General features: G+C 52.6%; 58 protein-coding genes, 1 riboswitch and 1 other annotated feature (1 of these 60 running past the window's edge). Of the genes, 39 read left to right on the top strand and 19 right to left on the bottom strand.

Features of this window, described 5'->3' with window-relative positions; genetic code table 11:
* The 9 genes from thiE to EV294_RS22520 all read left to right on the top strand — a co-directional run.
* On the top strand, positions 1-492 hold the 3' portion of the coding sequence (thiE, locus tag EV294_RS22560; RefSeq protein WP_132310914.1) for a thiamine phosphate synthase. It extends 153 nt beyond the left edge of the window; the window shows 492 of its 645 coding nt (coding positions 154-645); its start codon lies off the left edge, out of view; the stop codon is at positions 490-492.
* Positions 476-673 (top strand): sulfur carrier protein ThiS, encoded by a 198-nt coding sequence (thiS, locus tag EV294_RS22555; protein ID WP_132310913.1) that lies wholly within the window; start codon positions 476-478, stop codon positions 671-673. The genes thiE and thiS overlap by 17 nt, the downstream gene beginning before the upstream one ends.
* A gap of 7 nt (positions 674-680) precedes the next feature.
* Positions 681-1,460, top strand: a complete 780-nt coding sequence (locus tag EV294_RS22550; RefSeq protein ID WP_132310912.1) for a thiazole synthase — start codon at positions 681-683, stop codon at positions 1,458-1,460.
* Between the two features lie 34 nt (positions 1,461-1,494).
* Entirely contained in the window at positions 1,495-2,601 is a 1,107-nt protein-coding gene (gene thiO / locus EV294_RS22545; protein WP_132310910.1) for a glycine oxidase ThiO, read from the top strand.
* Positions 2,602-2,624: 23 nt separating this feature from the next.
* A complete protein-coding gene (gene thiD / locus EV294_RS22540; RefSeq protein ID WP_132310908.1) occupies positions 2,625-3,452 on the top strand; it encodes a bifunctional hydroxymethylpyrimidine kinase/phosphomethylpyrimidine kinase in 828 nt (275 codons plus the stop codon).
* A 42-nt stretch (positions 3,453-3,494) separates the two neighbouring features.
* Complete coding sequence (locus tag EV294_RS22535) at positions 3,495-3,869, top strand: hypothetical protein (RefSeq protein ID WP_132310907.1); 375 nt, start codon at positions 3,495-3,497, stop codon at positions 3,867-3,869.
* A 93-nt stretch (positions 3,870-3,962) separates the two neighbouring features.
* Positions 3,963-4,101, top strand: a riboswitch (cyclic di-AMP (ydaO/yuaA leader).
* Between the two features lie 181 nt (positions 4,102-4,282).
* The gene (locus EV294_RS22530; protein WP_132310905.1) at positions 4,283-5,293 is read left to right on the top strand and encodes a KamA family radical SAM protein; all 1,011 of its coding nucleotides are present in this window, start codon (positions 4,283-4,285) and stop codon (positions 5,291-5,293) included.
* Positions 5,294-5,360: 67 nt separating this feature from the next.
* Positions 5,361-6,467, top strand: coding sequence for an alpha/beta hydrolase (locus tag EV294_RS22525; RefSeq protein WP_165930777.1), 1,107 nt, complete (start codon positions 5,361-5,363; stop codon positions 6,465-6,467).
* Between the two features lie 300 nt (positions 6,468-6,767).
* Positions 6,768-7,277 (top strand): C40 family peptidase, encoded by a 510-nt coding sequence (locus EV294_RS22520; RefSeq protein ID WP_132310902.1) that lies wholly within the window; start codon positions 6,768-6,770, stop codon positions 7,275-7,277.
* A 141-nt stretch (positions 7,278-7,418) separates the two neighbouring features.
* Here the strand turns inward: EV294_RS22520 and EV294_RS22515 are convergent, their stop codons facing one another.
* Together EV294_RS22515 and EV294_RS22510 are read right to left on the bottom strand one after the other, a co-directional pair.
* Positions 7,419-8,486 carry a CapA family protein gene (locus tag EV294_RS22515; protein WP_132310901.1) on the bottom strand — a complete coding sequence of 356 codons (1,068 nt, stop codon included), beginning with the start codon at positions 8,484-8,486 and terminating at the stop codon, positions 7,419-7,421.
* A gap of 13 nt (positions 8,487-8,499) precedes the next feature.
* Entirely contained in the window at positions 8,500-9,546 is a 1,047-nt protein-coding gene (locus EV294_RS22510) for a YheC/YheD family endospore coat-associated protein (RefSeq protein ID WP_132310899.1), read from the bottom strand.
* A 218-nt stretch (positions 9,547-9,764) separates the two neighbouring features.
* Between EV294_RS22510 and EV294_RS22505 the strand changes: the two genes are divergently transcribed.
* From EV294_RS22505 to EV294_RS22495, 3 genes are all read left to right on the top strand, one after another.
* The gene (locus EV294_RS22505) at positions 9,765-10,514 is read left to right on the top strand and encodes a YheC/YheD family protein (protein WP_132310898.1); all 750 of its coding nucleotides are present in this window, start codon (positions 9,765-9,767) and stop codon (positions 10,512-10,514) included.
* A gap of 364 nt (positions 10,515-10,878) precedes the next feature.
* Positions 10,879-11,409, top strand: a complete 531-nt coding sequence (locus tag EV294_RS22500) for an endonuclease domain-containing protein (protein ID WP_243711759.1) — start codon at positions 10,879-10,881, stop codon at positions 11,407-11,409.
* A gap of 203 nt (positions 11,410-11,612) precedes the next feature.
* A complete protein-coding gene (locus tag EV294_RS22495; protein ID WP_207918180.1) occupies positions 11,613-12,434 on the top strand; it encodes a squalene/phytoene synthase family protein in 822 nt (273 codons plus the stop codon).
* Positions 12,435-12,593: 159 nt separating this feature from the next.
* Here the strand turns inward: EV294_RS22495 and EV294_RS22490 are convergent, their stop codons facing one another.
* Positions 12,594-13,307, bottom strand: coding sequence for an SDR family oxidoreductase (locus tag EV294_RS22490; protein WP_132310897.1), 714 nt, complete (start codon positions 13,305-13,307; stop codon positions 12,594-12,596).
* Between the two features lie 152 nt (positions 13,308-13,459).
* On the bottom strand, positions 13,460-13,801 hold the full coding sequence (locus EV294_RS22485; protein ID WP_207918178.1) for a winged helix-turn-helix transcriptional regulator: 342 nt from the start codon (positions 13,799-13,801) through the stop codon (positions 13,460-13,462).
* Positions 13,802-14,002: 201 nt separating this feature from the next.
* Here EV294_RS22485 and EV294_RS22480 point away from each other — a divergent pair, with 201 nt between their 5' ends.
* The 5 genes from EV294_RS22480 (at position 14,003) to EV294_RS22460 (ending at position 16,992) form a co-directional block, all read left to right on the top strand.
* The gene (locus EV294_RS22480) at positions 14,003-14,470 is read left to right on the top strand and encodes a heme-degrading domain-containing protein (RefSeq protein WP_132310894.1); all 468 of its coding nucleotides are present in this window, start codon (positions 14,003-14,005) and stop codon (positions 14,468-14,470) included.
* A gap of 94 nt (positions 14,471-14,564) precedes the next feature.
* Complete coding sequence (locus EV294_RS22475) at positions 14,565-15,266, top strand: HAD family hydrolase (RefSeq protein ID WP_132310892.1); 702 nt, start codon at positions 14,565-14,567, stop codon at positions 15,264-15,266.
* 20 nt (positions 15,267-15,286) lie between these two features.
* On the top strand, positions 15,287-15,757 hold the full coding sequence (locus EV294_RS22470; protein WP_132310890.1) for an MEKHLA domain-containing protein: 471 nt from the start codon (positions 15,287-15,289) through the stop codon (positions 15,755-15,757).
* A gap of 282 nt (positions 15,758-16,039) precedes the next feature.
* A complete protein-coding gene (locus tag EV294_RS22465; RefSeq protein WP_132310888.1) occupies positions 16,040-16,276 on the top strand; it encodes a hypothetical protein in 237 nt (78 codons plus the stop codon).
* Between the two features lie 107 nt (positions 16,277-16,383).
* Positions 16,384-16,992 carry a polysaccharide deacetylase family protein gene (locus EV294_RS22460; RefSeq protein ID WP_132310886.1) on the top strand — a complete coding sequence of 203 codons (609 nt, stop codon included), beginning with the start codon at positions 16,384-16,386 and terminating at the stop codon, positions 16,990-16,992.
* Between the two features lie 218 nt (positions 16,993-17,210).
* On the opposite strand, the gene EV294_RS22455 is transcribed toward EV294_RS22460, so the two are convergent.
* Positions 17,211-17,849 (bottom strand): M15 family metallopeptidase, encoded by a 639-nt coding sequence (locus EV294_RS22455; protein ID WP_132310884.1) that lies wholly within the window; start codon positions 17,847-17,849, stop codon positions 17,211-17,213.
* A 740-nt stretch (positions 17,850-18,589) separates the two neighbouring features.
* Between EV294_RS22455 and EV294_RS22445 the strand changes: the two genes are divergently transcribed.
* The 13 genes from EV294_RS22445 to thrC all read left to right on the top strand — a co-directional run bounded on the left by EV294_RS22445 (position 18,590) and on the right by thrC (position 33,519).
* A complete protein-coding gene (locus EV294_RS22445) occupies positions 18,590-20,206 on the top strand; it encodes an S-layer homology domain-containing protein (RefSeq protein WP_243711753.1) in 1,617 nt (538 codons plus the stop codon).
* 554 nt (positions 20,207-20,760) lie between these two features.
* Complete coding sequence (locus EV294_RS22435; protein ID WP_132310882.1) at positions 20,761-22,224, top strand: aminotransferase-like domain-containing protein; 1,464 nt, start codon at positions 20,761-20,763, stop codon at positions 22,222-22,224.
* Positions 22,225-22,335: 111 nt separating this feature from the next.
* Positions 22,336-23,244, top strand: a complete 909-nt coding sequence (locus tag EV294_RS22430) for a D-alanine--D-alanine ligase (protein ID WP_132310967.1) — start codon at positions 22,336-22,338, stop codon at positions 23,242-23,244.
* 22 nt (positions 23,245-23,266) lie between these two features.
* Positions 23,267-24,436 carry an aminotransferase class I/II-fold pyridoxal phosphate-dependent enzyme gene (locus EV294_RS22425; protein ID WP_132310880.1) on the top strand — a complete coding sequence of 390 codons (1,170 nt, stop codon included), beginning with the start codon at positions 23,267-23,269 and terminating at the stop codon, positions 24,434-24,436.
* 787 nt (positions 24,437-25,223) lie between these two features.
* On the top strand, positions 25,224-26,114 hold the full coding sequence (locus tag EV294_RS22420; protein WP_132310878.1) for a DUF72 domain-containing protein: 891 nt from the start codon (positions 25,224-25,226) through the stop codon (positions 26,112-26,114).
* A 41-nt stretch (positions 26,115-26,155) separates the two neighbouring features.
* Positions 26,156-26,785: a DUF2306 domain-containing protein gene (locus tag EV294_RS22415; RefSeq protein ID WP_132310876.1), complete on the top strand. Its 630-nt coding sequence runs from the start codon at positions 26,156-26,158 to the stop codon at positions 26,783-26,785.
* 89 nt (positions 26,786-26,874) lie between these two features.
* A complete protein-coding gene (locus tag EV294_RS22410) occupies positions 26,875-27,417 on the top strand; it encodes an RNA polymerase sigma factor (RefSeq protein WP_132310874.1) in 543 nt (180 codons plus the stop codon).
* On the top strand, positions 27,410-28,504 hold the full coding sequence (locus EV294_RS22405; RefSeq protein WP_132310872.1) for a hypothetical protein: 1,095 nt from the start codon (positions 27,410-27,412) through the stop codon (positions 28,502-28,504). The genes EV294_RS22410 and EV294_RS22405 overlap by 8 nt, the downstream gene beginning before the upstream one ends.
* Before the next feature lie 24 nt (positions 28,505-28,528).
* Complete coding sequence (locus EV294_RS22400) at positions 28,529-29,611, top strand: PQQ-dependent sugar dehydrogenase (protein WP_132310870.1); 1,083 nt, start codon at positions 28,529-28,531, stop codon at positions 29,609-29,611.
* Positions 29,612-29,719: 108 nt separating this feature from the next.
* Positions 29,720-30,154, top strand: coding sequence for an SRPBCC family protein (locus EV294_RS22395; protein WP_132310868.1), 435 nt, complete (start codon positions 29,720-29,722; stop codon positions 30,152-30,154).
* Positions 30,138-30,530 carry an ArsR/SmtB family transcription factor gene (locus EV294_RS22390; protein WP_132310866.1) on the top strand — a complete coding sequence of 131 codons (393 nt, stop codon included), beginning with the start codon at positions 30,138-30,140 and terminating at the stop codon, positions 30,528-30,530. Before EV294_RS22395 ends, EV294_RS22390 begins: the two co-directional genes overlap by 17 nt.
* Positions 30,531-30,954: 424 nt before the next feature.
* Positions 30,955-32,007 (top strand): undecaprenyldiphospho-muramoylpentapeptide beta-N-acetylglucosaminyltransferase, encoded by a 1,053-nt coding sequence (locus EV294_RS22385; protein WP_132310965.1) that lies wholly within the window; start codon positions 30,955-30,957, stop codon positions 32,005-32,007.
* 111 nt (positions 32,008-32,118) lie between these two features.
* Positions 32,119-33,519 carry a threonine synthase gene (gene thrC, locus EV294_RS22380; RefSeq protein ID WP_132310864.1) on the top strand — a complete coding sequence of 467 codons (1,401 nt, stop codon included), beginning with the start codon at positions 32,119-32,121 and terminating at the stop codon, positions 33,517-33,519.
* Between the two features lie 128 nt (positions 33,520-33,647).
* Here thrC and EV294_RS22375 read toward each other — a convergent pair whose 3' ends face one another.
* Positions 33,648-34,157 carry a methylated-DNA--[protein]-cysteine S-methyltransferase gene (locus EV294_RS22375; protein ID WP_132310862.1) on the bottom strand — a complete coding sequence of 170 codons (510 nt, stop codon included), beginning with the start codon at positions 34,155-34,157 and terminating at the stop codon, positions 33,648-33,650.
* A complete protein-coding gene (locus EV294_RS22370) occupies positions 34,154-34,723 on the bottom strand; it encodes a bifunctional transcriptional activator/DNA repair enzyme AdaA (protein ID WP_132310860.1) in 570 nt (189 codons plus the stop codon). The genes EV294_RS22375 and EV294_RS22370 overlap by 4 nt, the downstream gene beginning before the upstream one ends.
* A 156-nt stretch (positions 34,724-34,879) precedes the next feature.
* Between EV294_RS22370 and EV294_RS22365 the strand changes: the two genes are divergently transcribed.
* Complete coding sequence (locus EV294_RS22365) at positions 34,880-35,788, top strand: DNA-3-methyladenine glycosylase family protein (protein WP_243711752.1); 909 nt, start codon at positions 34,880-34,882, stop codon at positions 35,786-35,788.
* Between the two features lie 18 nt (positions 35,789-35,806).
* On the top strand, positions 35,807-36,553 hold the full coding sequence (locus EV294_RS22360; RefSeq protein WP_132310856.1) for an SDR family NAD(P)-dependent oxidoreductase: 747 nt from the start codon (positions 35,807-35,809) through the stop codon (positions 36,551-36,553).
* Positions 36,554-36,637: 84 nt separating this feature from the next.
* Here EV294_RS22360 and EV294_RS22355 read toward each other — a convergent pair whose 3' ends face one another.
* A complete protein-coding gene (locus tag EV294_RS22355) occupies positions 36,638-37,645 on the bottom strand; it encodes an LLM class flavin-dependent oxidoreductase (RefSeq protein WP_132310854.1) in 1,008 nt (335 codons plus the stop codon).
* 183 nt (positions 37,646-37,828) lie between these two features.
* Here EV294_RS22355 and EV294_RS22350 point away from each other — a divergent pair, with 183 nt between their 5' ends.
* On the top strand, positions 37,829-38,107 hold the full coding sequence (locus tag EV294_RS22350) for a hypothetical protein (protein WP_041613660.1): 279 nt from the start codon (positions 37,829-37,831) through the stop codon (positions 38,105-38,107).
* A gap of 101 nt (positions 38,108-38,208) precedes the next feature.
* Here the strand turns inward: EV294_RS22350 and EV294_RS22345 are convergent, their stop codons facing one another.
* The 4 genes from EV294_RS22345 to EV294_RS22330 form a co-directional block, all read right to left on the bottom strand.
* Positions 38,209-39,681: a hypothetical protein gene (locus EV294_RS22345; RefSeq protein WP_132310852.1), complete on the bottom strand. Its 1,473-nt coding sequence runs from the start codon at positions 39,679-39,681 to the stop codon at positions 38,209-38,211.
* Between the two features lie 155 nt (positions 39,682-39,836).
* The gene (gene argS / locus EV294_RS22340; RefSeq protein ID WP_132310850.1) at positions 39,837-41,531 is read right to left on the bottom strand and encodes an arginine--tRNA ligase; all 1,695 of its coding nucleotides are present in this window, start codon (positions 41,529-41,531) and stop codon (positions 39,837-39,839) included.
* A gap of 54 nt (positions 41,532-41,585) precedes the next feature.
* Positions 41,586-41,832: a binding site (T-box leader), on the bottom strand.
* 39 nt (positions 41,833-41,871) lie between these two features.
* On the bottom strand, positions 41,872-42,195 hold the full coding sequence (locus EV294_RS22335; protein ID WP_132310848.1) for a thioredoxin family protein: 324 nt from the start codon (positions 42,193-42,195) through the stop codon (positions 41,872-41,874).
* Between the two features lie 51 nt (positions 42,196-42,246).
* The gene (locus tag EV294_RS22330) at positions 42,247-43,200 is read right to left on the bottom strand and encodes an L-lactate dehydrogenase (protein WP_132310846.1); all 954 of its coding nucleotides are present in this window, start codon (positions 43,198-43,200) and stop codon (positions 42,247-42,249) included.
* Positions 43,201-43,756: 556 nt separating this feature from the next.
* On the opposite strand from EV294_RS22330, the gene EV294_RS22325 reads away from it, so the two are divergent.
* The 3 genes from EV294_RS22325 to EV294_RS22315 all read left to right on the top strand — a co-directional run bounded on the left by EV294_RS22325 (position 43,757) and on the right by EV294_RS22315 (position 47,492).
* Positions 43,757-44,710 carry an ABC transporter permease gene (locus EV294_RS22325; RefSeq protein ID WP_132310844.1) on the top strand — a complete coding sequence of 318 codons (954 nt, stop codon included), beginning with the start codon at positions 43,757-43,759 and terminating at the stop codon, positions 44,708-44,710.
* Between the two features lie 101 nt (positions 44,711-44,811).
* Positions 44,812-45,726 (top strand): carbohydrate ABC transporter permease, encoded by a 915-nt coding sequence (locus tag EV294_RS22320; RefSeq protein WP_132310842.1) that lies wholly within the window; start codon positions 44,812-44,814, stop codon positions 45,724-45,726.
* A 65-nt stretch (positions 45,727-45,791) separates the two neighbouring features.
* Positions 45,792-47,492, top strand: coding sequence for an extracellular solute-binding protein (locus EV294_RS22315; protein ID WP_132310840.1), 1,701 nt, complete (start codon positions 45,792-45,794; stop codon positions 47,490-47,492).
* 88 nt (positions 47,493-47,580) lie between these two features.
* Here the strand turns inward: EV294_RS22315 and EV294_RS22310 are convergent, their stop codons facing one another.
* From EV294_RS22310 to EV294_RS22295, 4 genes are all read right to left on the bottom strand, one after another.
* Positions 47,581-48,318 carry a DUF4247 domain-containing protein gene (locus tag EV294_RS22310; RefSeq protein WP_132310838.1) on the bottom strand — a complete coding sequence of 246 codons (738 nt, stop codon included), beginning with the start codon at positions 48,316-48,318 and terminating at the stop codon, positions 47,581-47,583.
* Between the two features lie 36 nt (positions 48,319-48,354).
* A complete protein-coding gene (locus tag EV294_RS22305) occupies positions 48,355-48,861 on the bottom strand; it encodes a DUF4178 domain-containing protein (RefSeq protein ID WP_132310836.1) in 507 nt (168 codons plus the stop codon).
* Between the two features lie 30 nt (positions 48,862-48,891).
* Positions 48,892-49,293, bottom strand: a complete 402-nt coding sequence (locus EV294_RS22300; protein ID WP_132310834.1) for a DUF350 domain-containing protein — start codon at positions 49,291-49,293, stop codon at positions 48,892-48,894.
* A gap of 115 nt (positions 49,294-49,408) precedes the next feature.
* A complete protein-coding gene (locus tag EV294_RS22295) occupies positions 49,409-50,083 on the bottom strand; it encodes a PspA/IM30 family protein (protein WP_132310832.1) in 675 nt (224 codons plus the stop codon).
* A 191-nt stretch (positions 50,084-50,274) separates the two neighbouring features.
* Here EV294_RS22295 and EV294_RS22290 point away from each other — a divergent pair, with 191 nt between their 5' ends.
* The gene (locus EV294_RS22290) at positions 50,275-50,781 is read left to right on the top strand and encodes a DinB family protein (protein WP_132310830.1); all 507 of its coding nucleotides are present in this window, start codon (positions 50,275-50,277) and stop codon (positions 50,779-50,781) included.
* Positions 50,782-50,942: 161 nt separating this feature from the next.
* Positions 50,943-52,367: a glycan biosynthesis hexose transferase WsfD gene (gene wsfD / locus EV294_RS22285; protein ID WP_132310828.1), complete on the top strand. Its 1,425-nt coding sequence runs from the start codon at positions 50,943-50,945 to the stop codon at positions 52,365-52,367.
* 38 nt (positions 52,368-52,405) lie between these two features.
* On the opposite strand, the gene EV294_RS30410 is transcribed toward wsfD, so the two are convergent.
* From EV294_RS30410 to EV294_RS22275, 3 genes are all read right to left on the bottom strand, one after another.
* Positions 52,406-52,582 (bottom strand): hypothetical protein, encoded by a 177-nt coding sequence (locus EV294_RS30410; protein WP_165930766.1) that lies wholly within the window; start codon positions 52,580-52,582, stop codon positions 52,406-52,408.
* Between the two features lie 44 nt (positions 52,583-52,626).
* Positions 52,627-52,806: a hypothetical protein gene (locus EV294_RS22280; RefSeq protein ID WP_132310826.1), complete on the bottom strand. Its 180-nt coding sequence runs from the start codon at positions 52,804-52,806 to the stop codon at positions 52,627-52,629.
* 494 nt (positions 52,807-53,300) lie between these two features.
* On the bottom strand, positions 53,301-54,533 hold the full coding sequence (locus EV294_RS22275; protein ID WP_132310824.1) for an aminopeptidase: 1,233 nt from the start codon (positions 54,531-54,533) through the stop codon (positions 53,301-53,303).
* A gap of 180 nt (positions 54,534-54,713) precedes the next feature.
* Here EV294_RS22275 and EV294_RS22270 point away from each other — a divergent pair, with 180 nt between their 5' ends.
* Complete coding sequence (locus tag EV294_RS22270) at positions 54,714-55,823, top strand: M24 family metallopeptidase (RefSeq protein WP_132310822.1); 1,110 nt, start codon at positions 54,714-54,716, stop codon at positions 55,821-55,823.
* Positions 55,824-56,284: the final 461 nt, after the last annotated feature.

The raw sequence follows: 56,284 nt of genomic DNA, 5'->3' as shown, positions 1-56,284 counted from the left end.
AAAGCGCTGCGGGAGCTGACGCGGAAATACGGCGTGACCTTTATCGTCAACGACTATATCGATATCGCGCTGGAAGTAGACGCCGACGGCGTTCATCTGGGGCAAAACGACGTCTCGCTCACGAAGGCTAGAGAGCGTGTCGGAGACAAAATCATTGGCATATCCACGCATGCGATTGAGGAAGCGCTGCTTGCCGAAGCGCAAGGCGCCGACTATATCGGCGTTGGCCCGGTTTTCCCGACAAAGACAAAGGTAGACGTCGTTGATCCGGTAACGGTGGCATACGTTCGACAGGTAGCGGAGCAGGTCCTCATTCCTTTTGTCGCGATTGGCGGGATTAAGCTGAGCAATGTGGATGAAGTGCTTGCGGCGGGAGCAACAAGAATTTGCGCGGTAAGCGAGATTGTCGGAAGCTCCGATGTCGCTGGTACCTGCCAAGCCTTCCTCCGCAAGCTGGAAGGAGCGGGAGAGTCGCATGCTGCTGATCGTTAATGGCGAGACCAAAGAGCTGGAAGCCCGCACGATCGAGGATGTCATTGTCCTTTTTGGACTGAAAGAGCGTCCGGTCGTCGTGGAAGCGGATGGCGAGATTATTGCCAAGGAACAGTGGCCGGATACGGAAGTAAGGCCGCGGATGAAGATAGAGCTGGTTCATTTTGTCGGGGGAGGCTGAGCGTAGGATGAAAAAGGATGTATGGCATATCGGGGGACATGAGCTCACCTCGCGGTTTTTTATCGGGACGGGATTATTCCCGAGCCCTTATGTGCAGAAGGAAGCAATCCGGGAATCCGGGGCGGAGGTGCTGACCTTTGCCATTCGCCGGATTAACCTCGCTTCAACCGAGGATGATTCGATTCTGCAGCATGTGGAGGGAGAAGGCTTCCGCTTCCTGCCGAATACGTCCGGCGCTAGCACGGCCGAGGAGGCGGTCCGCATTGCGCGGCTGGCACGGGCTTCGGGGCTCAGCGATTGGATCAAGGTAGAGATCAGCGCCAATGAGCGCACGCTGCTGCCCGATCCGCTGGAGACGCTGAAGGCAACGGAAATTCTCGTCAAGGAAGGCTTTACGGTTCTTCCTTACACCTCGGATGATCCGATCCTGTGCAAAAGGCTGGAGGAAGCGGGAGCGGCTGCCGTTATGCCGGGAGCGGCGCCTATCGGCACAGGGCTTGGCCTATTGAATCCGTATAATATCGGCTTGATCGTGGAGGAAGCGAAGGTGCCGATTATCGTGGACGCGGGCCTGGGCTCAGTCACTGACGTGGCGCAGGCGATGGAGCTTGGCGTATCGGGCGTCTTGATGAATACGCCGGTTGCCAAAGCGAAGGATCCGGTTGGCATGGCCCGGGCAATGAGGCTGGCGATTGAAGCGGGACGTCTGTCGTATTTGTCCGGACGGATCTCGAAGAAGCGTTACGCATCGGCAAGCAGCGGCCACGAGCAGTTTATCGTTAAATAACGGGCCGATAACTTGATAGAAAGCTGGTCTAACCATGGGAGAAACAATTGTGATTATGGGCGGGGGCGTAGTTGGTCTTTCCTGCGCCTTCGAACTGCAGAAGCGCGGACATCAGGCCATCGTTCTGGAGATTGGCCGCTGCGGCGGTCAGGCCTCCGGAGCGGCGGCCGGGATGCTTGCTCCTTACTCCGAAAATGTAGAGGGGCCGGATGATTTCTTCCGCTTGTGCCGGGAAAGTCTGCGTCTGTATCCGTCATGGCGGGATGAAGTCCGCCAGGTGTCCGGGCGGACGTTCGAATATACCGATTCGGGCAGCCTCTATATTGCCTATCACGAGGCGGACCGGCTGGCGCTGGAGGGACGGCGCCTCTGGCAAAGCGAGCATGGATCCGGCGGCGTTGTGCTGGAAGGGGATGAGCTGTTCCGGCAGGAGCCGATGCTGTCCCGCGAGGTGAAGGCCGCGCTGTACACGCCGGAGGAAAGCCATGTCTATGCGCCGGACTACGTGCTGGCGCTGGAGCAGGCATGCCGCCAGACCGGCGTTCCGATCTTCGAGCAGCTTGGCAAAGTAACCGTCGAAGAATGGCGTGATAATCTGGTTATCACAGCGCAGGAGGGCCGGAGCTTTACCGGCGACCGGCTGGTCGTCTGCTCCGGCGCTTGGGCACAGGAGCTGGAGGATGTATTCGATATCCGGATTCCGGTCTATCCGATCCGCGGGCAGATCTGCGCTTACGAAGCGGAAGTAAAGCCGGTGCAGCATATGGTGTTCTGCAATCAGGGTTATCTGGTTGCGAAAGCAAACGGTACGCTTGTATGCGGAGCCTCCGAGGATGTGGCGGGCTTTGATACAACCGTTACGGAGCGGGGAATCGAGCGGCTGCGCAAGTGGAACAAGCAGGCGTTCCCGTTTCTCGCCGAGCGGGAGCCGTTCCATCGCTGGGCGGGGCTCAGGCCTTCCACGCAGGACGGATTCCCGCTGCTTGGTCCGCTGCGGGAATCCGGTGGCCGCGTCATTATGGCCGCGGGTCATTACCGCAACGGCATTCTTCTCAGTCCGGTAACGGCGCAGGTTGTCGCGGATTTTATCGATAACGGCAGCAGGCTGCCGGCGTTTGCGCCGGAACGGTTTTCCTACTAAACGATAAACGGGGTGAAATAGAAATGGCGGAATATAACAATGGCCATGTGGCGAGGGCTTTGACGGTTGCCGGCTCGGACAGCGGCGGCGGAGCAGGCATTCAGGCGGATTTGAAAACGTTCCAGGAGCTGGGCGCCTACGGGATGTCCGCTCTGACGGCGATTACCGCGCAAAATACGCTTGGCGTGCAAGGCGTATTTCCGCTCGCGAAGGAAGCGGTAAAGGCGCAGATTCACTCCGTCGGCAGCGATATCGGCGTTGACGCTTTAAAGACCGGCATGCTGTTTAGTGCCGAGATTATCGAGGAAGTAGCCGGGGCGATTGCTTTCTTTAAATGGACGAAGGTTGTTGTTGATCCGGTTATGATTGCAAAAGGCGGAGCGTCGCTCCTGCAGGTAGAGGCCATCCGGGCTTTAACCCGCAAGCTGCTGCCGCTGACGATGATCGTTACGCCCAATATCCCCGAAGCCGAGCATCTGACCGGAATGGCCATCCGGGGCAAGGCCGACAAGCTGGAGGCAGCGAAAAGGCTGCTGAGCTACGGCGCCCGTTACGTCTTAATCAAAGGCGGGCATGAGTCTGGTGCCGAAGCGGTGGATCTGCTCTTCGACGGCAGCGGCTACAGCGAGCTTTCCGGCAAACGGATCGCTACCGAGCGCACCCATGGTACCGGCTGCACCTATTCGGCTGCGCTCACGGCCGGTCTGGCACAAGGGCTTGATATCGAGGATGCCGTTGGCCAGGCAAAAGCTTATATTCAGGCGGCCATTGAGGACGGCATTAGCATCGGCAGCGGGCATGGCCCAACGAATCATTGGGCATACCGCAAAAGAGGATTAGTAGCCAGATAGTGGACAAGATCCAGTCCTAATTCCGCGCTCCCGATCATACATATGATCAAGAGGAGCGTGAATAAGTTGGAAGATAAGACGGTCAAGCGGTATTATCAGCTCAAGCAGAAGCAGAAGGAAATCGAGCAGGAATTGTCCGAGCTGCGCGGTGAAATTATACAGCATTGCGCCGAGCTAGACCTCTCCGAACTGGAGGTAGGCAGCTACAAGGTGAAGATTGTTTCCCAGGAGCGCAAGGAATTTGATGAGAGCAAGCTGTTTGCTGCTCTTCCCGATCCTGATGTATGGCGGCTGCTCTCGAAGCCCGATACCTCCAAAATCGCCGGTCTCATCAAGCTGAACGTTATTTCGGAAGATACCATCAAGGATACGTTTTCGGTTAAGCACTTATTTCTTCTTCAGGTGGATAAAAAATGAGAAATCCATGATATAACCCCGCCCATTCTTCCTCGAGAATTTGGGCGGGGATTTTTCTTGATTGATTGTTGACAATATTAAGAATTGTGAGATAATTAAAATAAGCTTAGTTCTCGGCGATGCCGAGAAGCGGGGAAACCAATCTTTTGGGGCGAATCAGCCGGATTTCCGGCTGTAGGGAACCATCTATCCCGAGCCCGTCAGCTAACCTCGTCAGCTTGAGATGGGTCTTTTGCGAACGAATTGCAAACGATAGACCCTTAGAAGGGTCTTTTTCTGTTTTTAAGGCCCGAAACGCGCACAGACCATGACCATTCTCTGTGCTGCAGGGGTCTTTTTTTCATTTTTCGTGGAGGTGGGATGGACTTCCCGGCATAGGTGACGCTTTTAAAAACCTTTTGGAGGGATGCGAAATGGTGCAACCAATGGCCGATAACGATAGATCGGCAGGTCTGTCGGAGGCGGAAAGAGAACGTCTTAAGAAGCATTTTCGCGTCAATGATTATTACTTAAACCTGATCGACTGGGATGATCCGAAGGATCCGATCCGCAAGCATCTGATTGCGGCGGCAGGGGAAGCCCCTCATGCGATTCAGGAATACACGTGGGAAGCCGCAGGCTGTAAGCACATTTATCAGTCGATGGTTCTTCTCCCGGTATCCCAGGCAGCGGAAGGAATTGCTTACATCGCCGAACATAATGAAATTCATAAGGTTGTGCTGACGGGAGACAGCTTGATGTTAGGCATTGCCAAGCTGACCAGAATTATCGAGCAGCTGCGGAATATCGAGCATATCGGCACGATTAGGCTGGATTCCAGGATGCCTGTTCATAATCCGATGCGGATTTACGAGGACCGTGAACTGTTAGAGATGTTAAGCCGGTTCTCAAGTCCGGAAAAGCGGATCTATCTGATGACCACGATTAACCATCCGAGAGAAGTAACGGCCGAGGCGAAGAAGGCCTTTAATGCCCTTCACCAGGCGGGCGTTGTCGTTCTAAATCAAACCCCTATTGTCAAGGGCGTTAATAATGACCCTCTTCTGTTAGGCAAGCTGATCGATCAGCTGTCCCAGGCTGGAGTTTCGCCATATTCCTTTATCATTAACCGTCCTAATTCTTCTTATCCCGACTCTAACTTGCCTCTGCAAACGCAGTTCTCTATCGTTCAGCAGGCCAAAGAGCTAACCGCGGAGCTTGGGAAGCGGATCAGGCTTCTGATGGCCCACGATTACGGCAAGGTTGAGCTGCTCGACGTAGAAGGCGGCAAAGCTTACGTGAAATATCATCACTATCAAGAAGAAGGAAAAGGCCGCTTTATTATGCTGGACTGTCCTCCTGAAGCATCGTGGCTGGAGGATTTGACGGAGCATGATGACCATATGGTCTATCTGCCGTCCGGTCAACCCGCCAAGAATAAATAAAGGATGTTCGCAAGCGAAAGAAGAAGTAAGAAGGGATACCATTTCACATCCCGGGAGGCTTCTGTTAATGAGAGTTTACAGTCAGGAAATCGTGGACGCCCTGCAAGCGCAGCAGGAGGAAGTAAACTTAAACGGCACGCAGGTAATCGTGAAGGTTAATCCGGAGGAGACAAGGGCCGGTTATCTCGATCCTTACGAGCTTCGGCTTATGAGGAAATGGGCCGGGCAACAAAAGGCTGCCCCAGCCGCTCCTCCGACCCCGGAGGAGCAGCTTCAGCTCATTCGCGATTCCATGGGATTTCCGAACCGTAATTTGAATACGGTGGAGATTTACACCGGTTATGAACGCGTGAAGCTTGGCGATAACGAAGTTGGCCTATGGCGGTATTATCCGCGCAAATCGATGCGGAAGCCCGATAAGCCTTGCCTTATCTATATACACGGCGGCGGGTGGATTGGCGGCACCGTGTTTGCGGTGGAGAACCCTTGCCGGCTAATCGCCGAGCTGGCGGATGCCGTTGTTTTTAACATCGACTATTCATTGGCTCCGGAGCTTAAATTCCCTAACGGGTTTAACGACTGCTTTAATGCCGTTCAATACATTTACGAGCATGCCGAGGAATACGGCATCGACCGGAACCGGATTGCCGTAGGCGGCGACAGTGCCGGCGGCAACCTGTCGGCTGCCGTAGCAACCAAAGACCGGGATCTGGGTACGCGTATGGTAGCCCAGCAGGTGCTGATTTATCCTTGCGTTACCTTCCTTAACGGGGTGAACGGTTATGAGTGGGAGCTGTCCCAGTTCGAGATGGCGGACGAGCAAAGAACTATGATTGATCCGATGCTGGGGATTGGACGGCCCACCGAAGCCGATCCGGAAGTTAGAAAAGCGTGGGAGCTTTATCTGCCGCGCGAGGAGGACGTACGCAATCCTTATGTCAGTCCGCTTCTGTCTGACAGTAAAGGTCTGCCGCGCACCTTATGCGTCGGAGCGGAATTCGACGGGCTGCGCATTCAGTCCGAAGTTTACAGCAGGCAGCTTGCGGCTGCCGGCGTTCCGGTGAAGACCATCCGTTACAAGGGCAACACGCATGCTTTTATTGACCGTTTGGGCTTTGTGCCGCAGGCGGAGGATTTATGTATCGAAATTGCAAATGCGTTGAAAGCCCTATAATAGAAGAGATAGTTTTTCCAAGCCCGTTCTTCCTTGATGGAAGAACGGGCTTTTTGCGTTAAACTTACATGAAAATATGAAAAATCAGGATTATAGCATACTTGCTAGCACGCAACAAGTAAGAAAATACTCATCAAAGCTCATGCGATTCTCAGAAAGTGGTTAAGACCCATGAAACGCCTAGATTACAGCATTCGTAACGCTTTCATTTACCGCTCGTTGCCAATTTTTGCGGGTGTTCTTAGGGTTCCCAGCCTATTTATAATAGCCTTATCAACAAGTTAGGGAGTGAGTATTTATATGAAATTCATGACTAAAATTGCTATGCTGCTGGTAGCTATCGCCTTGCCGGTAACGGCCCTGTTGCACACAACCGCGGATGCATCCATGTCTGCCGATGCGAAGAGGAATAAGGTTGTTCAAACCGCATTGAACCTGAAAGGCAAAGTGAACTATGTAAGCTGGCAGAACCGTCAAGAGAAAAAAGCCCCTTACGCTACGGACTGCTCCGGATTCACAGCGCTTGTATATAAACTTGCTAATGTAGGCGTTACTCTCGTAAACCGTGACGATGATGATCAAGCTAAAGTGGGAACTAAAGTAGGCTACGGCAACTTCAAAAAAGGAGATCTTCTGTTCTTCTGGAACAGCGGCTCGAAAAACCATAAAGACGTAGGCCATGTCGGCATCTATATCGGCAACGGCAAAATGATTCATAACGCAAGCCCTTCGAAGGACGTTATCGTATCGAACGTTAACGATAGCTATTATAAAGAGCGCTTCATCGTGGGACGTCGCGTGATTAAATAGTTCTTATTATCTCAGTTTTGATGCAAGGAACATTCGAATGACTCCGTTGAGGTTAAAATCAAGATAAAAAGACAATATTTAATTGCTTAAAAGAGCAGGGAAAGGCCGTACGGAGTGATCCGTACGGCCTTTTTGCGTTGGTTAGATGATTTCCGCGTTGACGGAGTCGGGATCCTTTACGATATGCTGTCGGACATGCTGGATCATCTTTTTCATCCGGACGGCTTCGGCGCTGGACGGATCGAGCTTTTTTAAATGGGCGGTAAGAGGGAAGACCTTGAAGGCGCTTCGTCCTCCCGTTTTGCTGATCCGCGTCCAGGTTGGGATAAAGTCGACCTTCTTGATGCGAATGGTGCCGTCATCAAGCTTGCGCACCTGCAGCTGAGTGATAAGTCCGGTTAAGGTATGGTCATTGTAATAGAGGCGGGTCGAAATAATATTGCCGAGGGAATAGATGGCGAATCTGCGGATACTCGACCCGCTTTTGTAGAAGACGGCTGGCTGTATGGTATGCGAATGGGCGCCGAGAATAATGTCGGCTCCATTTTTGAATAATAATTGCACCATATCCTTTTGCTTCTGAACCGGATAATTCGAGTATTCTCTGCCCATATGCAGGCATACGATGGTCAGATCGACGTTTTTGGCCTTAAGCCGCTTCAGGTCGGAAACCATCTTGGCCGGATTGATCAGGTCAACCGCCCATTTATGGTCCGAAGGAACCGGAATTTTATTGGTGGTTTTCGTATAAGCAAGGAAGCCGATCTTGATGCCTTTGACTTCCTTGACGACCAGTTGCTGCGCTTCACTCTGCGTCCGGTAAGTGCCGGTGTGGGCAATCCCTTTGGCATCCAAAATTCTGAGCGTACGCTTCAGACCGTTAATGCCATTGTCCATGCAATGATTATTGGCTGTCGAGACAAAGTCGAAGCCGAGATTTTTCAAGGTATCGGCGAAAGCGTCCGGGCAGTTGAACATCGGCCAGTTCGTACGCGGATGCCGTTTCACGACACTATAAGCGTCCTCGGAGGTTTTACCCGCAAATACGGTTTCCAGGTTGCCGATCGTCAGGTCGGCATTGCGCAGATAAGGGGCGATCGGCTCGAACAGATGGTCGAAGGAATACCCTTTTTCCCCCTTGCAGGAGTTAATGATACGCGTCTTCATCAGGAAATCCCCGACTGCGGCTATCGTTATTTCCGTACTCATGATTCATCTCCGTTTATTTGGTTTTTGGCAGCAGGCTGCGGGCATATTGGAAATGCGTATGCAGGGCCTGCTCCCAGGCTTTGAGTCCATACAGCTGCCGCATAATTTTTTTGCCGGGCTTGATGTTGATCTCAAGCAGCCACAGCTTTCCGTGGACGTCCACCGCCAGGTCGATGCCAAGCTCGCAAAGGCGGGCATGGTAGGAGTTTTCAGTAAACGTCGGAATATATTCCGCGAGTTCGCGGACGGATTTGGTGAGTTCTTCGCCTTTTTCGTCGCCAAATTCTTTCTTCAAATAGGAGCTGGCTTCAAAGGCATGGCCGCCGCTTTTCAGGTTGGACGTAATCCGGCCGCGTTTTGCTTCCCGCACGGCAATTCCCGTCGTCTGCCAGTTCCCTTCGCTTTTCTTCAGCATTAACGCGCGAATATCATAGATGATTCCTTGCTTGTTCCGGATATCGATCCACTGCTGCATGATCTGACGTTCCTTGCTCAAGGACCGTCTAATTAACGAACGGATGCCCGCGGCGCTCATCCTTTGCGTCTGCTCGCCGTTGGTCTGCACTTTGTATTGTCCGTGCTCCAGCGTGACGCGTACGATATCTCTGCCGCCCCAGCCGTTAATCGGCTTGAGCATGACGCTATTATACTTTTTCACAAAGGCCAGAAAGCTGCCGGGGTCCTTCACCGGTTCGGTAGGAAGAAGATACGGCTTCAGCACGGGGGACGTGAGCAGATGCTTCTGGATCCTCATTTTGTTGCCGATGCCGTAGCCGGTAAACGGGAAAGAGGGCGCTTTTTTGACCAGAGTGGCTCTGCTGACTTGCGATCCTTTGTAAAATCCGATATCCATGTTCATCTTGGGAAAAGGCAGGGTCTGCCTGCTCCAGGTTCCGCCTTTATATACGTAGCCTGTTATTCTTCGGGTTGTCAGGTTCACATCTTTAGGGGTGTAAACGAGAATGCCGCTGAACTTCTCGGCGAGGGCGGATTTGGCATGTCTTGCAAAGCTTCCCGCATGGCCGATCCGATGGGTCATGATTCCTAAGATGTCGCTCATCTTTGTTTCTCCTGTCCTATGGCCTTAAGCTGTAGTCGGAACTGTGTAGTATCATATGAAGCATGATATTTGTCCGGCATGGGATAAACGCCCATTCCTCAAGGGGGAGGCGTCCGTTGAAGGTACTTTTTGCGGGTGGAAGGAATAGTATGGAGCAAGCGATTAGCCTCATGCAGAAGGACACGTAACTGCTGTACATCAATGGAGGAGATTCCACCATGAAAGGCTATATGATTAAATATCCGGGGCGAAAATGGTTAAAGCATGTAGCGCTGTCTGGTGAAGAAGAGCTCCGCGATTACTTGCCGGATACGGAGCAATTTACGCCAAAGGGTTTTATCAGCATGATTGACCGTTACCCCGTCCTGTTCGTGAAGCCGGATCTTGGCATGAAGGGACAGGGTGTCATGAAGGTTTATTATAAGGATGGCCGAATCGTCATTCGGACGGAGAACAGCCGCTATTCGTTCCAATCCGCGAAGTTCGCGGCCATCAAGTTGAAGCAGCTGATCGGTACCAAGCGGTATCTGATGCAGCAGGGAATCAATCTGATTCAGCTTAACGGGAACCCCATAGATTTTCGTATCCTTCTGCATTTGCGGCGGGACGAAACCTGGAAGTTTTTCGGCGTTATGGGCAAGATGGCGGCGCCTAACCGGTTCGTGACGAACCATAGCAGCGGGGGAAAAGCGATCCGGCTGCATCAGGCGCTTGGCTTAACGAAGCAGGAATGCGAGACATGGGAAGTGAAGCTTCGGGAGATGGCGTTTAAGGTTGCGTCCGGGATGAAAAAGCATTTTCCGCTTATAACGGAGCTTGGCCTGGACATCGCAATCGATACCGAGCACCGCGTCTGGCTGCTTGAGGCCAATACGAAACCACAGTTCCAGCTGTTCCGCTATCATTCCAATCCTAAGCTGTACGCCCAGATTGCTTCTTCGGTGAAGGCCATTAGAGGAGATGGGTAGGGGCGGGTGGTGAGGGAGCAGTGCGTTTAATAGGAGTAACTATAAACGGCCTTTCTGTCGGTTCCCGTGTTTACGTTGTCTCAGAATTACCCCCTGTTTGTCGCTTGTAAAAATGTTCAATGAGACTATTAAGAATGCAAAATTTGGTATATTAATGGGGTAATAAATAGCGTGTGAAGCACACCGCTCTTTTCCGTTGCTTACGGAAGGGGGCGGTCATTTTATTTTCAAGAGGAGGATTTGTATATTCGAGTTCGAGGCCTATTACAAGGAGTGGCTGGCAGAGCAGTTGAAGGCGGGAAGCAGTGAGAGACAAAGGAAGCTCAAAGAACATGGACACGCGGAGAAGTCATTCTTGGAGCATGTGTGGCTGCCGGCAATCGGAGGGACGGAGTATTTGCATGGCGAGTATGAGGTGAGCGATTTTAAGGACGGAGTTAGATTTCTGGACTTTGCCTACCTTCGTCATCCGCACAAGATAGCCATCGAGATTAACGGTTACGGACCGCATTCCCGGGATATCGATCGCCGGGGCTTTGCTGATCGCTTGCAACGGCAGAATCATTTGGTTCTGGACGGCTGGACCGTGCTTCGTTTCTCGTTTGACGACGTGAAGGAGCGTCCGCGGCAATGCCAGCAGCAGCTGCAGCAGCTGCTAGGGAAGTTATACGGCCAAGGAGCAGACCGGGAGATTACGCTGCATCAAAGGGAGATTATTCGGATTGTATCTTATCAATTAGACCCTGTTTCGCCAGTGGAGGTTAGCAAGGCAATGGGGATTAGCGCGCAGTTTGCGCGGAAGCTGATGCTGGACCTGGTAGATAAGCGGTATTTGATGTCGGTTTCCCAAGGAGAACGCGTTCGTTACTATCGCCTCGGGAAGCGGAAGGCTTGAGCGAGGGTTGTGGCAGGCTTAACGATGTGCGACATCGTTAAGGCTTCCCGTGAAGGGGAATCACCCCTGAAAAGCCTCCGGCAGACCATGCTCAGCCTGTTTTATGCCGCATATCGGTCGAATTGGGTCGAAAATTTTACTTTTGGGGAAATGTTAAAGTATGATGGATACATAAGAAATTTTTCGTGAGATTTTACCGTGGCATGGAGGGAATTCCCATTACGAACATGATGTTGAACGACGCAATGACGATGCTGAAGCTGACAAGCCGGACCTTTTATATTCCCATCAGCAAGCTGATACCGGAGTTAAGAGAAGCCGTGGCGTCCGCCTACCTGTGCATGAGAGCAATTGACGAGGTAGAAGACGATGAGAAGCTGCCTGCTCCGATCAAAAAAGAACTGCTCCTTGGAGCGGCGCAAGCGATGAAATCGCAAAATTTCGAGGAATCGCTAGAGCAAGTGTGGCAGCCTCACATGGATAAGCTCCCGGAAGTTACGGTGCGGATGGCCGAATGGGCGCGGCTTTGCCCGGCCGGCATTGCCCCAACCGTATACAACTACATTGCGATGATGGCTGAACAGATGGCGGATTGGGTGGGACACTCGTGGAATATCCGGACGGAAGAGGATCTGGATAAGTACACCTACAGCGTTGCCGGCATGGTAGGCGAAATGCTCTCCGATATTTGGCGCTGGCATGACGGGACGGAGACCGACCGTGACAAGGCGGTTGCTTTCGGTCGGGGGTTACAAGCGGTTAACATTATGCGCAACCGTGCGGAGGACATGGAGCGCGGCGTAGATTTCTTCCCGGACGGCTGGGATCTGAAGGACATGCTGCGTTACACCCGGCGCAACCTGAAGCTAGCGGATGAGTATCTCGCGGATTTGAAAAAAGGCCCTGCCCGCAGCTTCTGCCAGATTCCGCTGTCGCTTGCCCATGCGACCGTTAACCTGATTGCCGCCGGCGGCAATAAACTGACGCGGGACGCCGTGCTGAAGATCGTCGGCAAGATCATGTAACTCCATACAAAGAAAGTGCCCCACAGCACGATGCTGTGGGGCTAAGTATTTATATTATTAAAAGGGGGGTTGAGTTCTATTATAGGCAATGTTCATTAAAGAAAGATGAACATTACATTTCGAGTATGTTACAAATATTAACCAAACGATTCCAATCGCTTAGGTGAGCCTATGCCCCCCGTCCACATGCTGGACGGTACCGGTAACAAACGAGTTTTGGATCAGATAAAGCACGCATGACGCTACATCTAAAGCGGAACCGATCCGCTTAGCAGGGAGCTTTCCGGCCACCGTACGATACAGCTGATTCCGCGCCTCCTCCGGCATTTTGCTTCGGGATGGGGTATCGATAATGCCGGGAGACACCACGTTAACCCGAAGCGGGGCCAGCTCAAGAGCAAGCGTCTGACCCAGGTTCGAGACGGCTGCGTTAACCGCTCCTAGAGCGGCTGAACCGGCCATCGCTTTATAGGCCGCAACACCCGAAAACAACGTAATGGATCCGTTATCCGCAAGCTTAGGCGCGCCGTATTTGGCCGCATAGTATTGTCCCCAGAATTTATTCTCGAACAGCTCGCGGGAACGGGCCGATTCGGTCTGGAGAAAAGCACCGCCCGAGGTTTCGGCCGCGCTGACGACCAGGTGATCCAGATCTCCCACCCTCTCGAAAAAGAGCTTCACCTGCTCCTCGTCCGTTGTATCCAGCACATAAGCGGATGCGGCGGGACCCAATTCATGAACAGCCGCCTGCAGCTTAGCCTCCGAACGGCTTGCGATAACCACTTCCGCACCCTGCTCGATAGCCTGCCGTGCCGTCTCCAGTCCAATTCCCGAGCTTCCTCCGATAACGGCAATTCTTTGATTTTTCAGCATGCCTGATTCCTCCCAATTTGAACGTATGAGCGATTTGCTCTTGCAATGAGCACAGCATACCGCCAATAATTCCGTTTGGGAAGTAGTGTTATTTTATTCATATAGTTACCGAAAAGTAAGGATTGTGCCGTGTCGAGGATGGCGGGTTTATTTTATTTTTCACCCAAAGCAAGGCCAAACCGTTTCAGCTCGATAAAAATCCCCTCCAGCTGCCTGCCCCTCTCCGTTAAGGTGTATTCCACTCTAGGCGGTACCTCCGGATATACTTTTCGCCCGATAATCCCCTTGGCTTCGAGCTCCTTCAGCCTAAGCGACAGCGTCTTGGGGCTGATGCCGTCCATCCCTTTCAGCAGATCGCTGAAACGAAGCGTCCCCTCGATCAACAGATCGCGGATAATGAGGAAGGTCCATTTGGTTCCTATGACGTCCAGCGCAGCTTCAATCGGACAAGGCTCGCCGGGCGTTCCTTTATTTAATGCAATAGGTTCAATCACGCTGTCTCCATCCTTCCCTTGGCGCACTCCGTCTGTTTGCTCTCATAGTAGCACAATCGATAGCTCCGGGGGAGTAGATGTCCAAGCCGAATCGCGGGATGAGCATGCGAACCTCTTGGAGCCCAGGCATTGCGGTTTCCAAGGGGTTATTTTTATAGTAAGATGGGGTTGGTAGATTCGGATGCAGGGAGAGATAGGACGATGAACGATTTGATGAAGACATTGCTTGCGCAGGAAGAGGAGCTTCAGTTCGATTCTTTCACCAACGAGGACGCGCTGCAACTGGGCAACATCGTGGTACAGCACGCGAAGGATGCGATTGGCAAAGGAATTGCGGTACATATCGAGAACGACGAGCATCCGCTCTATACCCACTACATGGCGGGGACTTCGAAGGACAATATTTATTGGGTGAACACGAAGAAAAATGTTGTGAACCATTTTGGCCACAGCTCTTTATATGTTGGCGAGATGTTCCGAGACCAAGGGACAACGTTCCCGGAAAGCTCGGGCCTGCCGCTTTCTGACTATCAAGGCGAAGGCGGATCGTTCCCGATTATCGTCCGCGGCCAAGGCAAAGTCGGCACGATTACCGTCTCCGGCCTGACTGGCGAAGAGGACCATCAAGCGGCGGTAGACGGCATCCGCAAGTTTTTGATGAAGGGATAGGACAATCGATTTGAATAGACACCTCCGTTTTAATCGTCGAGATTAGGCATGGAGGTGTTTTTATGTTTGCTTGAGGGGAAAGGGGAGTGCCGGGATGAGGGCAAAAGCTGTTTTTCTTGATTTTTACGGGACGCTGGTGCATGAGGATGACGATATTTTACCATCGATATATGAGCAAATCCGGGCAAGCGCGGCGACCCCTTGCGCGCCGGGTGATATCGGTCAATATTGGTGGAGGACGTTGTCCGGCTTCTTTGAAGCGAGCTTTGGGGAGAAGTTTAAGCCGCAACGGGAGCTGGGGCTTCTGTCTCTCGTCGAGACGCTTGCGCATTTCGAGTCGGACTGTTCGGCGGAGCAGCTTATCCGAAGGCAGTTTGAGCATTGGATGAAGCCGGAATTGTATGAGGACACCTTGCCTTTTCTCTCGACTTTCAGGGATCTCCCGATTTATATTTTATCCAATATCGATACGGCGGATATTGAGGCAGCGGCTGCTTTTCACGGGATCAAAGTGACGGGCATCGTGACCAGCGAGGACGTGCGGGCTTACAAACCGCGTCCGGAATTGTTTCTTGAGGGCATGAAGCGCTGCGGTCTCAAGCCCTCGGAGATTGTGCATATTGGCGACTCCTATAGCAGCGACGTTGTGGGAGCAAGCAAGCTTGGGATTCAGACGATCTGGCTGAACCGGCTCCATAAACGGCAGCCGCAAGGGCCCGAACCGGATTATGTTTGCGACGATTTAAAAGCAGCTGAACGATGGCTGCTTCGGAGTAAGGGGAACGAAGCGGAATAACAGAAGGGATGGTGAACATAGTGGACAAGCCGCTAACAGGCGTAGGCGCAACTTATGAGCATAACAGGCTGCTCGCGGACAGCTACCGGAGATGGACGGGGCAGGAATTGGTGTCCGCCGAGCATGATAGGGAGAAGGGGCTGGAGGAGCTGCTGTTTACGGCTCCGAGAGTGATTTTGTCGCATGGGACGGAGAGCGATCCGGTGTTGAATTACGGTAACCGCATGGCTCTGGAGTTGTGGGAGATGACATGGGAGCAGCTGACCAGCACGCCTTCGCGGCTTACGGCAGAGCCGATGGAGCGGGCGGAACGGGACCGGTTTTTTACGCAGGTGACGGCAAACGGTTATGTCGATAACTATACCGGCATCCGGATCTCCAGGACGGGACGGAGATTCTACATCGTTAACGCTACGGTATGGAATCTGGTGGATGAGCAGGGGATTTACAGAGGGCAGGCGGCGACCTTCCTGGATTATAAATTTTTGTAGGGTTCTACAAAAGATAGAACTGCACGGACGGCAAGCCGCTTGATACGATAAAGTCGTTCCATACTTGAGCGAAAAGGAATGGTCTTTATGTCGTACGCGGTACCTTGGCGCGTTTTTGTCCGATATCTCGCCTCCAGGCTGTTTGGGGTGGGAGTAGGGCTATTGGTTTTTATTCTTCTATTCAACGGGTTTAAACTTCATCAAATGTCAGGTAGGGGATTGAGTATACCCTTTAGTTTCTTTTACGGCTATGGCTTGCTTTTCGCGTGTCTGGCGGATTTTTTGGCACGGTTCGTGAAGTACGGGCGGAGCTTGTTCTGCCTCGTGTTGTACATCATCGGCGGCTATCTTCCGTTTCTGTGGACGGATACGGCTGTTGCGATGATTGGAGGGACGCTTGGCGCATTCTTTTCGCTGATCGTGCTTGTAGCGTCCTTTATAATTGAAAATCATTGGCCGTATTCCGCGCTTGGCGCAGCAGGGCTGTTGATAAACTATATGGTCATGTTTATGCTATGAACCTTTAATTGTTTAGGGTTGTTCCGTCATTTATCTAGTTACAAGCTTTTGAGAAGAGGTTTAAACTAGGGAAGAAATTAACCGACAGGAGATGAGTCTAAATCGTTATGGTCATTCAATCCGTTAATACGTCCAGTAAGGCTGTTGCTTTTACGTTTGACGATGGACCCCATCCGGTGTACACGCCGGAGCTGCTGAAGATCTTCGCAGAAGCAGGGGGAAAAGCAACCTTCTATATGATCGGCGAACAAATCGCTGCTCATCCGGAGGTAGCGAGGCTTGTCCATGAGCAAGGACATGAAATCGGCAACCATTCGTATACGCATCCCAATATGACCGAGCTGTCGGACGAAGAATTCGAAAGCGAGCTTTCGCGTACGGAGGAGCTTATCAAGCAGGTAACGGGAACGCGGGCCGCAACGATGCGTCTGCCTTATCTGGCGCGGGACGAGAGAGTGGATGCCATGCTTGAACGCGATGGCTATCCGTCAATCGGCGCCGTGAACATGGAAGCCAAGGATTGGGACATGCCGGGCGTTGACCATATCCTCGAAACGACGCGCAAGGAAGTGCGGAATGGCAGCATCTTGATCTTCCACGACGGATTTGGCGACCGTTCGCAGTCGGTAGAAGCGGTGCGCGTGCTGACGAAGGAGCTGACGGCGAGCGGGTACCGGCTGGTAACCGTGAGCGAGCTGCTTCGCCTGGCGGAGTAGGAGGGCACAAGAAGCTTAACGATGCAGGACATCGTTAAGGCGGCTAAAAGCGCAAAACCAAGGAGGCTTAACGATGCACGGCATCGTTAAGCACATAAAAAACCTGCGAGCAGGCGAGTAAAGCGCCCGTATCGCGTAACTTAACGATACACAGTAACGTTAAGCACAATAACAAGACATGGCCTTGCGCTGACTGTTCCGCGCAGGGCCATGTCTTGTTATTCGGTTGCAGGCGGGCGTTTGCCGTTCTGCAAATCTTTTATCGAGTAGCCAAAGTCCATTTGAAGGTGGGGATAGTCCTTGAAGCTTGTCCAGTCTCCGCCCCAGGCAAAGCCTAGCTTTTTGGCGGCCGAGACGACCTCCATCCAGTCGGACTTGCCGTTGCGATTGCCGTCATATTCCATATCCCAGATAACGTCGCCATCCGGCTTGACCAGCGCGAAATCGACCGCAAGCCCGTAGTTATGGTAAGAAGCGCCGCCTCTAACATTGGTGACCACTTGGCCCGGCTCGGACCGGCCCTTCTTGTAAAGGGCGTTCTGCTCCTCGCTTGAGCGGAAATCGTCGGTGATCATGATTTTTATACCCAGCTTGCCGGTCTGGGCCACAAGCTCATCCGCCTTCTCTGCAACAATCGGGTGAAGGCCGACGATTGCCGTGCTTTTCGCAGGAGCCTGCTCCCGGGCAGGCGCGGGATGATCCTGTACCGATTCGACCCATCGCCAGCCCATGACAATAATCGCAATTAAAACAAGCGAGGTCATAACCCGGCTTCTCTTCTGCTTCTGTTCCGGCCTGACATACGGCTGGCCTAATCGGCCAACGGTCGTATTTTGCCGTGCCAAAGGTTCGGGCATTCTTAACGTCTCCTCTCCGGTTGTCCGTTTCTCTCTCTCAATCTATGAATCTCTCTATTAGCATGCGCAATTATGTAAGCTCCTAAACACTCGGATTGTCCCATTGTAGCACAATTCGACATTCGCTTGCCCCCGTCCGGGGTAGGGGAATGGAGCAGGGGCATGTCCCGCCAAATTCGCAGCAGGCTAAGGCATCGCAAGGGAAGACGGCATGTTCCATTCGGAAGCCGCGATCTCCGTAAAACGCACAAAAGGCCCATCGAAATGGGCCTTTTGCTTGCGGACTAAGCTTCGTATGCTGCCGCGAAGATTAGTGCAGATAAGCTAGGGATTAATAAAATTTACCGAAGCCACAACCGCAAATAATGATCACCAACAGTATAAAAAGCACCAGGATGAAACCTGTAGAGTTAACACCACCAACGTAACCGGACATTCTACATGCACCTCCTTACGTCTTGAGTACTCTATAACTTATGACCGTTTTCTCCAAGGTGCTTGGGTGTTTGTTCCTGAGGCATTTGACCAATTATAAATGGCGCTCATTGACGCTTGTACCTGAAGTACGGCTGACCGATGCCGATTCCCATTTTCTTGCCGATGAACCGTTGCCTGAACTTTGTTACCATTAGAGAAGCATGATCTGATGTATTATTGAAGCTTTTGCTAAGACGCAAGAATCATCACGGACACCTAGTCTGGCTGTTTGTATGATCATTCTATTTAGGGGGAACATTCTCTTGATTAGCAGCAAGTTTAAGAGATGGGTCGCGGGAGCAGCAGCATTGTCCTGTCTAATGGGGATCGTTCCTACCGTTGATGCAGCCAGCACGAACAAGCTGCCTTTCGACGATATTGCGGGCAGCTTTGCCAAGGACTCTATCATTCGTTTATATGAGAAACAGATATTATCGGGGACTTCCGCTAGAACCTTTTCGCCCAAACAGCCCGTTACCCGGGCGGAATTCATCACGATTCTGGACCGCGTACTCGGGATCAAAACCGTTCACGGCGCTATCAATCCATTTAAGGATATGAAGCCCACAGACTGGTATTACGACGCGGTTACGGCTGCCGTCCAGGTCGGCCTTGCGGATGGGACAAGCGCGCATAGCTTTGAACCGTCAAAGCCCGTAACAAGGCAGGAAGCGGCGATTATGCTCATACGGGCATTCAAGCAGTCCGGTGTATCCGGCGATACCTCGTTTTTTGCGGACGCTGACGAGATCGCGGATTGGGCCGATAAGGCGGTTGGTGCGGCGCTCGAGCTTAACCTGATGGCCGGTGATGCGAACGGTCATTTTAATCCGGCAGACGGGATGACCAGACAGGAAACGGCCGCTGTCATTGATCGCGCTCTGCAAAATGCAAAGTGGGCTACCGCGCTTGCGAAATCGCAGTCTGCAGCCCGCATCCAGCTTGGCTGGCAATACGGCCAGACGACGGCCCAATATGAGCAGTCGGTTCTCCAAGCGAACGTAACGACTTTATCCCCGCGTTGGTACTTCTTCGACCCGGCAGGAGTTGTGGCAGACTACACGGATCAGTCGCTCGTAAGCTGGGCAAGCAAAAACAAAAGACAAATTTGGGGAATGGTCGGCAACCGCTCCAGCCAGGAAGTGACGCATCAGAACTTGTCCAATGCGACGTACCGCGGTAAAGTGGTCGATCAACTTACGGGCTATGTGCAGAAGTACGGACTCAAGGGACTGAACATCGATTTCGAAAATGTCGCTCCCGAAGACCGTGCCTATATGACCGCTTTTATTAGCGAGCTTAGCGCGAAGCTGCACAAGATTGGCGCCATCGTCTCGGTATGCGTATCGCCTGACCTTGGCAGTGACTGGACCGAAGGCTTCGATTACAAAGCGCTTGGCGCTTCGGCCGATTACATGGTGTTGATGGCTTACGACGAGCATTGGAGCACCAGTCCAATCGCAGGCTCAGTCGCCTCGCTGCCCTATGTGGACTATGCGATCGCCAACATCCTCGAGGAAGTGCCGGCAAGCAAGGTTATCTTGGCGCTGCCTTATTACAATCAGGACTGGGCCACCGATAAATCCGGAAAGGTAACGGCTTCGGAACTGACGCTCATCGAGCAAAACAACATCGTCCGCAACCGTTCGCTTCTCCCCGCATGGGACGCATCGGTTGCGCAATATACCGTATCGTACCAGCTTAACGGCCTTAAGCATCAGCTCTGGATCGAGGATGGAAGATCGCTTGCCGCCAAATATAAAAAAGCAATGGATTATAATCTGGCGGGTCTTGCCTATTGGTACATCGGCGGAGCCAGCACCGATATTTACAACAGTCTTAGCAATGCTGAACGGTTCTACGGGTTAAATTTTAATTAGTTTATGGATTCATGCTCTTATTTATTTATCCGATTAAGATAAAAGAACGCTTCCCGTACCGTGCGGGCAAGCGTTCTTTTTTGCGTTGGAGCCGATGCATTATTTGTTCTTTACGTAATCGATGAACATCCTTTTGAGAATAAGCAGCTGCGGTCTGGACTCGAGATCCGATTCGAACAGCAGAATGTTATTCTGCAGCGATAGCTGACGGGAAAAATGGCGTAATCGTCGTCAGCGTTTCTATGATCTGCAGATCGGGGCGAATCGAGAGGTCATCGATGCCGGACTGCACAATGGCCGCAAAATGCAGCGGGTTTTATCAAACTGTTCCTCACGCCGGATGACGCATCGTATCTGACGGGCATCGAGTTGCCTGGTTGCAAAGGCGTGACGGCGAAGTGACAAAATCGAGCGAGGCTAGTCTTAGAACCACGCGAAAGGCGAAAGACGCCTAGCGTGGTTCTTTTGCTTGGAGCAATTTTGTGCCATGATAAGCTTATGCTTACGAAGCAAGAATAGCCGCCAAGCGGCAGCAATTCTTTGGAGGTGATGGGGTGTATTCTGATATTCAATTCGCAAGCGACCGGCCGGTTTCGATGCAGGTCAAGGATTACATGAAACGGCTGATGATAACGGGCGCGCTGCAAGCGAATCAGAAGCTCCCGTCCACGCGAGAGTTAAGTCTCTTGATGAATGTAGGGCGCAATACCATCGTGACCGCTTACGCGGACCTGGTGGATGAAGGATTTATATATGCCGTAAAAGGAAAAGGCAACTTCGTCGCGCAATCGGCGGGCGGCGTTGCGGCGGAAGAGGGCGCCGGCAAGAAGCTTGACTGGAGCGAACGGATGAACGATCTGGCCCGCGCCGCGGAAGAGCATGATCTGATGAAGCATGGCATCCGCGCGAAGCGGGGGGCGATTTCTTTTACGAGCATTGCTCCGGACGAGAAGCTGTTTGATCTGCAAAATGTGAAGCGGGCTTTCCTCGACCGGATGTCGCTGGAAGGCAACATTATTCTCAATTACGGCTACGCCAAGGGCTATAAGCCCCTGATCGAATTCCTGATGCGTTACATGGAAAACAAAGGCGTCGATCTGACCGGCAAGGATATGCTCATTACAAACGGTTTTACGGAAGGGTTCGATCTTGTCCTGTCGGCGCTTGGAAAGCGCAGCGGACACGCGTTATGCGAGAACCCGACTCATCATACCGCCATAAAAAATTTAAAGATGCACCAATTTGCCGTTACCGGCGTAGATATGGAGCCTGACGGCATTAGCCTAGAACAGCTGGAAGAGAAGCTTGGCGGGCAGGACTATGACCTCGCTTACCTTGTTCCTTCGTACCATAACCCGACGGGAATCGTAATGTCCCACGAGAAACGGGCTCAGACGGTGCGGATGCTGAACGACCGCCGGATTCCGATTATCGAGGACGGCTTTAATGAAGAGCTTCGTTATTCAGGCGCTCACGTGGCCCCTCTGCTCGCTTACGGCGGCAACCGCAATAACGGAACGATTTATTTAGGCAGCTTCTCCAAAATTCTGTTCCCCGGCCTACGCGTCGGATGGATTCTGGCGGATAAGGAGCTGATCGACTATCTGGAAAGCGTCAAACGCGCGCGGACCATTCATACTTCAACTCTTGATCAATCGCTGCTCTATCAATATCTTCATAACGGCAACTTCGAGAAATATCTGAAGCGCGCGAAGGCGGAGTATAAGCGCAAATACGAGCTGGCCGTGGAGAGCTGCAGGACGTATCTGCCGCTGAAAAGGCTGTCGGGCGACGGCGGGCTCCACCTGTTCGTCGAGTTCGAGGAGAGCTTCTCCACAAGGGAGCTGCTGCAGGCCTGCACCGAGCAAGGCGTACTGTTCACTCCCGGCGATATTTTCTACACCGACGGCGGCGGCCGCCATACGATGCGGCTTGGCTTCTCCCGCGTCTCCGACGAGAATATCGTCATAGGGATCCAAAGGATCGGGGACGCTGCGAAAGCTATGCTCGGGAAGTAATTCGCAGCGAGCAAAGCAAAGCCTATGCTTACGACAGCAATTTGCTTATGAATTTAAACTGTTTTATCATTCCATACTCGCAAAATTTTTAGGAGGCTTCTACACAACATGATGAAAATCGGCGTTATTATGGGCGGCATTTCGTCCGAAAGAGAAATTTCTTTATTAACGGGGCAAGAAATGATCGCGAATCTGGATCGCGGCAAATACGAAGTGGTGCCGATCGAGATTAACACGAAACGCGATTTGATCGATAAAACGGCGGGTATCGACTTTGCGCTGCTCGCTCTTCACGGCAAATACGGCGAAGACGGCACGGTGCAAGGCACGCTCGAATCGCTTGGCATTCCTTATTCCGGCTGCGGCGTGTTATCGAGCAGCGTAAGCATGGATAAAGAGCTGGCGAAAAAGCTGATCCGCTTTGACGGCATCCTTACGGCCGATTGGATTAACGTCTCCAGCATGGAAGAGCTTGCCGCGGCAAACGTGGAGCGCCTTGGCCTGCCGGTTGTCGTAAAGCCGAATTCGGGCGGCTCGAGCATTGCTACGCGTCTGGTCAAAACGCGGGAGGACATTGCGGAAGCGGTAGCGGAAGCGTTGAAATGGGATGACTCCGTAATGATCGAGCAATTCGTTGGCGGGGAAGAAATCACATGCGCCGTGCTGAACGGCAAGCTGCTTCCAATCGTTTCGATTAAGGCCAATTCGGAGTTCTTCGATTTCGACTCCAAGTACCAGGATGGCGGAGCGACGGAAGAAGTGATCGAATTGCCGGCCGACGTGCAGGCCCGCGTCGAAGCGTCCGCGCTTGGTTGTTATAAGGCTCTGAAATGCAGCGTGTATTCGCGTATCGATATGATCATTAAAGACGGTGTTCCGTACGTCCTGGAAGCCAACACGCTGCCGGGTCTGACGAAGAACAGCCTGCTGCCGAAGGCGGCTAAAGCGGCTGGCATCAAGTTCAGCGAGCTGCTTGACTACATCATCGATTATTCTCTAGAGCAACGCAAAGAGAAGTAATCGGCCGGGGAGAGGATTAACCATGTTGACGAAGAGCACATGGGTGACGCCGCTAGTCCGCGATTTGCCGCCATCGGGCATTCGCAAGTTTTTTAACGCGGCTGAGGGAAACAAGGAAATCATATCGCTAGGGGTCGGGGAACCCGACTTCGCAACGCCTAAGGCGGCCAGAGAGGCCTGCATCCGGGCGCTCGAGCGGGGCAGGACGATGTATACGCCTAACGAAGGTCTTATGGAGCTTCGCGAGGAAATTGCGGCGTATCTGGACAAAAGCTTTGGAGTCGGCTACGAGCCTGCCACGGAAGTGCTGGTTACGGTAGGCGGCAGCGAAGCGATTGACCTCGCGATGCGGGCGCTACTTGAGCCCGGCGATGAAATGATTATTCCGGTTCCCGGTTACATTGCTTACGCGCCGATCTGCAAGCTGAACGGAGGGGTGCCGGTTGAGCTGGAAATGACGGCGGCCCAGTCGTTCAAGCTGACGGCAGATGCGCTCAGGCAGGCGATAACCCCCCGTTCCAAGGTGCTCTTCGTCAACTTTCCAAGCAATCCGACCGGGGCGGTCATGACCTACGAGGACTGGCTGCCGATTACCAAGCTTGTGGAAGAGCATAACCTTATCGTATTGTCCGACGAGATCTATGCGGAGCTGACTTACGAAGGCAAGCATATCAGCTTCGCCTCCCTGCCGGGAATGAAGGAGCGGACGGTGGTCATCAGCGGCTTTTCCAAGGCTTTTGCGATGACGGGCATGCGGGTTGGCTACGCATGCGGCGGTCAGGAGCTGATCGCGGCGATGACCAAGATCCATCAGTATACCGCCCTCTGCGCGCCGATTGTTGGCCAAGTGGCTGCGATCGAATGCCTGCGCAGCTGCATGGAGGATAAAGACGAGATGGTCGAGGCGTTTAATCAGCGGCGGCGGATGTTCGTCAAAGGCTTAAGCGAGCTAGGCCTCGCTTGCCGGGATCCGCAAGGAGCGTTTTACGCTTTCCCATCCATCGCTGCGACCGGTCTCAGCTCGGAGCAGTTCGCTACGCGGCTGCTGCAGGAAGCTAAGGTGGCGGCTGTGCCCGGCTCCGTATTCGGCCGGGGCGGCGAGGGCTTTATCCGCTGCTCGTATGCGTCTTCGACTTCGAATCTATCGGAGGCTCTGGAGCGTATCGGCCGCTGGATGCGGACAGCAATGTAGAGTGTGAGCTTTAGATTGTCTCTCGAGCGGCAGGCTGGCAATATGCCAGCCTGCCGCTTTTCGTGGCTGCTAGGGTGATAAGGATACAGCGCATTTGTCTGATACGGTGCTCTGGAGGACTATGTGCTGCATGGCATGGAATGCAGACCAGTGTAAGCTCTGAGTGCCGTATACTGCCCCGAATGCAGCATATGCGCCTGATATGGCGCTACAGTACGAATTATGTTGCATGGAATGCAGTATATTCGTCTCTAGTGACTTCATTTAGCCGTTGCGACCCGGGATATCCTGCATTTCGTGCAGGATATCCCGGGTCGTTGGGCGAAAACGGGACAATATACTGCAAAACGTGCAATGGGGAATTGGCGGCCGGTGTACAGGAAGACTCCCGGCACCCTAGCATACAGGTATTCCAACAATTAATGCAGCATATGCGCCCGATATAGCGCTCCGGTGCACCGTATGATGCCCAGAATGCAGTATATTAATCTCTTGTGGGTTCATTTACGCCTTTGCGGGCGGCATATCCTGCACATCGTGCAGGATATGCCAGGCCGTCGGGCCAACATGCAGCAATATACGGCAAATCGTACAATAGAGGCTTGACCGCCGATGAGCAGGCACCATCTATACACACTAGTAAACAGGTTATTCCGGTTAATCAGTCCTCTCGGACTAGTTCGCCGGAATAGCCTCTTTTTGCGTCTACAGCAGCCGTTATTTGCAGAATACGGAGCAGGTATGATAGGTTGGAGAAACATAGTTTAGTTGGAGAGTTGGTGATTGTATGCCTATCCATATCGGGCTAGCCGGCTGGGGAGACCAGGACGCGTTGTACGGCACAAGCGTCAAAGCAAAGGACCGGCTGAAGGAATACGCGAAGCATTTCCCGCTGGTCGAGGTGGACAGCAGCTTTTACGCGATTCAGCCTCCGGAGAGGTTCGCCAAGTGGACGGAGGAGACGCCGGAGTCTCTTCATTTTATCGTGAAAGCTTATCAGGGGATGACCGGACATCAGCGTGGTCCGGCGGCAGCGGCTGCCGCGAATGATCCCGACAGCACGTTCGCGGCCTTTCGCGAATCGATTAGGCCGGTGATGGAAGCGGGGCGCCTCAGAGCGGCTCTGTTTCAATACCCCCCGTGGTTCGATTGTACCCGGGACAACGTGGGTATCCTGCGGGAAACGAAGCGCCGGATGGAAGGAATCCCCGTCGCCCTCGAGTTCCGTCATCAAAGCTGGTTCACCGAGGAATACCGGGAGCGTACGCTGGATTTCATGCGCCGGGAGGGCTGGATGCATAGCGTATGCGACGAGCCGCAGGCGGGTCTAGGATCGATACCGACCGTGCTTGAAGCAACGGATGCCGCGATGACGGTTGTCCGGTTCCACGGCCGTAACGCCAGCGGCTGGAACCAGGGCGGGGCGCCGAACTGGCGGGATGTCCGCTATTTGTACCGTTACAATTCGGACGAGCTGCGGCAATGGGCGGAATACCTTCGGCAGCTGCAAGAGCAAAGCGAGCATATTTGCGTGATTTTTAACAATAACTCCGGCGGAGATGCGGCGGATAACGCGAAGCAGATGATGGCGGTGCTCGGACAATTAAGGCCGGACGGCCGGGACCCGCTGGAGCCGCGCGAGGAACCGCCGCAATACGAGCAGCTGGATCTTTTTTAACCACTCTGGCTAGGAAGAGAAAGCATGAAAGAGGAAGTCCCTTGAAAAATCGAAAAATGCTGTATATCCTTACGATTGCTGTGTCTATGGGGTTTATCGGATATACGACCTACGCGAATTTCATTTACGACCCCGAAGCGAGCCGCTTCCTGCGTCATAAGACCGGCTTGAAGCATGTGTCGCTGTGGCTGACCATTATGGATGTGCATATTGTGGCGGCTTGCGCGGCCATGATTGCCGGACTTATTAACTTTTCCGGACGGATCAGAGAGCGCAGCGCCAAGCTGCATCGAGTGCTCGGCTATATTTACGTGCTGGCGGTGGCAATCGTTGATCTGACCTCCGGTTACATGGCTCCATCCTCTACGGGCGGAAGAGTGAACAGCATTGCGTTTAATTTCATCAATATGATCTGGCTTGTTATCACGGTGATTGCCGTTGTGCAAATCCGAAAAGGAAAAGTCGCGGAGCACCGCAAATGGATGATTCGAAGCTATGTTTTCGTATTCACCAATTTGTTCACCCACCTGATTACGGCGGCTTTGCACAACGGGGCCGGAATGGATTATACGTTAAGTTATACGATCGCCATTTACAGCACGATTGTGCTGCTGCTTTTGCTCGCGGAGCTTGTGATCAGGCAGACAAAAATAGACCCGGAAAGGCCTTGAAGCTGGCTGGACCGGGTCTGTTTGTTTTTTTGGCGCGGAATGAAACTAATCCTCCGCTTGCATTGTCTAATGGGTGAGAGGTGAAAAATGTGGAAAATAGCTATTGGCGTTATGTAGAGCGCATGGATGCCTCCGGACTAAGAGAGCTGATGGACGCGTACGGCCAGGATGTATGGAATCTGGCTTTTGTCATCACGCGAAGGCATGATCTGGCGGACGACGTCGCCCAGGACGTGTTTCTGAAGGTCTATCAGACAATCGGCTCGTTCCGCGGAGCCTCCTCCATCCGGACTTGGCTGCTCGCGATGACAAGGAATACGGCTATTAATTATAAAAGAACGGCGTTTATGCGCCGGGTGCTGCTTGTCGGGAGAAGCGCTGCCCATGACGGGGAAAGTCCGTCCGCGGAGCAGGAGGCTATGAAGCTGGCGCTCACGTCCGAGCTGTGGAATGCCGTCCTGAAGCTGCCCGTTAAGCTGCGGGAGGTGCTTGTCCTCCATGCGAAATACGAGCTTACGACAAAAGAAATCGCCGATGCGCTTGGGCTGCCGGAGGGGACGGTCAAAACCAGGCTGTCGCGGGCGCGCAAGCGAATGAACGGCAGCTGGAAGGGGAGTGCGGCGTATGAATGAGAAGCAGCCGGAATGGTATCGTGAATTGCAGAGGGGACCGCATGTCCAGCCGAATTTTACGAGAGAGAAGAAGGAAGCGATCGTGCGCCAGACGGAAACGCTTGGTCATGGGGAGAAGAGGAGAAGCCGCTGGATGATTCGATTCTCTTGGGCGGCCTTGTCTTTTATCGTTGTAGCCGTGATTGTTGCAGTTGCGTTCCGGGAGAACGTTGGAGCGCCCGGAGGCGGCGGGGGGAAGGGGGCGGTGGCATCGCCTGAGGCTTCGCCAAATGCTACTCCAATTCCAAAGGGGCAATTTTTCGTTATCCCGTCCAGGCAGGACGGTTATTTGAAGGATGCTCTCCCGTTCTCGACCGAAGAGGTTAAAAAAATTTGGGTGAAGGAAACGCAGGTTCCGCAAGACCGTATGTATGTTATCCTGCAAAATCTGAACATGCTTGAGATGACGAAGGCAGGTACGGATGATAAGCCGTTAAGCACGGAGAGCTTGATCCGTTTCGAAACGGCGGATTCCGTGTACAGAATCCCGTATGACGTGGACACAAACGAGTATCATTTAGGAGGCCGCGGTTATTATGCGGACGATCAAGTGATGCTGCTGATGCATGGCATTCTTCAGCCGGATTCGAAGCTGGCGCAGCTTGACCGGATGTTCGAGCAGGCCCGGCTCGAGATGGAGACCCGCGAAGGCGGGATCGACGAAAGCTTCTCTTATGACGGGAAAAGGCTGACGGTAGCCGGCAAATCCTATAACGAATGGGAGCAGCTGCTGTTGCTTAGAAGCAGCGTTCAGCCAATTCTTCTCGGACATTATTACGATGATGCCGTTCAGGCCGTTGGCAATGTAACCGAATATAGCGACGGTGTTATGCAGCTGAATCGGAGCATCGTGTTTACGGACGGCAATTATGCCACACCGGACGGTCTGGCCGTTGGCATGTCGAAGGAAGAGGTTGTGCAGAAGCTTGGCAAGCCGAATTTGCAGCTGGATTCCAAGTGGAGCTACAAAATTGGCGACTATTTGAAATTCCATCTTTATTTTGACCACAATAAGATTAGATGCATCGTGCTCAGTCAGCCTCTGTAGCTTATGGGATGAGGAGAGATGGGGATGAAGAAAAGGATTTTAACAGCCGTTGTTATTACGGTGGCAGCGCTTTTGGCGGCCTCCTGCGAAGGCGGCAAATCATCGGTAAAAACAGGCGGCACGCAGGTGTCGGGGGAGCAGGCTCCCTATAAGGTTATGGCCGAGAAGCTGCAAGCACCTTGGGTGATCGCATTTGACGGCAATGTGATCTATATTAGCGAGAGGGATGGCAATGTCGTGCGGGTTGCCGAGGGCAAGTCGACTAGAATGCCGGTTCAATTCAATAAAAACGTGCATGCTCAAGGAGAAGGCGGATTTCTCGGCTTTGTGCTTGCTCCGGATTTTCGGACGTCGAAGGAGGCTTTTGCCTATCATACGTATGAGGAGAACGGACAGATTCTAAATCGTGTCATTGTGCTGAAGCTGGAGGAGAATTCCTGGGTAGAGTCCAAGGCTTTGCTCGAAGGCATTCCGGGATCGTTTAATCATGACGGCGGCCGGATGGCGATTGGGCCGGACGGATTGCTGTACGTGACGACCGGAGACGCCGGTCGGGAGGAGCTGGCGCAGGATAAGAACAGTCTGGCCGGCAAAATCCTCCGGATGAAGCTGGACGGCACGATCCCGCCGGGGAATCCTTTTCCCGATTCCTATGTGTATTCTTACGGGCACCGGAATCCGCAAGGGCTTGCCTGGAGCAGCTCGGGCATGCTGTTTGTCGCGGAGCACGGGCCTTCGGGCAATCCCGGCGGGCATGACGAGATTAACAGTATCGTCCCCGGCGGCAATTACGGCTGGCCGGTTGTCATTGGGGGGCAGCACCGGGAGGGCATGATTGATCCCATCTACCATACGGGCGAGGATACGATTGCTCCTTCTGGCATAGCGATGGAAGCAGGCAATAATCTGCTGGTGGCCACCCTTCGGGGGGAGAAGCTTCTAAGATACAACACGCTGACGAAAAAGATGTCCACCGTGCTTGAGAACGAAGGCAGGCTGCGGGACGTGCGCGTTCATAACGGCGATATCTACGTCATAACGAATAATACGGATGGAAGAGGGACACCATCTGATAAGGATGACCGGTTGCTGCTATTGGCGAAATAAGGATGTTGACAGGAAACCATTTGGTTTCCTATAATAAAAAGCGAAACCAAATGGTTTCCTAATTGGTGATAAAAATATGCTTTTTAGAAACTAACGGAGGTATGGATCATGAGTAACGGAGTGAACACATTGCCCGACGTACGTCAGTCGGTTCAAGTCAATGCGCCTATTGAAAAGGTTTGGAATGCGGTATCCACAAGAGAAGGAGTCTCCGCCTGGTTTATGGCTCCAAGCGAAAGCTTTAAGCCGGAGGTTGGCTGCGAGTTCCATTTGGAAGCCGGCCAGTTCGGCCAATCCCCTTGCAAAGTAACGGAGGTCGACCCTCCGAACCGTTTGACCTTCAACTGGGGCAAGGACTGGACGCTGACCTTTGAACTGAAGGAGCTGGAAGCCGGGAAGACGGAATTTACGCTGATCCACGGCGGCTGGGATGCGGACAAGGTTACCGAGTTCAACCAACCTCATACGCAAGTACGCGAGCATATGGCCGGCGGTTGGGTTGGCATCGTGAAGAAGTTTGCAAGCTATGTCGAAGGACAATAATCTTGCTTCCGAGCCCAAACATGACGTCTTCCAGGCGATCGCCGATCCGACCCGCCGCAGTCTGCTGCAGTTGTTAGTCGATCAGGAAATGCCGGTCAACGTCATCAGCGCTCACTATTCCATGAGCCGGACAGCCGTATCGAAGCACCTGCGCGTGCTGGCGGAAGCAGGGCTTGTGAAGGAGCGCAAAGTCGGGCGCGAGACGCGTTACCGGCTGGAGCCGGAGCCTCTGCTCGAGCTGAAGCGCTGGCTCAGCTACTACGAGCGGTTTTGGGAGAACAAGCTGCAAGCGCTCAAGCGCTTCGTCGAAGAAGATATGCCGGCCGGACAGCCGTCAGGTCCGCTTAAGGCGATTGAAGGCAAACCCGAGAATTAGATGGTTGAAGCCGCGCCCAGTCCGAGCTTATGCTCGGACTGGGCGCGGCTTTTGTTCGTTGCGGCTTCGTTGGCCGGCCTCACCGCTAAGCTACCCTCTTATTATTTATCCGCCTTATCATCCTTCGGCGCTCGGAGCCAAACCGTTACTGTCTCTGTAAACTCCAAATGCTGTAGGAAGGCTGACAGCCGGGATCCTGCGCGCTCCCTAAGTCTGCCGTCCTGTGGAAAGTTTTCGCTTGATACTGGAAATCAACAAGCCTGCTGGCTTACAATAGACGGGATAAGTGAGCGGCTTAAGGTGGTTAGGCCGGTCGGGTGATAATTCTTAGGATTATGCTTTCGAAGCAAGAATCATCACAATCGACCAAAGGAGGTCGATTGGGTGATAATTCTTTTTAGGAGTGAGCGTTTTGCGTAAAATCATGTTTACAGGCGGTGGATCGGCAGGGCACGTGACGGTAAACCTGGCGTTGATCCCCCATTTTATACAAGAAGGCTGGTCGGTGGACTACATAGGCTCGGAGGCGGGTATTGAGAGACAGCTGATCGAGCCTCTTCAGCATGTCCGCTATCACGGCATCGCAACGGGCAAGCTGCGTCGTTATCTGGACTGGCAGAACGTCAAGGACCCGTTCAAGGTCATCAAAGGCGCCTTCCAGGCTTACCGCATTATCAAGAAGCAGAAGCCTGACGTGCTGTTCTCGAAAGGCGGCTTCGTATCCGTGCCGGTCGTGATTGGCGCGCGGCTGAACAAGGTGCCGGTGCTCATTCACGAATCGGACTTGACGCCGGGGCTGGCGAACAAGATCGCGATTCCTTTCGCGGCCGGGGTCTGCACGACCTTCCCGGAGACGCAGCAGCATTTGCCGGCCGGCAAATCGCATTACGTCGGGGCGGTCATCCGCGACCAGCTCAAAGCCGGCGATGCCGCGCGCGGCCGCAAGTTCGCGGGCTTTATCTCGAGCAAGCCGGTGCTGCTTATCATGGGCGGCAGCCTTGGCGCCCGCAAGATTAACCAGGCTGTACGCGCATCGCTTGGCAAGCTGACGGAAAAGTTCCAGATCATTCACCTGTGCGGCAAAGGTCAGGTAGAGGCCTCCCTGCAGTCTCCTCAGTACAAACAGTTCGAGTACGTAAACGAGGAGCTGCCGGATCTTCTGGCGATGTCGGATGCCATCATTTCGCGCGCCGGCTCGAACTCGATTTTCGAGTTCCTGTACCTGCGCAAGCCGATGCTGCTTATTCCCCTGACGAAGGAAGCGAGCCGCGGCGACCAGATTCTTAACGCGCGTTCGTTCCAGTCGGCAGGCTTCTGCGAGGTGCTTTACGAGGAGGACATGACGCCGGAGACGCTCCTGAGCCACGTTACCGACCTCTATGCAAACCGGGATAAATACATCGACAACATGGAGAAAAACGATCGCAAGGACGCTTTGTCCCAGCTGATCGGCCTGATCAAGAAGACGGCGAAATAAACGCTCTTATCCCTCGAATGACCGCTATTAACCAGCAAGATTGTCTTGTGGTAACGGCGGTCTTTTTCTATAATAGGGGGAAGGTTAGGCAATAGTAGGAGGGAATTACAGATGGAATATATCAGTACTCGCGGAAATGTAGGCAAAATCGGTTTTGTCGACGCTTTCCTCATGGGTCTTGCGGACGACGGCGGCCTTCTTGTGCCTTATGAAATTCCGGTTGTTTCCGCGGCTAAACTGAAAGAATGGCAGGAGCTCAGCTATCAGGAGCTGGTGCTTGAAATCTTCTCGCTTTATACGAATGATGAAATTCCTTATGAAGATCTGAAGAAAATGGTATACGACGGCTATGCGACGTTCCGCCATCCGGAAGTGACGCCGGTTCATAAGCTGAAGGATGACCTTTATTTGCTGGAATTGTTCCATGGTCCTACTTTTGCATTCAAGGACATTGCGCTCCAGTTCATGGGCCAATTATATACGTATGTATCCCGTAAGCAGAACAAGAAGATTCACATTCTCGGCGCTACCTCCGGCGACACCGGCGCTTCGGCGATCGAAGGCGTCAAGGGCAAGGAAGGCATCAAGATCTGCATCCTGCATCCGAACGGCAAAGTAAGCAAAGTGCAGGAGCTGCAGATGACGACGGTTCAAGAGGACAATGTCCTGAACTTGTCCGTGGAAGGCAACTTCGACGACTGCCAGCGCATTATTAAGGACCTGTTCGCGGATCTCGAGTTCAAAGCGGCTAACCATCTGTGCGCGATTAACTCGATCAACTTCGTGCGCATTATGGCGCAAACGGTCTATTACTTCTATTCGTACTTCCAAGTGGCGAAGCAAACAGGCAAATCCGATGCAAAAGTAAACTTCAGCGTGCCGACAGGCAACTTCGGCGATATTTTTGCGGGTTACCTGGCGAAGCGTATGGGTCTGCCGGTTGACAAGCTTATTCTGGCGACGAACGAAAACAACATTCTGGAGCGCTTCATCAAAGAAGGCGTATACAAGCCGGGTGACTTCCGCACGACTTACAGCCCTTCGATGGACATTCAAGTGGCAAGCAACTTCGAGCGTTACCTTTACTATGTTCTGGACGAAAATCCGGAGCAAATCCGTTCCATTATGGACGGCTTTAAGTCCGAAGGGCAAATCGTCGTATCCGGCGACGCGCTCCGCAAGGTGCAGGATGAGTTCGCCGCGCATGGCGTGCAGGGCAAGGAATGCCTGGATACGATCGCAGCGTACAACAAAGAAACCGGCTATCTGCTGGATCCTCATTCCGCATGCGGCGTAGCGGCATCGGATCAGCATGCGGCAGCTGGCGCGGTAACGATCTCGCTGGCGACTGCGCATCCCGCGAAATTCAACGAAGCGATTGAGCTTGTTGGCATTGAGCAGGAGTTCCCTGCGCCAATTCAGGCGCTCTTTAACAAGCCGCAGCGTCAAACGCTGGTGGACGGCACGCAGGAAGCGGTCGTTGAAGAAATCGTGAAATTCTACAACGCGTAATCGACGCGAAAAAAAGAGGCTGCTTCGAACAATCCGAATTAAACATTCGGTTTGCTCGGAGCAGCCTTTTTTGCCATATAAGAAAGTAGAAGTTTTTCCGTCGGAGTATTTATGTTTTGCGCTCTCGATTAGACCCGTTGCTGCTCCAATTCCAATAGCGCGGTCTTCATCGGAAGACCTCCTCGGTAGCCGGTCATGGAGCCCGTCTTGCCAACTATCCGGTGGCAGGGCAGGACGATCAGGAGCGGATTGGCGCCAACGGCGGCTCCTACCGCCCGGGCGGCCTGCGGACGTCCGATGGTCTCGGCGAGATCGGAATAAGCAGCCGTGCTGCCATATTGCACCGCGCTCATGGCCTGCCACACTCTTTGCTGGAAATCAGTGCCTACCAGATCAAGCGGCAGCGTAAAAACGTCGAGACTCCCTTGAAAATATTTCGTAAACTCATGCGTATAACGCTCCATCTCCGCGTCATGCCGGACCAGCTCGTAGCCGGGCAGGCGAGCTTCGGCCCATTCGGCCAGCTCCTCGAAGGGAGCGCCTTGCGAGCCGACATAACAAAGGCCGTTATCGGTCGCGGCCAAATGCAGGTTCCAGTCGTCATGCTGAAGCAGGGTCCAATATATGTTTTTGCTCATGGCTTGTGATTCGCTCCTCGGTATTGGGTTGGGGTAAGTCCGGTAACGTTCTGAAATCTCGTTGTGAAATGGGCGGCATTCGCATACCCGACCTGACCCGCAATGTCGGTTACGGGCAGCGGGGTTGCGGCTAGCAGCTTCATCGCTTCCCGGATACGGATTTGCTGAATATAAGCTGCGGGCGTTAAGCCCGTAAGTCTTTTGAATGTCCGCTGCAAATGATAAGGGCTTAGATGCAGCGCGTCCGCGAGATGCGACAAGGTAAGCGGCTCCCGGTAATGCGCCTCGATATAAGCGCGGGCCTGCGCTTCCCATTCCTCGTCCGGCAGCTGAGGCTGGATCGGCTTGCATCGTTTGCAGGGGCGGAATCGTTCGGATAAGGCGTCCCTCGGCGTCTGGAATATTCTGACGTGCGAGCGGTTCGGTGGCTTCGACTTGCAGGACGGCCGGCAAAAAATTCCCGTCGTTGTCACTCCATAATACCATTGCCCATCGCAAGAGCCGTCATTCGACACAACCGCTAGCCATTTGTCCTCCGGGATGCCGGTCGCTTCCGTATTTCCCATTTTCGCTCACCTCCAGGTTTAGTATACCTTGATTGGACATCAAATCGTAAGCGGCGGTGAATGAAAGCGCAAGATTACGAAAGCGGCGGAGCGATTTGGTGTGGTTCAATGAATGGAGTAGAATGTAAGAGTATAGAGGAAAAGGGAAGGATGCTCATGACGGAGTCAGCGAGGCTGCATATCGAAGTGCCGGAGCCTTTCAGCTATAAGGAGACGGTCAATTATTTGCGGAGATCGGCTAACGAGCCGCTTTATCAGGTGGAGGGCGATGCCGTTTACCGGCTTATTCCGTTTGGGAGCGGGGAAGAGCCCGCGGCCGTCGAAATCCGGGAGTCCGGCAACGGCGGGCTGCTTGTGCGGGTCATTGGCGAGGAACGGGTTAACGGGGAACGGCAGCGGGGGATCGAAGCTTTTATCCGGGAGTGGTTTGATTTCGATACGGATCTGCTGCCTTTTTACGAAATGGCGGAGAAGGATCCGCTGCTGGTTCATGCGATTGGACGTTTTCGCGGCTTACGAAGCGTGGGGATCTCGGATTTGTTCGAGGCGTTATGCTGGGGGATTATCGGGCAGCAGATCAATCTGGCTTTTGCTTATACGCTCAAGCGGCGCTTCGTGGAGGCTTACGGGCAAAGCGCGGAGCGGGAGGGCAGAACGTTCTGGCAGTTCCCGGTTCCCGGGACTATCGCGGCGTTAAAGCCGGAGGATTTGACGTCCATGCGGATGACGAGCAAAAAATCCGAGTATCTCATCGGCGTAGCGAAGCTTATGGCAGAGGGCTCTTTGAGCAAGCAAAGCTTGCTTGCTCTCGGAGATTTTGCGGCAATCGAGAAGCAGCTGACGGGGATCCGCGGCATCGGACCGTGGACGGCTAATTATGTGCTCATGCGCTGTCTGCGCTTGCCGGATGCTTTTCCGATTGCGGATGTGGGATTGCATAATTCGATAAAAGCGTTGACCGGCAGCGACGCGAAGCCTACGATCGGCGAGATCAGGCGGATGGCGGAGGGCTGGAAGGGCTGGGAATCCTACGCGACCTTTTATTTATGGCGGATACTGTATTAAGAAAGGAGTCGAATTGGGATGAAGTTTGAAGGAAAAGTCGTTGTTATAACGGGAGCGGGCAAAGGGATCGGCGCAGCGCTGGCCGTTGCTTACGCAGTGGAAGGAGCCCGGATTGCGGCCGTTGACCGTGACGGAGAGCTCGTGAAGCATACGGTGGACCGTATTGTCGAAGCAGGCGGCCATGCGATTGGATTAACGGTGGATATTAGCCGTCCGGAGGAGATCGAAGCCGCATTCGCTGCGATTGACGAGCAGTATGGACGAATCGACGTGATGATCAACAATGCGGGCTTAGGGAAGTGGAAATCGCTTTACGACCTGAGCCTGGACGAGTGGGATTACGTGCTGAACACGAACCTGCGGGGAACTTTTCTCTGCGCAAAGGAAGCGGGCAGACGGATGCGAGAGAGCGGCGGAGGCTCGATTGTAAATCTGTCTTCCACGCGGGCACTGATGTCCGAGCCGAATTCGGAGGCGTATGCGGCTTCCAAAGGCGGCATCGTCGCGTTGACGCATGCGCTGGCCGTTTCGCTGGGACCCGATCATGTGCGGGTAAACGCGATCAGCCCCGGTTGGATCGAGAACGGCGATTACGAGGCGCTGCGACGGAAGGATCATTCGCAGCATCCGGCAGGACGAGTGGGCAGGCCCGATGATATCGTCCGTGCTTGCTTCTATTTGACCAATCCCGAGAATGATTTCGTAACCGGAATCAACCTCGTCGTCGACGGCGGCATGACGCGGAAAATGATCTACGAGGAGTAGATCAGCTGATTTTGAAGCAAAGAGGCGAATTGAGCGCATTACGCTGGATGGAATCCAACGAAGCCTCAATTCGCCTTACGCGATTTATCCCTGCAGCCCAAAAACCTCGGCAATCAAACGGTACGACTTCACGCGGGCTTCTAAGTTGTGGACCGAGCTCATGACAAGCACTTCGTCGGCTTGGTATTGCTCGGCCATCTTCAGGATGCCGGCTCGTACCTGTTCCGGCGTGCCTATAATCCGGCGCTCGCGAGCCCGGTTAATCCGGTACAGGTCGGACTCCGTGTATGGATAATCATAAGCCGTCTTTACGGAAGGGAAGCTAAGCTGGTCTACGCCGTTCTCCAGCAGCAGGAAAAAAAGATCCGTGCTGAGAGCAAGCTCGTTAGCTTCTTCCTCCGTATCCGCGCAAATGGCAAGCACGGCGATCATGGAATGCGGCTTGTCGTACAGAACGGACGGTTCGAAGTTTTCATGGTAATGCTGCATCGCGGTCTCGCCGCCCGGCGTACCGAAAAACTGCGCAAAAGCGTAGTTCGTTCCAAGCTGCGCGGCAATCCGCGCGCTCTCGTAGCTGGAGCCAAGCAGCCAGACCTCGGGTACCTGCTCGATTGCGGGAGCGGCATGCAGTCCGGCAAAAGGATGGCCTTCCGGCATTTTTCCGCGGAGGTAACCGATTAAATCGATAATTTGCTGTGGATACTTGTTAATATCCACAAATTTGTTTTCCTGCAGCGCGCGGGTCGCCGTAGGCATGCCGCCAGGGGCACGGCCGAGACCAACATCGATTCGGCCAGGATGAAGAGCTTCGAGCAGCTTGAAGTTCTCCGCAACCTTGTAGGAGCTGTAATGCGGCAGCATGATGCCGCCGGAGCCTACGCGGATGCGCGAGGTAGCCGCGGCCAGATGGGCGATCAGAATTTCCGGGCTGGAGAAGGATAGCATTTTACCGGCATGATGCTCGGAGATCCAATAGCGGCCGTATCCTTGTCTTTCCGCTTCCTGGGCCAGACGGGTCGTGTCCGCCAGCGTGGCGGAGGCATTTTGCCCCTCGTTAATATGCGACTGGTCGAGAATACCCAGCTTGATCATGAGTGCGGTGCACCTCCTGTGCATGTAAGTATGTGCAACCTTGATTATACCCTAATTCGCGAACTGTTACAAAAAATTGTACAGTAGGCGTGGAGCCGCATCCCATGGCGCAAATATTGACTTCAGGCGCTATAAAGGGTATTATTACACAAGCTTGAATACGAATAGGTAAGGGTGAAGATCTTGAATTCGAAACTTCAAATTAAGAGCGTAACCTTAGCGGACAAAGACTTGAAATCCGGTTTATTCCAGTACATTATGACGCTTGCCGACGGCTCCAGAGCAAGACTTTTCTACAGCAACAAACCAGAGTGGCATCTGACAGGCGTAACGCGTCTGCTCAACGTTCCATGCCCGCTGTGCATGAAAGACTACTACTGCGGCTGCTTTGAGAAAAATGCAGAGCTGTTCGACCGTCAAGTGAATGAGCATGATTTTATTCCTGCTTCCATGAGAGCTTAAGCTTTTTAAACATGATGAAACGGCTTCTGCCAGGCGTGAACCAATGTCCGCAAGGACAACGATTCATGCCGGCAGAAGCCGTTTGTCGTTTTCAATCTCTACTATTCCCGCATTCCGCCTTCCACGATGTTGAAGTAATAGTTTACATCGTCCTCGCACGCGGACATTTTATCCAAGGACTGCGGCGCGCATACGATCAGGCGGGTTGCCGTGATCGGTAGCTGCTCATCTCCAATGGGGTAGACGCCTTTTTCATCCACGCCGAAGTTGGACTCATTCTTCATCGCGTAACTCCCGTGTAACGGATCCAGCTCAAGCATTACGTAACGGTGTTCGCCGCCTGCAGGCTTTAGCTTCAACAATTCAAGCTGCTGAACTCTATTGACGAAGTCATCTGCCAGGAAGGCTCCCGAATATTGCAGCTTTTCATTCGTTAAGCTGCGTTTGAGCGTGACGGATTGCTCCGAGGCGTGGTAGACAGCGTTAATGCGGTTGTAGCGGCCATTGGCATCGGGATCAAAGAGTTGAAATTCGAGTTCGATCACCTCTCCATTCTGGGCAAGCACGGTTTCAAAGCCCTCAACTCTGGCCTGATTGCTCACCGGTGCCCGGGCCATCACCATCTTCCATACGCCATCGAATCCAAGCTGTTCGATCGATACATTACCCCATGCGCTTTGTTTGGGAATGGAATCCAAATGGCTCAGAACAGGAGGAACAACCAGTTGCAAAACATACATGGCTAGACCAAGCAGGGCCGCCTTATCTTTGATCGAGAGATTGGGCCTTGGCTTCCGGAAAAATAACAGGTATATGACAAAGCCCAGCGGCAGGCGCAACCCGTTTAAGGAAAACGTGAACCCACCGAGCAGCATATGGCCGATAAGCTTCCAGCCCAGGTTTTTCTCCGGTTCCGAGCGTTTGCGGTAAAGCATAATCAGACAGGCAATAACGAGGAGAGGGAAAAGGGCAGACAGCCAAATAGTAACATTCGATTGGTTAAACTTTGCATACCCGTATAAATAAAAACCCGAGAAGCGGACATGAGCTCCTTGAGCGAATTTTGAGAGCTCCGTGTCAGGAATATCAACGGATATAGCATTTCCCGGACCTTCGCCGCCTCCGTAAGTTCCTCCGAGCAGATCTTTCCCGGTTGTATCGGTGATTTGCCACTCTGGTCCGTTTGAATTGATAAAGCTGTCATTTGTAATATGCGAGATATTCAACAGCTGCCCGGAACTCCGGTTCGGATGGGGAACGACATTAAGCTGGATGTAAAAATGCTTTTGGCTTTTTCCAACCTTCTCCAAAATAATGTCCGAATCAAATTTTCTCTCAACGACAAGATTAAGCTTGGTTTCGCCAACCTCCTTCGGAATCCATTCCGGCTTCAGGAAAAACTCCACCGCTACGCCTTCCTTCACAAGGGATAGGCTGTATCCTTCCTGATTAATAATTCGCTGATAAACCGCAGAGCTGCGGTTATGGTAAAGCTGAATTAGCAGCACCGCGGTAAAAAGAATAATTACGACAAGAACACCTGCTGCTATTTTCCAAGCTATCCTCCAATTCAATTGGCGTACACCCCGCTTTCAGTCCGTCCCATGACCCAATGCATAAACCTATAACTATATACTTTGGAAAAACAAGGAAAGTTGCGATGGCACAGCAAGTTATAATCCAAACGGAAGGGGCAGGTCCGCAATAGGCGGCTGCCCCTTTTTCGCTCTTACATTTCCTTCAGCGCTTTGACTCCCAGCAGCTTCAGACCGTCCTCGAGAGTTTCGGCCGTCTGGCGGACAAGCGCCAGCTTTGCCGCCTGCTCGGCAGTGTTGCCGGTAATGATCTTCTCATGGTGATAGAACCGGTTAAACGTCTGGGCCAGCTCGATCAGATAACGGGCGGCAACGGAAGGCTCATACCGCTGCGCGGCTTGCGCGAGCGCTTCGGGATAGCGCATCAAAGCCTTGACCAGCTGCCAGGATTGGTCGCTTTCGGTATAGCGGTAATCGGCAGCACCGGCGTTGTCGCCAGATTCTGCTGGAGCTCCGCTGCCCGCTTTGCGCAGGAGGCTTTGCGTTCTTGCGTAAGTGTATTGCACGTAAGGCCCCGTCTCGCCTTCGAAGTTCACGACGTCCTCTAGGGAGAAGTTTACTTCATGAAGCCGCGAGTGGAGCAGATCGCCAAAGATGACGGCGCCAACGCCAACGGCTTCCGCAACCTCGGCTTTGCCCGCAAGCGAAGGGTTCTTTTCCTCGATAATGCGCAGAGCATGAGCGGCCGCTTCATCCAGAACATCCTCGAGGAAGACGACCTTGCCTCTGCGGGTAGACATTTTTTGTCCGTCCATCAGCATGAGGCCAAACGGGATATGCTTGCATTCCGTCGCCCAGTCGAAGCCCATGCGCTCAAGCACCAGGAACAGTTGACGGAAATGCAAGGATTGCTCCGCGCCAACCACGTACAGCAGCTCATTGCCTTGCATCTGATCGTGCCGGTAGATCGCGGTGGCGAGATCGCGCGTGGCGTAAATCGAGGAGCCGTCGGATTTTTTGATGATGCAAGGCGGCAGTCCTTCTTCATCCAGCCGTACGACTAACGCGCCGTCGCTCTCTTCGAGCAAGCCTTGACGGGTCAGTTGATCGACTACCGCATCCATTTTATCGTTATAGAAGCTTTCGCCAAGGTAATGGTCAAAGGAAACGCCAAGGCGGTCGTACAGCTTGTTGAAGGCGGCCAGACTGTCCTTGATAAACATATTCCAATAGCGGTGGGCTTCGGAATCGCCAGCCTCCAGCTTAACGAACCATTCCCGCGCTTCCGGCTCCAGCTCCGGCTGGAGCTTCGCTTCCTCGTGGAAACGGACATAGAGCTCAAGGTAGGCTTTAATCGGATCCGACGCTCTATCGGTCTGGTCTCCCCATTTCAGATAAGCCGTAATCATTTTGCCGAATTGAGTGCCCCAGTCGCCCAGATGATTAACGTTAACCGTATCGTAGCCAACCTTGCGGAGCATGTTGTAAAGCGCGTTGCCGATCATCGTCGAGCGCAAATGCCCGATGCCGAACGGCTTGGCGATATTGGGGGAGGACATGTCGATAATGACGCGCTTGCCTCCGCCAATCTCAGGTATTTGCGCTCCGCCATCCTGCACGAATTGCCCGGTCACAGCCGCGCGGTTGAATTTGAAGTTAAGGTAGGGGCCTGCAGCGGATATTGTCCACCGGCTGCTCTCGGGCAAGGAAGCCGCCAATTGTCCGGCGATATGCGCCGGGCTTTGTTTCATTAGCTTAGACAAGGCAAAGCAGGGGAAAGCGACGTCTCCATGCTGCTCGTTAGGCGGGAACTCCAGAAGCTCGGCAACTTGCCGGCTGGATAAGGAACAGTGCTCCGCCAGACTGGCGGCGATCATTTCTTTTAGCATTAGGGTGAACCTCCTGAATAATTGGCCTAAATAAAAACATAAAACCCCCGTCTCGTAAGAGACGGGGGTTAATCCCGCGGTGCCACTCTTGTTGCTTTATGGCAGGGCGAAAAGATTCATATACGCGCTGCCGTAAGCATCTCGACGTTGTAACGGTTCTGAACCGGGCAGGCCTACTGAAAGCGGTTCGGCCAGCCATCTCCCGGGTCCTCTTCGCAAAATGCGCCATCGCCGGCTTTCACCAACCCGGCTCGCTGCTCATGGTCATCCTCTTTGCTACTGTCCCGTTCCTCGATGTTATATAACGACCATCATACTTGATGTTATCTGAATAATCAATCTATTGTTTCGTTCTTTGGCTAAGAATTTGAATAAACGACTGGCAGGCTACAAAAGTCCGCATAATCGTAATCGGCTCGCCATCCTTATACAAGGCCATGGCAGGAACGGCGCGCAGCTCCAGAGGAGCGGCTGTCTGCGGGAACAGATCGATGTTAACCGAGGCAACGGTCATCTCGCCGCGAAGAGAAGGAATAGCGGCCTCGAGCTGTCCGGCAATCGTATGGCAAGGCGTGCAGAAGGTGCTGCGGTACAGAACAAGCACAGTAGCTCCGCTTGCGATGGCTTCCTGCAGCTGTTGATCAGTGAGCTGGTTCAAAGACATATGGCGGTTATCTCCCGGTTTTTAAGAATAAGAACGATGCCCTCCATTGTATCATCCCAGCTTCAACTGCTCAATTGCTCCGCGAATAATGCGGCATGAAAAATTCATCTGCCGGTTTTCCTCCGGCGTCAAATTAAGCTCAACGATTTCTTTGACGCCGCTGCGGGTGATGATGGCCGGAACGCCAGCCGCAATGCCCGTCTGGTTGTATTCCTGCTCGAGGATGGAGGAGACGGCGATGATGCGGTGTTCATCATTCAGGACGGAGCGGGTAATGTAGGCCAGCGCGTTGCCGATGCCGTAGTGGGTGGAGCCCATGCGGGTGTAAATTTCCCAGCCTGCATTCTTGGTCTGCTCGGCAATTTCGTTCAGTTTGAGGTGGCCGAACCGGACCGGATGCTGGGTCAGAATATCCCCAATCGGTTTGCCGCCAATCGTCACATGCGACCATGCCGGGAATTGGGACTCTCCGTGCTCACCCAGCACGTAGCCGTTCACGCTGCGCGGATCGACCGAGAAATGCTCGCAGAGCAGCGTTTTGAGCCGGGCCGAGTCAATGGACGTGCCGGAGCCGATAACCTGGCCGCGGGGCAGTCCCGATAGTTTCCATACGACGTAAGTTACCACGTCAACCGGATTAGCCGCCGCGAGAAAAATACCGTTAAACCCGCTGCCCATGATCCGCGGAACGATATGGCCATAGATGTCGGAGACCGCGCTTAGCATGCCCATCCGGTCCTGGCCCTTTGGCGGATAACCGCCGGCGGACAGAATGACGACGTCCATATCCGAGCAATCCTCGTACGTACCGGTATAGATTTTCGTGCGGGAATGGATAAAATCCATGCCATGCGACATGTCGAGCGCTTGTGCCGCTGCGCGGTCAGGCGTCCGTCCGATCAGCATGATTTCATCGCATATCGACTGATTGATAAGGGAATACGCGCAGCTTGAACCCACGTTGCCAACCCCGACGATTGCTACCTTGCGCGCTTTGCTTCTCATGCCCATCCAGCCCCTTATCCCAAGTGTTGTTACTTCTAGTATATGGGCTTGCATACCAATCATGTGACGGCGAAGTTACGGTCATGTTCGTCTTTCTTCCATAGCGGATAAGCGGACGAACATAGGCCGTGAGCAGGGCGGCTTCCGGACGCAACCATGTCAAAAGTCTTGCCGGGAAAAGCGAAGATTAGCGTTTATGCGACCAAAAACTCCATTTTACTACATAATACGACAAACATATTTAATATATTATATAGATTAAAATAAAATATGAAGAGTAGAAAACGAAAGAGAAATCCCTATTTTGTTCGAAAAACAATTGTTTTTGCTCAATTAACCCCTAATATCGTTCGCAGGTCGCATTGATTGTATATATTAAATATATTATATTATCTTTAGGTGTAACCGCTTTCACCACATGGGCAAGAAGTGGTCGATTCCGAATTGAATCAGCAGGTTGCTTTTAAGCCTAAGCAAATGCTTGCGAAGTATGAATGGTATCACTGGCAGTGCCCGACCGTGGATGTGTTATTCATTATAGGAGGTGGAAGAGACAATGATTGCAAACGAGGCAAAAGTCGAAGTTATGCCGATCCCGAAAAAAAAGAGCCAGACTTGGTCTAGAGTTTGGTATTTCAGGCATGCGTACTTGTTTATGCTTCCAGCCGTTATTTGGTATTTGGTGTTCAGTTATTATCCGATGTACGGCGTTCTGATCGCATTTAAAGATTTCAAGTACAACCTCGGGATAATGGGAAGCCCATGGGAAGGACTGCGGTACTTCAAGCAGTTCTTGAATGATTCCAGCTTTTATTCGGTTCTTAAAAATACGCTCTCGATCAGCGGCCTTAAGCTGCTGTTCGGTTTTCCGGCGCCGCTTGTTCTCGCCTTAATGCTGAATGCCGTAATGCGAAGCAAAATAAAGCGGATCTTCCAAACCATTTCGTACCTGCCGCACTTTGTATCCTGGGTCGTTGTCGTAACCCTGATGCAAAAGATACTTTCTCCCAACGTTGGTCTTGTGAACGACATCCGTGAAAAAATGGGACTCGATTCGATCTTTTTTATGGGAATGCCGTCCTTATTCTATCCTCTGGTCATCACTTCCGATATCTGGAAGGGCATTGGCTGGGGATCGATCATTTATTTGGCCGCGCTGACCAACATTGATCCGCACCTGTACGAAGCCGCGGAAATGGACGGGGCGGGCCGATGGAGCAAGCTGTTCAAGATCACGCTGCCAACCTTGGTGCCGACGATCGGCATTCTGCTCATTTTCTCCTTAAGCGGCATTCTGAATGCCGGGTTTGATCAAATATGGCTAATGCAGACGCCTGCTACGTTAAGCGTCTCTGAGATATTGGACACCTACGTGCTCAAGACGGGTATCCAGCAAGGACAATTCGCTTATTCCACGGCGATCGGCCTGTTCAAATCGGCGATCTCGCTTGTCCTCATCATAACGGTTAACAAGATAGCCAAGAAGGTAAGCGACGTGTCTTTATGGTAAGCCATAGGGTGATCATTCATTAGGATTATGCTTTCGAAGTATGAATCATCACGATGGCCTGTATGGCCATTGGGTGATCATTCATTTGAGGAGGTGCGCGAATGGGCACGAGAAGGATGTCCGCAGCCGATAAAATCTATTCGAGCTTGAATTATACCGTATTGACCGTATTTTGCCTGACGGCACTTTACCCCTTTATTTATTTTTTGGCGCTATCGTTCAATGACGGCTATGACGCCATGAAAGGCGGCATTTATTTCTACCCTCGCGTTTTTACGCTCGAAAACTACGCCAAGGCGTTTAATAATCCGCAGGTCTTGAATGCCTTTACGATTTCGGTTTCGCGGACTTTTATCGTTACCCTATGTTCCGTCATGCTGACTTCATTGCTCGCTTACGGGCTTTCGCGGAAAGGTCTGCCCGGAAGGAAATATATCGTCTTTTTCTTCTTCTTTACGACCTTGTTCAGCGGCGGATTGATTCCGACTTTCATTTTGTACCGGCAAATTCACATTATCGATACGTATTGGGTGCTGGTGCTGCCCGTGCTGTATGACTTTTTTAACGCGATTGTGATGAAGACGTTTTTTGACGGGATCCCTCCCAGCTTGTCGGAGTCGGCCCGCATCGACGGGGCAAGCGAACTGCAGGTGTTTGCAAGAATCATTCTCCCGCTATCCATGCCTGTACTCGCAACCATAGCTTTGTTTGTGGGGGTTGGCGTGTGGAACGACTGGTTTACCGGGCAGTTCTTCATCTCGAAAGAAAATCTTCAGCCTGCGGCAACGTTCCTGAACAAAATGATCAGCGAAGCGTCCTTCCAATCCATGACGGGTTCAAGCAGCGGTTCGAATATCCAGAACATGAGTCAGACTCAAATGGAGCTGCGGGGCGTAACGCCGGAAGCGCTCCGGATGACGTTTGTCATCATCATTACCACTCCGATCCTCTGCGTGTATCCGTTCCTTCAAAGATTTTTCGTAAAGGGTGTACTGGTAGGTTCGCTCAAGGAGTAGTCGCGAGGGGTATAAGAGGCTTTGCCTTTTATATATACAATTAAAAAATGAGAGGGGCTTGTCAAATGCGTAAAACCAGATTAAAAGGTTCTCTTGGCCTGGCGGCTGCGATCCCGCTTCTGGCATTATCGATGACGGCGTGCAGCGACAATGGAGGGAACAACGAACCAAATGCAACTGCTGGTAACGCAACGAATACGGGACAAAAAGAAGCGGATGCACCCAAGCAGGTCACGTTAACCTTCCTAAGCGCCTGGAATGGCGGCGGAGCAAGCTTTCCGCAGGATCAGGTAAACAATCCGGTAGCCAAAGCGATAAGAGAGAAGACAGGCGTCACGCTCAAGATGGAATCGATCACGACAAGCGAAGTCGAGAAGCTGAATACGATGTTCGCTTCCGGCACGGTTCCGGATATCGTAAACGCTCCGTACTGGTCGACGACCGGCGGCGAAGGGCAGGTTATCAAAAAAGCCGCGCTGGAAGGTCAGCTTCTTGACTTAACGCCTTATCTCGATAAATATCCGAATGTGAAGAGACTGGTCACAACCGGCATTGCCAAGGACTTCGCTGAGTTTGACATGAACAGCCCCGATCTGGAAGGCAAGCAGTATATTATTCCAACGGAAACGCCTGACGGTTCGATCGAAAGCATTCATAACTGGAATTACGGTCTTTATGCCCGCGGCGATATTCTGAAGGCGCTGAATGTAAATCCGGCGGATATTGATACGCAGGAAGAGCTGTACGACTTGCTGGAGAAGATCAAAAACGGCAATTTTAAAGATATTAGCGGCAAGCCGGTTATCCCTGCCGGCACGATGCATAACGGCTGGGATTCCAGCCAATTCACGAAAGGGTGGACGGGTTACAATATTTCGGACTTCCGCGAGGAAGACGGTAAGCTGACCTTCTGGGCTTTATCCAAAGACGAAGAAGACAAAATGCTGTATATGCGCAAATTGATCAAGGACGGATTATTTGATCTTGAAGCGTTCAGCAATACCGACACGACAGCCAAAGAAAAGCTGACTACCGGCAAGCTGGCTGTATTTGGAGCCCAACCTCTGCTCCTCGACCTGCAAAAAACGCTGTATAAGACCAATCCGGAAATGCAATACGAGCTGCTTGGTCCTATGAAGAATAAGAACGGCGAAATCGCGACGCAGGTTGAGAAGCCGGGACGTTCCGGATTCCCTGCCATCTTCTTGAGCGCGAAAATCAAAGATCCGGATGCGGCGCTGCGTTATCTTGATTTCGTAAACAGCGACGAAGGCCGCCTGCTCGCTTACTGGGGTATTGAGGGCAAGGATTATACGATGGTGGACGGCAAGCCGCAATGGATTCCGGACGTGAAGAAGCAATTTGACGAGAACCCGGACTTGAAGCGCGACGAAGGGCTTAACTTCCTTCCGGGAAGATTCATTGGCGCATTCTCCGATACGGTGACATGGCCGAAAACGGATGATCAAAAAACGCAATGGGATAAGCTGGAGGAAAGCTTCTCGGCGAAAATGCCGATTAAAATCATTGATAAAGTAAGCGCGACCTATCTTGAAAGAGAATGGCCGAAATATCAGCAATATCGCGACAAGGTAGGCGGCTTTGATTTTAACGCGGAATTGCAGAAGGCCTACTTCGCGAAATCGGATGAGGAAGCTTTGAAAATCCTTCATAACGCGCAAGACAAGTTCAAGGATGCCGGCGTCCTGGAAATGACAGAGTTTGTAGGCCAAAAAGCCGCAGAACGGGATGACATTGGTTTCTAAGATAAAAGAGGACTAAAAAAAATCAACCGCCCGAGCAATCGGGCGGTTGATTTTTTTTAGTCTTCAATTAAGCCAAGCATGCGCATCGTCACCGTCGCCGCGATATACGTCCGGAGCCCATCCGGATCTTCGGCGCCGATTTCTTCGGCTTGGTGAAGACCGAGCTCTTCTTCGACGAGCTGGATGACGAGCCGCCGGTAATGACCTTGCCGGTCTTGCCGGTGGAACTGCTGCTGCCGGAGCCGACCGCCGTGGAGTCGGCGTTCTTCGAGCGTTTTAAGATGGATCCGGTTCGGTTTACCGTCATTGGCGGTGCTTTTTTCAGATCCTGATCGGTTGGCTTGTGGTAAGTGGTCTGCGGTTTATAGACATCCTTCTGGGTGTAACCGCGGTAATTGCCGTGTCCGTACTTGCCGTTATCGAACAGATCGCTAAGCACGCTGGCAAGCAGGTAACCCTCCAGGAAGCTGCTGCTGTAATTGTTCCGCACATACTCCTTGGAGTCGATCTCGATCAGGGAGTCCGACGGATCGTCGGGAGCCTGCTGGATCTGGATCACCTCGTCGCTGTAGACGAGGAACATCCTCTCGGTACTTTCCGCGGACTGCTGCTCCGGCTTCTTCTTGTCGATAAGCTGCTTGGCGACCTCCGGAACGGTCTGGTCCGCAGCCCGGTAGACATAAGACGTCTGGCTGCCCGAACCGTTCACCGATTCCAGCGGATACTGCTCCTTTACGGTGTCGGAGATGGCGCAGGCAGCAAGCATGGGAACGATGAGGCTGAGTAATAGAATAATTTTGATGCTATGAAGCCACCACTTCTTCATCCGTGCTCCTCCTAAAAAGAATAGCTTAGCTTCGCCTTATGCGCCCCGGATCACGCGGACATCTGCGGGCAGCACCGATTCGCCTACGTACAGCATGAAGCGTCCGTCAAGCCATTCCACGCGGAGCAGCTTCATATCATCGGACTGATATTGCCACACGTATTGCTCGCCGCCCTGCATAAACGGCGTTTTGCCGCTTGCCGCAATCATTCCCGAGTAGTTTTCTTCCATGTGATAAGCCCGGTCATCCAGCTCCAGGGTAGTCGGCACTTCGTCAAAGGTATCCAGTCGTCCGTCAATTTGCTCATACAGCGCGAAAACCGTTCTTTCGCGTTCCTCAATCGACAGATAGCGGATATCGCTTCCGTCCTGCAGCGTCAGCACGACAGCGTTGCGGCTGCGGTTCCGGCTGCTGCCGGTTACTTGATACGTGACCAGGGAGACTTCGCATACATCGCCGGGTGCGAGAGACAGGATGCTTTTCTCCGCTTTCACCGGCTCAGGCTTTGCCATTATATTTTTAATCCGTTTAAAAATGCTCATCAAGGTTTACTCCTTCGTACGATCGTTCTGTTAGACCGAAGCAATAATCAGCGCACCAGCAATGTGAAGGGAGCCGGCGATCAGCGCGTAGCCGACCTTGCCCTCGTGGATGCCTTTGTCCAGCTGAATGCCGGCAACGGCCCCGAAGATAATCCGGAAGATCGCTTCAACAATCAATAGCGTAATAAACGATACAAGCGAGATCACAAGAGCTTCCCACATGTAAGTTGCCTGTCCGATCGACGAGGCAAGGATGTACGCCTGTGCGCCCAGCTTCATGACAAAGCGGACCGCTACAGCAATATTACCATCTTTCATTTCCTTAAAATCATGGTATTTCGTGGACAATGAATCTAAATACATGAGGATAAAAAGCAGAAGCGCCCCAGCGCCCGTCCACACCGGAATTTGCAGCAAATCCGTCCAAGTCATGACCATCTTTCCCCCAATAAAGTAATAGAACTGCAAAATCCGCCGGCGCTGCCGTTAAGCTATGGCGCCGGCGGACCTGTTTGCGTCAGTCCATTTTATTCCATGCGTGCAGGTGCTATTCCTTCTTTTCGTACTGCTTCATCAGAGCGGCAAGCTCGTCTTCAACCGCTTTGTCCTTGCCAAGAGCCGCGAACTCGTCGTCAAGCGATTTGCCTTTGGATTGCGCAAGTTCGTTCGATGCTTCGGCGCGCGCTTCGGCTTGAAGCATCTTTTCTTCCATGCGCTTCAGGCCCGCGGTAGCGGAATCGGAGCTGAAGCCAGCCATCGATTTGTTGATGTGCTCTTGCGCTTTGGCCGCTTGGTAGCGGGCAACGAGCGTCTCGCGCTTGTTCTTCATTTCCGTCAACTGCTTGCGCATTTCATCGAGCTTCGCACGAAGGTTATCCGCCATTGCTTTGTTGTTATCGAAGCTTGTTTTGTATTCGGCTGCTTTCGCTTCGGCCGCTTTTTTCTCTTCCAGTGCCCGGCGGGCAAGGTCGACATTCTGAGCTTGAGCGGCAATATGAGCTTGCTCGCCGCGTTTTTCAACCAGCTGAGCTTGTTCTTCATACAGCTGCTTGAATTTTTTCTCGAGGGCGATTTGGGCCGCTACGGCTTTTTCGGCATCCTCAAGATCTTCTTGCATGTCCCGGATATATTGGTCAGTCAGCTTGATCGGATCTTCCGCTTTCTCAATCAGAGCGTACACATTCGATAAAGTAAGGTCACGAAGTCGTTTGAAAATAGACATTTTAAACATCCTCCCGGAATTTTCGATTTTCAATATTGGAGCTTATAACACCTACATACGATTATACGCTCGATAAGGTTTCATTTCGATAGCTCGGGAAAAAGTGGTGCCCCGGTTTGTTGAAGGGAAATAGAAAACTTTGGTAAAATAGATGAGGAATCTATTCATTGTACCTAGGGAGATGAGCAGGAATGAGTCATGAAATCATCCGCCAATTCGAATATCATGCATGGGCCAACAATCGGTTGTTCGAGCATTTGAAGCAGCTTCCCGAAGAAGCGTACGCGGCAGAGGTGCAAAGCGTGTTCCCGTCCGTAGCCGCGGTGCTGGAGCATCTGTATGTCCGCGACGAGCTGTGGCTTGCCGTCCTGCTGGGGGAAGAGACGGATCTGATTGGTTTGGTTAACCGCAAGACGGAGGAAGTAAAGGGGATGACTGCGGCATCGCTGGAAGAATGCTACAGCCGGATAGCAGACCGGTTCCGTGCCTATATCGCTGGTGTGGAAGACCTGGACAAACTGACGACGATTACGCATCCGAGATTTGGATCCATGACGGCGCCGTTATCGGGCATTATTCAGCATGTCGTTAACCACGGTACGTATCATCGGGGGAACGTGACGGCTATACTAAGACAGCAGGGCCATCCGGGCGTTGCTACGGATTATATCTTTTTCCTGTACGGACAATTTAATTAATCCACAGGCTTATCCACATTATCAACATAAGTAATCCCCAATAATAACGAGACTTTACATAAAGTTAATAACATATCCACAACAGAGGCTGTCCACATAAAGTCCTAGCCCGGAAGTCAGGTCATACATGCAAAAATGTAGAGATTTGTCGGAGGTTTTCGTTGAAAATAAGGATTCGTTTGGAATGGTTGACCGTTATCGTTGCAGCCGCAGTCTTATTGCCGCTATTGTTCTTCAGTCCCGTGGGAGTTGCGAATAATGGCGACTTTTACCGCATCATGCTGGCGGGCGGCATCGATTTCGCCGATCCCGGCGAATCGTACCGGGATAAGTACTTCGGGTATTTTCACGCGTTGTATCATTACGGGCCATTCTCGGCTGAGAGCTATCTCTCTTCCCAGATTATCCTAGTCTTTATTGCGGGGATGATCGGCCGGGCCTCAAACTCGCAGGTGTTTGACATCCGGATTTTATCGCTGCTCTATTCCGTCCTGTACGCTGCGGCTTTGTACGTGATCGTTAAATACAATAAACAGCGTTCGGTGCTCTTTAATGCCGTACTTATCGCAAGCTTGGCGCTGGTATTTCTGGATATCGGGTACGTCGCTTATTTCAACTCGTTTTTCGGGGAAGCGGTCACCGTCATCTTTATGCTGCTTACCTTCGGATTGGCGCTTGCCTTGCCTCGCTCGGACAAGCCTTCGGTCTGGCTGCTGACGGCCTTTTATTTGTCCGCTGTTTGTCTTGTCGGCACCAAGCTGCAAAACGCTCCGATCGGGCTTTTGCTCCTGCTGCTGGGCTTGCGTTACTGGAGGCTGCGTTCCGACCGTGGATGGAGATGGACGGTCGGGATTTGGTCAGCCGTGCTGCTGCTTGCCACCGTCACGATGTATGCCGCAGCGCCAAACGAACTGAAGCACATCAATCTGTATCAAACGGTGTTTTTTGGGGTGTTGAAGGATTCGCCGGACCCGGCATCGGATCTTAGGGAGCTAGGTTTGCCGGAGGAATTCAAGGTGAATGCGGGTACGAATTATTTTCAGAAGGACACGGCGATCAAGCAGGATGACCCCCGCATTCTTGCGGCGCTGAAGGGGATCAGCCATAAAGATGTGCTGCTGTATTACGCGAAACATCCGGATAGATTCCTTCAGAAGCTGGAACGTGCCGCAAAGAATGGAATGAGTATCCGGCCTTTGTACCTGGGCAGCTATGAGAAGGAGGCGGGCAAGCCTTACGGGGCAGTTAGTTACGCCTATAGCTCCTGGAGTACGTTTAAGCTGAAGGTTATGCCGAACAACTTTGGTTTTGTTGCGGCGTTTGCGGCGGCGTATCTCGTCATTCTTGCCGTGGAGTATGGGAGGCGGCGGAAATCGATCCGGCAGCGGCTGTATCTGGAGGTTTTGTTTGTACTTGCGCTTACCGGGATGTGTGGCTTTACGGTACCTCTCGTCGGTGACGGGGAGGCGGATCTCGGCAAGCATTTATTCCTGTTTAACGTCTGCTTCGATTTGATGACGGTAGTCAGCGTGCTGTATGTCGTGCGGTTCATCGCAAAAAAAGCAGGGCTGCCGCGCGGAGCTTGACCTCCGCGCGAACAGCCCTGCTTTTCTTTTGGATTTGCTTAGCCCTGTGCGCCGGGGCGGATGCGGACGACGCCAATCTCCGTTGCGTTAATGGCAAACGCGTTGCCGCCTTGGTTAATCGTTGCGTTCGCCGATTGGCCGACGTGGACGTTGGTTGTGCCTTTGCTCCATTTGACAATGTTCTTGTCAGCGGATTTCGTTCTTTTGCGACCCATTCGAATCACCTCCTCGCCATTGTTTGGACGGATGAAGAGGTTCATTAACGTTTGCGCTTCTTGTTTTGCTTCGCTAGCTGCTTCATAATCTGAACGTTAACGGCGTTGCTCGCGAGCACGTTGCCGGCTTCGGCCGATGCCTTGGCCGTCTGATAAATGTTAATAACGATATAGTTGTTGCGGCCGACGCGGTAGCGGTAGGACTTCACATTCTGATGAATCAAGGGGGGAGCCTCCTCCTGATAGATGAGATCTTCTATAGTCTATGTTTAATAGTAGAGTCGGTCGCGGCGCATGCTAGAGATGAAGGGATTAATAGATCGATATGTTACGCAGGAAAGTATCGAGAGGGGAGATTGATGATGTTACGCAGGAAAGTATCTCCTTCCGGTTGCTGTTGTTATCTTGATATTTCTGATTGAAGTTTTATCGGTTATATCAAGAGTAACAAAGGCAAGCGCTAACGCTCCTCCACGAGATACTTTCCTTCTCCACCTATCAATCGGTGTGGGGGGACAAAAAAGAGTGGAACCGGCTTAAAGCCCAGTTCCACTACTTTTGTTTCAAAAATAATCGATAGGATCCGAAGAGAAAACATCTCCTGGAAGAGTGTAACGCTTGCCTTTGAAATCGTGATAAAACCATAAACTATTTATTCGAATATCACGATTTCAACAGCAACTGGAGGGAGATGTTTTTTCGGCAGGATCATAATCGATTAAAACGCCCAGTTGCCGTTAACCAGGATCGGCTCGCGGGTGCCGTCTTCGGTAATGCCGTAGAGGTTGAGCTCGGCGGAGCCAACCATGAAGTCGGTATGCGCCATGCTTTGGTTCAGCCCTCTTGCGAGCAGCTCCTCGCGCGACAGGCCGGCGCCGCCTTTGATGCAGGACGCGTATGCGCTGCCCAATGCGAGATGGCAGGAAGCATTTTCGTCGAAGATCGTTTTGTAGAACAAAATATTCGAATCCGAAATTGGCGAGGTATGCGGAACCAAGGCAACTTCGCCGAGGAATTTTGCTGCGTCATCGGTATCGAGCAGGCCTTTAATGGCTTCCTCGCCTTGCTCCGCCTTGAAATCGACAACGCGGCCGTTCTCGAAGGTAAACGAGAAGTTATCGACGATATTGCCGTTATAGCTAAGCGGCTTCGTGCTGGAGATTGTTCCGTTCACGCCGGTACGAAGCGGTGCCGAGTAGACTTCTTCGGTTGGCAGGTTTGGAACAAACCAGGTGCCTTGCTCATTTTGCTTGCTGCCGCCAAGCCAGATTTGATCCTTCGGCATTTCGAGCGTCAGATCGGTGCCAGGGGCTTCGTAATGCAGATATTTATAGGCTTTATCGTTCAAATATTGCGCTTTGGATTTGAGCTGCTTGATGTGCGCTTCCCAAGCGGCGATAGGATCCGGCTGGTCGGCGCGTACCATTTGGAAGATGGTATCCCACAGCTTTGCGACCTGCTCCTCCTGCGGAAGCTCCGGGAAGACCTTGGCTGCCCATGCAGCGGAAGGGGCTGTTGCCAGCGACCAGGTGAATTTGAAGGCCTGGGACATTTGACGGTATTTTTCGTTGGCTTTGCGCGCCGTACGGTCCGCGTTGCGGATTTTTTCCTGCGGCACGCCGCGGAGCAGATCGGGATCGGCGGATCCGATCGTAATGGAAGCTGCGCCTTTTTCCGCCATCTCGAGCTTTTCGCCGGCGGACCATTTTGGCTCCTCCAGGAAGGATTCAAGCGGAGCAAGATCATAATGAATGCGGGATACCGCGTCGTCATGCCAGAATACCTTCACTTGGTAGGCACCGGCTTCATACGCTTTTTTCACGACGAGTCGAACGAGCTCTGGCGCGTCGATTGTCGCATTAACCATGACCGATTGTCCTTGCTGTATGTTCGCTCCGATTTTTACGATGATGTCCGCATAGTTGTTTAATTTTTGCTCAAAAGTCAGCACGGGGCTTCATTCCTCTCTCGTTAACGATATGTATAGTTTCCACTGGATCCTATAGCTATAGTATGAACTTATTTGTTCGGAATTTCAAAATGGTAGAGGAGAGGCCGGATTGTTGGTTACGGCGCGGGACGGCGTTATAATAGCAGGGTAGGTTTTTAATGAGAAACGGAGTGAAGAAGCATGGAATCGATATGGCAACAGAGAAAAGGGCAGCTGGCTGCGTACTTGAAAGAGAACGGCATTGATATCGCCTTTATTACGTCACCGACGAATGTATATTATTTTACGGGATTTTCCTGCAATCCGCATGAGCGGTTCCTGGCGTTAGCGCTGGATGCGCGGACGGGGGAGGAGACGCTGTATATGCCGCTTCTCGACCTGTCGGCGGCAGAGCCTTTTGGGGGGAACGGCAAGCTTGTTCCGATCTCGGATACGCAGAATGCTTACGAGGTGCTGAAGCAGCACACGGCATCGGGAGTGGCGGCAGCGGGCATTGAGAAGGAAGCGGTGTCGATCGCCAAGGCCGAGCGTATTCAGGAGGCTTTGGGCGGAACGCGGTTCGTTGATCTCGAGGGCTTTATTCTGTCCCTGCGCACGAAAAAAAGCCAAGAAGAAATCAGCAAGGTGCAAAATGCCGTCCTTATGGTGGAGAAGGTCGTAGCCCACGCCGCTTCCCATGCCAAAATCGGCATGACGGAGCTGGAGCTGACGGCGGAAATCGAGTATCAAATGCGCAAGCTTGGCGCGGACCGCCCGGCGTTTGAGTCGATCGTGCTGACCGGCGCGCGTTCCGCGCTGCCGCATGGCACGCCGGGTTACGACAAGATCAAGCATGGCGATTTTGTGCTGATCGATATCGGCGTACAGGCCGGCGGCTATTGCTCCGACATTACGAGAACCTTTGTGATGGGCGAGGCTTCAAAAGAGCAGCGCGCCATCTATGATACGGTGCTCGCGGCGAACATGGCGGGAATCGCGGCGGCAAAAGCCGGCGTAACGCTGGCCTCCGTGGATCAAGCGGCCCGCGGCGTAATTGAGCAGAAGGGCTTTGGGCCGCTGTTCACGCATCGCCTCGGCCATGGCTTTGGCATGGATGTGCATGAGCAGCCCTCCGTTTCGGGGCAGAATCTATCGATTATCGAGCCGGGCCTGCTGTTTACGATTGAACCGGGCATCTATGATCCGGCGATCGGCGGCGTCCGGATTGAGGACGACGTGTACATTCAAGCGGACGGCTCCGTGCGCGTGTTGACCAGCTACCCGAAAGAGCTGATTTTGCTGGGCAACTAGTTGAGTGATGTGGCGGTGGTGGTGATAGCCTTCGCGTGGGGCTAACGAAACTACAACACCTTATTTGGCGGTTTTTGGGCCGCTATGATTTCTAACGAAACTCAGTAACACTTCCTCGGCCCACGTAGCCGGCAAAAAGAAATCCCTGCATACCAGCAGGGATTTCTTTTTGTGATATTTTACTGAGCATAACGTTTGATGGGACCTCGCGCGCGCTAACGAAACAATAACACCTTATCCGGAGCATTTGCAGCAGCTCTCATTTCTAACGAAACTCAGTATCGTTATTTGAGGCGAACGAGCTGCATTTGGCTTGAAAACGACCGAATAGCGATACCTGGTTTCGTTAGATTTAGAAAACGGCCGTTTTTCCGGAAATAACGATACTACGTTTCGTTAGCGGGATGAGGGAGGCTGCGAGAGTCTATCCTTGAAATTTGCGGTCCCCGACAAAGCCCAGT

It is taken from the genome of Paenibacillus sp. BK033 (genome assembly GCF_004345425.1).
Taxonomy (GTDB): Bacteria; Bacillota; Bacilli; order Paenibacillales; family Paenibacillaceae; genus Pristimantibacillus.
The sequence above is the reverse complement of the archived record's forward strand: the minus strand, read 5'-3'. Positions and strand labels throughout refer to the sequence as shown.

What these genes read in the sequence shown, in the direction of transcription:
- thiS (WP_132310913.1), top strand. Translation starts at nt 476, where the DNA reads ATGCTGCTGATCGTTAATGGCGAGACCAAAGAGCTGGAAGCCCGCACG.
- EV294_RS22550 (WP_132310912.1), top strand. Translation starts at nt 681, where the DNA reads ATGAAAAAGGATGTATGGCATATCGGGGGACATGAGCTCACCTCGCGG.
- thiO (WP_132310910.1), top strand. Translation starts at nt 1,495, where the DNA reads ATGGGAGAAACAATTGTGATTATGGGCGGGGGCGTAGTTGGTCTTTCC.
- thiD (WP_132310908.1), top strand. Translation starts at nt 2,625, where the DNA reads ATGGCGGAATATAACAATGGCCATGTGGCGAGGGCTTTGACGGTTGCC.
- EV294_RS22535 (WP_132310907.1), top strand. Translation starts at nt 3,495, where the DNA reads ATGATCAAGAGGAGCGTGAATAAGTTGGAAGATAAGACGGTCAAGCGG.
- EV294_RS22530 (WP_132310905.1), top strand. Translation starts at nt 4,283, where the DNA reads ATGGTGCAACCAATGGCCGATAACGATAGATCGGCAGGTCTGTCGGAG.
- EV294_RS22525 (WP_165930777.1), top strand. Translation starts at nt 5,361, where the DNA reads ATGAGAGTTTACAGTCAGGAAATCGTGGACGCCCTGCAAGCGCAGCAG.
- EV294_RS22520 (WP_132310902.1), top strand. Translation starts at nt 6,768, where the DNA reads ATGAAATTCATGACTAAAATTGCTATGCTGCTGGTAGCTATCGCCTTG.
- EV294_RS22515 (WP_132310901.1), bottom strand. Translation starts at nt 8,486, where the DNA reads ATGAGTACGGAAATAACGATAGCCGCAGTCGGGGATTTCCTGATGAAG.
- EV294_RS22510 (WP_132310899.1), bottom strand. Translation starts at nt 9,546, where the DNA reads ATGAGCGACATCTTAGGAATCATGACCCATCGGATCGGCCATGCGGGA.
- EV294_RS22505 (WP_132310898.1), top strand. Translation starts at nt 9,765, where the DNA reads ATGAAAGGCTATATGATTAAATATCCGGGGCGAAAATGGTTAAAGCAT.
- EV294_RS22495 (WP_207918180.1), top strand. Translation starts at nt 11,613, where the DNA reads ATGGAGGGAATTCCCATTACGAACATGATGTTGAACGACGCAATGACG.
- EV294_RS22490 (WP_132310897.1), bottom strand. Translation starts at nt 13,307, where the DNA reads ATGCTGAAAAATCAAAGAATTGCCGTTATCGGAGGAAGCTCGGGAATT.
- EV294_RS22480 (WP_132310894.1), top strand. Translation starts at nt 14,003, where the DNA reads ATGAACGATTTGATGAAGACATTGCTTGCGCAGGAAGAGGAGCTTCAG.
- EV294_RS22475 (WP_132310892.1), top strand. Translation starts at nt 14,565, where the DNA reads ATGAGGGCAAAAGCTGTTTTTCTTGATTTTTACGGGACGCTGGTGCAT.
- EV294_RS22460 (WP_132310886.1), top strand. Translation starts at nt 16,384, where the DNA reads ATGGTCATTCAATCCGTTAATACGTCCAGTAAGGCTGTTGCTTTTACG.
- EV294_RS22455 (WP_132310884.1), bottom strand. Translation starts at nt 17,849, where the DNA reads ATGCCCGAACCTTTGGCACGGCAAAATACGACCGTTGGCCGATTAGGC.
- EV294_RS22430 (WP_132310967.1), top strand. Translation starts at nt 22,336, where the DNA reads ATGAAAATCGGCGTTATTATGGGCGGCATTTCGTCCGAAAGAGAAATT.
- EV294_RS22425 (WP_132310880.1), top strand. Translation starts at nt 23,267, where the DNA reads ATGTTGACGAAGAGCACATGGGTGACGCCGCTAGTCCGCGATTTGCCG.
- EV294_RS22420 (WP_132310878.1), top strand. Translation starts at nt 25,224, where the DNA reads ATGCCTATCCATATCGGGCTAGCCGGCTGGGGAGACCAGGACGCGTTG.
- EV294_RS22405 (WP_132310872.1), top strand. Translation starts at nt 27,410, where the DNA reads ATGAATGAGAAGCAGCCGGAATGGTATCGTGAATTGCAGAGGGGACCG.
- EV294_RS22400 (WP_132310870.1), top strand. Translation starts at nt 28,529, where the DNA reads ATGAAGAAAAGGATTTTAACAGCCGTTGTTATTACGGTGGCAGCGCTT.
- EV294_RS22395 (WP_132310868.1), top strand. Translation starts at nt 29,720, where the DNA reads ATGAGTAACGGAGTGAACACATTGCCCGACGTACGTCAGTCGGTTCAA.
- EV294_RS22390 (WP_132310866.1), top strand. Translation starts at nt 30,138, where the DNA reads ATGTCGAAGGACAATAATCTTGCTTCCGAGCCCAAACATGACGTCTTC.
- EV294_RS22385 (WP_132310965.1), top strand. Translation starts at nt 30,955, where the DNA reads ATGTTTACAGGCGGTGGATCGGCAGGGCACGTGACGGTAAACCTGGCG.
- thrC (WP_132310864.1), top strand. Translation starts at nt 32,119, where the DNA reads ATGGAATATATCAGTACTCGCGGAAATGTAGGCAAAATCGGTTTTGTC.
- EV294_RS22375 (WP_132310862.1), bottom strand. Translation starts at nt 34,157, where the DNA reads ATGAGCAAAAACATATATTGGACCCTGCTTCAGCATGACGACTGGAAC.
- EV294_RS22370 (WP_132310860.1), bottom strand. Translation starts at nt 34,723, where the DNA reads ATGGGAAATACGGAAGCGACCGGCATCCCGGAGGACAAATGGCTAGCG.
- EV294_RS22365 (WP_243711752.1), top strand. Translation starts at nt 34,880, where the DNA reads ATGACGGAGTCAGCGAGGCTGCATATCGAAGTGCCGGAGCCTTTCAGC.
- EV294_RS22360 (WP_132310856.1), top strand. Translation starts at nt 35,807, where the DNA reads ATGAAGTTTGAAGGAAAAGTCGTTGTTATAACGGGAGCGGGCAAAGGG.
- EV294_RS22355 (WP_132310854.1), bottom strand. Translation starts at nt 37,645, where the DNA reads ATGATCAAGCTGGGTATTCTCGACCAGTCGCATATTAACGAGGGGCAA.
- argS (WP_132310850.1), bottom strand. Translation starts at nt 41,531, where the DNA reads ATGCTAAAAGAAATGATCGCCGCCAGTCTGGCGGAGCACTGTTCCTTA.
- EV294_RS22335 (WP_132310848.1), bottom strand. Translation starts at nt 42,195, where the DNA reads ATGTCTTTGAACCAGCTCACTGATCAACAGCTGCAGGAAGCCATCGCA.
- EV294_RS22330 (WP_132310846.1), bottom strand. Translation starts at nt 43,200, where the DNA reads ATGAGAAGCAAAGCGCGCAAGGTAGCAATCGTCGGGGTTGGCAACGTG.
- EV294_RS22325 (WP_132310844.1), top strand. Translation starts at nt 43,757, where the DNA reads ATGATTGCAAACGAGGCAAAAGTCGAAGTTATGCCGATCCCGAAAAAA.
- EV294_RS22320 (WP_132310842.1), top strand. Translation starts at nt 44,812, where the DNA reads ATGGGCACGAGAAGGATGTCCGCAGCCGATAAAATCTATTCGAGCTTG.
- EV294_RS22315 (WP_132310840.1), top strand. Translation starts at nt 45,792, where the DNA reads ATGCGTAAAACCAGATTAAAAGGTTCTCTTGGCCTGGCGGCTGCGATC.
- EV294_RS22310 (WP_132310838.1), bottom strand. Translation starts at nt 48,318, where the DNA reads ATGAAGAAGTGGTGGCTTCATAGCATCAAAATTATTCTATTACTCAGC.
- EV294_RS22305 (WP_132310836.1), bottom strand. Translation starts at nt 48,861, where the DNA reads ATGAGCATTTTTAAACGGATTAAAAATATAATGGCAAAGCCTGAGCCG.
- EV294_RS22300 (WP_132310834.1), bottom strand. Translation starts at nt 49,293, where the DNA reads ATGACTTGGACGGATTTGCTGCAAATTCCGGTGTGGACGGGCGCTGGG.
- EV294_RS22295 (WP_132310832.1), bottom strand. Translation starts at nt 50,083, where the DNA reads ATGTCTATTTTCAAACGACTTCGTGACCTTACTTTATCGAATGTGTAC.
- EV294_RS22290 (WP_132310830.1), top strand. Translation starts at nt 50,275, where the DNA reads ATGAGTCATGAAATCATCCGCCAATTCGAATATCATGCATGGGCCAAC.
- EV294_RS30410 (WP_165930766.1), bottom strand. Translation starts at nt 52,582, where the DNA reads ATGGGTCGCAAAAGAACGAAATCCGCTGACAAGAACATTGTCAAATGG.
- EV294_RS22270 (WP_132310822.1), top strand. Translation starts at nt 54,714, where the DNA reads ATGGAATCGATATGGCAACAGAGAAAAGGGCAGCTGGCTGCGTACTTG.